General features: G+C 71.8%; 60 protein-coding genes (1 of these 60 only partly in view). 41 read left to right on the top strand and 19 right to left on the bottom strand.

What is annotated here, in order from left to right:
• A protein-coding gene (locus AB0F52_RS29685) for a methyltransferase domain-containing protein (RefSeq protein WP_360178071.1) crosses the window boundary here: on the bottom strand, positions 1–632 show its 5' portion. Its footprint begins 562 nt before the window's first position; only the first 632 of its 1,194 coding nucleotides appear in the window; the start codon lies at positions 630–632; the stop codon falls past the left edge of the window.
• Positions 633–779: 147 nt separating this feature from the next.
• Here AB0F52_RS29685 and AB0F52_RS29680 point away from each other — a divergent pair, with 147 nt between their 5' ends.
• The 6 genes from AB0F52_RS29680 (at position 780) to AB0F52_RS29655 (ending at position 5,405) form a co-directional block, all read left to right on the top strand.
• Positions 780–1,199, top strand: a complete 420-nt coding sequence (locus tag AB0F52_RS29680; protein WP_360178263.1) for a helix-turn-helix transcriptional regulator — start codon at positions 780–782, stop codon at positions 1,197–1,199.
• Positions 1,196–1,885, top strand: coding sequence for a hypothetical protein (locus AB0F52_RS29675; RefSeq protein ID WP_360178068.1), 690 nt, complete (start codon positions 1,196–1,198; stop codon positions 1,883–1,885). The genes AB0F52_RS29680 and AB0F52_RS29675 overlap by 4 nt, the downstream gene beginning before the upstream one ends.
• A gap of 84 nt (positions 1,886–1,969) precedes the next feature.
• A complete protein-coding gene (locus AB0F52_RS29670) occupies positions 1,970–2,263 on the top strand; it encodes a DUF2516 family protein (RefSeq protein WP_013222364.1) in 294 nt (97 codons plus the stop codon).
• A 147-nt stretch (positions 2,264–2,410) separates the two neighbouring features.
• On the top strand, positions 2,411–2,956 hold the full coding sequence (locus AB0F52_RS29665) for a YbaK/EbsC family protein (RefSeq protein WP_360178260.1): 546 nt from the start codon (positions 2,411–2,413) through the stop codon (positions 2,954–2,956).
• Positions 2,953–3,960, top strand: coding sequence for an ornithine cyclodeaminase family protein (locus tag AB0F52_RS29660; RefSeq protein ID WP_103341413.1), 1,008 nt, complete (start codon positions 2,953–2,955; stop codon positions 3,958–3,960). Before AB0F52_RS29665 ends, AB0F52_RS29660 begins: the two co-directional genes overlap by 4 nt.
• Positions 3,957–5,405, top strand: a complete 1,449-nt coding sequence (locus AB0F52_RS29655; RefSeq protein WP_360178065.1) for an aromatic amino acid lyase — start codon at positions 3,957–3,959, stop codon at positions 5,403–5,405. The genes AB0F52_RS29660 and AB0F52_RS29655 overlap by 4 nt, the downstream gene beginning before the upstream one ends.
• A gap of 159 nt (positions 5,406–5,564) precedes the next feature.
• Here AB0F52_RS29655 and AB0F52_RS29650 read toward each other — a convergent pair whose 3' ends face one another.
• Complete coding sequence (locus AB0F52_RS29650) at positions 5,565–6,500, bottom strand: GNAT family N-acetyltransferase (RefSeq protein WP_360178062.1); 936 nt, start codon at positions 6,498–6,500, stop codon at positions 5,565–5,567.
• A gap of 61 nt (positions 6,501–6,561) precedes the next feature.
• Between AB0F52_RS29650 and AB0F52_RS29645 the strand changes: the two genes are divergently transcribed.
• The gene (locus tag AB0F52_RS29645; RefSeq protein WP_360178059.1) at positions 6,562–7,125 is read left to right on the top strand and encodes a cadmium resistance transporter; all 564 of its coding nucleotides are present in this window, start codon (positions 6,562–6,564) and stop codon (positions 7,123–7,125) included.
• Positions 7,126–7,400: 275 nt separating this feature from the next.
• Positions 7,401–8,093, top strand: coding sequence for a M15 family metallopeptidase (locus AB0F52_RS29640; RefSeq protein WP_360178056.1), 693 nt, complete (start codon positions 7,401–7,403; stop codon positions 8,091–8,093).
• Between the two features lie 205 nt (positions 8,094–8,298).
• Here AB0F52_RS29640 and AB0F52_RS29635 read toward each other — a convergent pair whose 3' ends face one another.
• Positions 8,299–9,009: an ABC transporter permease subunit gene (locus AB0F52_RS29635; RefSeq protein ID WP_103337255.1), complete on the bottom strand. Its 711-nt coding sequence runs from the start codon at positions 9,007–9,009 to the stop codon at positions 8,299–8,301.
• The gene (locus AB0F52_RS29630) at positions 9,006–9,704 is read right to left on the bottom strand and encodes an ABC transporter permease (RefSeq protein ID WP_360178053.1); all 699 of its coding nucleotides are present in this window, start codon (positions 9,702–9,704) and stop codon (positions 9,006–9,008) included. Before AB0F52_RS29630 ends, AB0F52_RS29635 begins: the two co-directional genes overlap by 4 nt.
• A 138-nt stretch (positions 9,705–9,842) precedes the next feature.
• On the opposite strand from AB0F52_RS29630, the gene AB0F52_RS29625 reads away from it, so the two are divergent.
• Positions 9,843–10,763 carry an ABC transporter substrate-binding protein gene (locus tag AB0F52_RS29625; protein WP_360178050.1) on the top strand — a complete coding sequence of 307 codons (921 nt, stop codon included), beginning with the start codon at positions 9,843–9,845 and terminating at the stop codon, positions 10,761–10,763.
• A 1-nt stretch (position 10,764) separates the two neighbouring features.
• On the opposite strand, the gene AB0F52_RS29620 is transcribed toward AB0F52_RS29625, so the two are convergent.
• Complete coding sequence (locus tag AB0F52_RS29620) at positions 10,765–11,544, bottom strand: class I SAM-dependent methyltransferase (protein ID WP_360178047.1); 780 nt, start codon at positions 11,542–11,544, stop codon at positions 10,765–10,767.
• Between the two features lie 29 nt (positions 11,545–11,573).
• Positions 11,574–12,044, bottom strand: coding sequence for a MarR family transcriptional regulator (locus AB0F52_RS29615; protein ID WP_360178044.1), 471 nt, complete (start codon positions 12,042–12,044; stop codon positions 11,574–11,576).
• A gap of 116 nt (positions 12,045–12,160) precedes the next feature.
• Between AB0F52_RS29615 and AB0F52_RS29610 the strand changes: the two genes are divergently transcribed.
• Entirely contained in the window at positions 12,161–12,595 is a 435-nt protein-coding gene (locus tag AB0F52_RS29610; protein ID WP_360178041.1) for an SRPBCC family protein, read from the top strand.
• A 96-nt stretch (positions 12,596–12,691) separates the two neighbouring features.
• Entirely contained in the window at positions 12,692–13,699 is a 1,008-nt protein-coding gene (locus AB0F52_RS29605) for an NADP-dependent oxidoreductase (protein ID WP_360178038.1), read from the top strand.
• Here AB0F52_RS29605 and AB0F52_RS29600 read toward each other — a convergent pair.
• The 3 genes from AB0F52_RS29600 to AB0F52_RS29590 all read right to left on the bottom strand — a co-directional run bounded on the left by AB0F52_RS29600 (position 13,696) and on the right by AB0F52_RS29590 (position 15,708).
• Positions 13,696–14,319 (bottom strand): HAD family hydrolase, encoded by a 624-nt coding sequence (locus AB0F52_RS29600; protein ID WP_360178035.1) that lies wholly within the window; start codon positions 14,317–14,319, stop codon positions 13,696–13,698. The two genes, AB0F52_RS29605 and AB0F52_RS29600, sit on opposite strands and share 4 nt — an antisense overlap.
• Positions 14,320–14,457: 138 nt before the next feature.
• Positions 14,458–15,087, bottom strand: a complete 630-nt coding sequence (locus tag AB0F52_RS29595; RefSeq protein ID WP_360178032.1) for a pyridoxamine 5'-phosphate oxidase family protein — start codon at positions 15,085–15,087, stop codon at positions 14,458–14,460.
• 9 nt (positions 15,088–15,096) lie between these two features.
• Positions 15,097–15,708: a TetR/AcrR family transcriptional regulator gene (locus AB0F52_RS29590; RefSeq protein ID WP_360178029.1), complete on the bottom strand. Its 612-nt coding sequence runs from the start codon at positions 15,706–15,708 to the stop codon at positions 15,097–15,099.
• Positions 15,709–15,797: 89 nt separating this feature from the next.
• Between AB0F52_RS29590 and AB0F52_RS29585 the strand changes: the two genes are divergently transcribed.
• On the top strand, positions 15,798–16,847 hold the full coding sequence (locus AB0F52_RS29585) for an NAD(P)-dependent alcohol dehydrogenase (RefSeq protein ID WP_360178026.1): 1,050 nt from the start codon (positions 15,798–15,800) through the stop codon (positions 16,845–16,847).
• 22 nt (positions 16,848–16,869) lie between these two features.
• On the opposite strand, the gene purU is transcribed toward AB0F52_RS29585, so the two are convergent.
• The 5 genes from purU to AB0F52_RS29560 form a co-directional block, all read right to left on the bottom strand.
• Positions 16,870–17,745, bottom strand: coding sequence for a formyltetrahydrofolate deformylase (gene purU / locus AB0F52_RS29580; protein ID WP_360178023.1), 876 nt, complete (start codon positions 17,743–17,745; stop codon positions 16,870–16,872).
• A 15-nt stretch (positions 17,746–17,760) separates the two neighbouring features.
• Positions 17,761–18,378, bottom strand: a complete 618-nt coding sequence (locus AB0F52_RS29575) for a maleylpyruvate isomerase family mycothiol-dependent enzyme (protein WP_360178020.1) — start codon at positions 18,376–18,378, stop codon at positions 17,761–17,763.
• Positions 18,275–18,976, bottom strand: a complete 702-nt coding sequence (locus AB0F52_RS29570; RefSeq protein WP_360178017.1) for a VTT domain-containing protein — start codon at positions 18,974–18,976, stop codon at positions 18,275–18,277. Before AB0F52_RS29570 ends, AB0F52_RS29575 begins: the two co-directional genes overlap by 104 nt.
• Positions 18,977–19,039: 63 nt before the next feature.
• On the bottom strand, positions 19,040–19,840 hold the full coding sequence (locus AB0F52_RS29565) for a class I SAM-dependent methyltransferase (RefSeq protein ID WP_360178014.1): 801 nt from the start codon (positions 19,838–19,840) through the stop codon (positions 19,040–19,042).
• Positions 19,819–20,325, bottom strand: a complete 507-nt coding sequence (locus AB0F52_RS29560; RefSeq protein WP_360178011.1) for a DUF2505 domain-containing protein — start codon at positions 20,323–20,325, stop codon at positions 19,819–19,821. Before AB0F52_RS29560 ends, AB0F52_RS29565 begins: the two co-directional genes overlap by 22 nt.
• 24 nt (positions 20,326–20,349) lie before the next feature.
• Here AB0F52_RS29560 and AB0F52_RS29555 point away from each other — a divergent pair, with 24 nt between their 5' ends.
• The 12 genes from AB0F52_RS29555 (at position 20,350) to AB0F52_RS29500 (ending at position 32,706) form a co-directional block, all read left to right on the top strand.
• Complete coding sequence (locus tag AB0F52_RS29555) at positions 20,350–21,405, top strand: UDP-N-acetylmuramate dehydrogenase (RefSeq protein WP_360178009.1); 1,056 nt, start codon at positions 20,350–20,352, stop codon at positions 21,403–21,405.
• A gap of 160 nt (positions 21,406–21,565) precedes the next feature.
• Entirely contained in the window at positions 21,566–22,744 is a 1,179-nt protein-coding gene (locus AB0F52_RS29550; RefSeq protein WP_360178006.1) for an Ig-like domain-containing protein, read from the top strand.
• Positions 22,745–22,747: 3 nt separating this feature from the next.
• Positions 22,748–23,563, top strand: a complete 816-nt coding sequence (locus AB0F52_RS29545) for an alpha/beta hydrolase (RefSeq protein WP_360178003.1) — start codon at positions 22,748–22,750, stop codon at positions 23,561–23,563.
• 14 nt (positions 23,564–23,577) lie between these two features.
• A complete protein-coding gene (gene mshA / locus AB0F52_RS29540) occupies positions 23,578–24,891 on the top strand; it encodes a D-inositol-3-phosphate glycosyltransferase (protein ID WP_360178000.1) in 1,314 nt (437 codons plus the stop codon).
• Positions 24,888–25,400 (top strand): YbjN domain-containing protein, encoded by a 513-nt coding sequence (locus AB0F52_RS29535; protein WP_360177997.1) that lies wholly within the window; start codon positions 24,888–24,890, stop codon positions 25,398–25,400. Before mshA ends, AB0F52_RS29535 begins: the two co-directional genes overlap by 4 nt.
• 69 nt (positions 25,401–25,469) lie before the next feature.
• A complete protein-coding gene (locus tag AB0F52_RS29530; protein ID WP_360177994.1) occupies positions 25,470–26,333 on the top strand; it encodes a DUF4349 domain-containing protein in 864 nt (287 codons plus the stop codon).
• Between the two features lie 432 nt (positions 26,334–26,765).
• Positions 26,766–27,515 carry a phosphoglyceromutase gene (locus tag AB0F52_RS29525; RefSeq protein WP_360177991.1) on the top strand — a complete coding sequence of 250 codons (750 nt, stop codon included), beginning with the start codon at positions 26,766–26,768 and terminating at the stop codon, positions 27,513–27,515.
• Positions 27,516–28,119: 604 nt separating this feature from the next.
• Positions 28,120–28,419 carry a hypothetical protein gene (locus tag AB0F52_RS29520; protein WP_360177988.1) on the top strand — a complete coding sequence of 100 codons (300 nt, stop codon included), beginning with the start codon at positions 28,120–28,122 and terminating at the stop codon, positions 28,417–28,419.
• A 130-nt stretch (positions 28,420–28,549) separates the two neighbouring features.
• Positions 28,550–29,467 (top strand): hypothetical protein, encoded by a 918-nt coding sequence (locus AB0F52_RS29515; protein WP_360177985.1) that lies wholly within the window; start codon positions 28,550–28,552, stop codon positions 29,465–29,467.
• Complete coding sequence (locus tag AB0F52_RS29510; protein ID WP_360177982.1) at positions 29,460–30,815, top strand: peptidoglycan-binding protein; 1,356 nt, start codon at positions 29,460–29,462, stop codon at positions 30,813–30,815. The genes AB0F52_RS29515 and AB0F52_RS29510 overlap by 8 nt, the downstream gene beginning before the upstream one ends.
• Entirely contained in the window at positions 30,812–31,492 is a 681-nt protein-coding gene (locus tag AB0F52_RS29505) for an ABC transporter ATP-binding protein (protein WP_360177979.1), read from the top strand. Before AB0F52_RS29510 ends, AB0F52_RS29505 begins: the two co-directional genes overlap by 4 nt.
• A complete protein-coding gene (locus AB0F52_RS29500) occupies positions 31,489–32,706 on the top strand; it encodes an ABC transporter permease (RefSeq protein WP_360177976.1) in 1,218 nt (405 codons plus the stop codon). Before AB0F52_RS29505 ends, AB0F52_RS29500 begins: the two co-directional genes overlap by 4 nt.
• Position 32,707: 1 nt before the next feature.
• On the opposite strand, the gene AB0F52_RS29495 is transcribed toward AB0F52_RS29500, so the two are convergent.
• The gene (locus AB0F52_RS29495) at positions 32,708–33,346 is read right to left on the bottom strand and encodes a DUF6879 family protein (protein ID WP_360177973.1); all 639 of its coding nucleotides are present in this window, start codon (positions 33,344–33,346) and stop codon (positions 32,708–32,710) included.
• Positions 33,347–33,413: 67 nt separating this feature from the next.
• Between AB0F52_RS29495 and AB0F52_RS29490 the strand changes: the two genes are divergently transcribed.
• From AB0F52_RS29490 to AB0F52_RS29425, 14 genes are all read left to right on the top strand, one after another.
• On the top strand, positions 33,414–34,283 hold the full coding sequence (locus AB0F52_RS29490; RefSeq protein ID WP_360177970.1) for an oxidoreductase: 870 nt from the start codon (positions 33,414–33,416) through the stop codon (positions 34,281–34,283).
• Between the two features lie 145 nt (positions 34,284–34,428).
• On the top strand, positions 34,429–35,670 hold the full coding sequence (locus AB0F52_RS29485; RefSeq protein WP_360177967.1) for an ATP-binding protein: 1,242 nt from the start codon (positions 34,429–34,431) through the stop codon (positions 35,668–35,670).
• Entirely contained in the window at positions 35,667–36,356 is a 690-nt protein-coding gene (locus AB0F52_RS29480) for a response regulator transcription factor (RefSeq protein WP_013222396.1), read from the top strand. The genes AB0F52_RS29485 and AB0F52_RS29480 overlap by 4 nt, the downstream gene beginning before the upstream one ends.
• A 123-nt stretch (positions 36,357–36,479) precedes the next feature.
• Positions 36,480–37,463, top strand: a complete 984-nt coding sequence (locus AB0F52_RS29475; protein WP_360177964.1) for a Ppx/GppA phosphatase family protein — start codon at positions 36,480–36,482, stop codon at positions 37,461–37,463.
• A 163-nt stretch (positions 37,464–37,626) separates the two neighbouring features.
• On the top strand, positions 37,627–39,315 hold the full coding sequence (locus AB0F52_RS29470) for a hypothetical protein (RefSeq protein WP_360177961.1): 1,689 nt from the start codon (positions 37,627–37,629) through the stop codon (positions 39,313–39,315).
• Positions 39,316–39,417: 102 nt separating this feature from the next.
• Complete coding sequence (locus tag AB0F52_RS29465) at positions 39,418–40,230, top strand: sugar phosphate isomerase/epimerase family protein (protein WP_360177958.1); 813 nt, start codon at positions 39,418–39,420, stop codon at positions 40,228–40,230.
• Positions 40,231–40,362: 132 nt separating this feature from the next.
• The gene (locus AB0F52_RS29460) at positions 40,363–41,181 is read left to right on the top strand and encodes a thioesterase family protein (RefSeq protein ID WP_360178257.1); all 819 of its coding nucleotides are present in this window, start codon (positions 40,363–40,365) and stop codon (positions 41,179–41,181) included.
• A 283-nt stretch (positions 41,182–41,464) separates the two neighbouring features.
• Positions 41,465–42,277, top strand: coding sequence for a pyrroline-5-carboxylate reductase (gene proC, locus AB0F52_RS29455; protein ID WP_360177955.1), 813 nt, complete (start codon positions 41,465–41,467; stop codon positions 42,275–42,277).
• Between the two features lie 193 nt (positions 42,278–42,470).
• Positions 42,471–42,686, top strand: a complete 216-nt coding sequence (locus AB0F52_RS29450) for a helix-turn-helix domain-containing protein (protein WP_013222402.1) — start codon at positions 42,471–42,473, stop codon at positions 42,684–42,686.
• A gap of 166 nt (positions 42,687–42,852) precedes the next feature.
• Positions 42,853–42,954, top strand: coding sequence for an AURKAIP1/COX24 domain-containing protein (locus AB0F52_RS29445; RefSeq protein WP_007030867.1), 102 nt, complete (start codon positions 42,853–42,855; stop codon positions 42,952–42,954).
• A 255-nt stretch (positions 42,955–43,209) separates the two neighbouring features.
• The gene (locus AB0F52_RS29440; RefSeq protein ID WP_360177952.1) at positions 43,210–44,256 is read left to right on the top strand and encodes an NAD-dependent epimerase/dehydratase family protein; all 1,047 of its coding nucleotides are present in this window, start codon (positions 43,210–43,212) and stop codon (positions 44,254–44,256) included.
• Positions 44,253–45,299, top strand: coding sequence for a lysophospholipid acyltransferase family protein (locus AB0F52_RS29435; RefSeq protein WP_360177949.1), 1,047 nt, complete (start codon positions 44,253–44,255; stop codon positions 45,297–45,299). The genes AB0F52_RS29440 and AB0F52_RS29435 overlap by 4 nt, the downstream gene beginning before the upstream one ends.
• A 27-nt stretch (positions 45,300–45,326) precedes the next feature.
• Positions 45,327–46,559 (top strand): sensor histidine kinase, encoded by a 1,233-nt coding sequence (locus tag AB0F52_RS29430; RefSeq protein ID WP_360177946.1) that lies wholly within the window; start codon positions 45,327–45,329, stop codon positions 46,557–46,559.
• On the top strand, positions 46,547–47,209 hold the full coding sequence (locus AB0F52_RS29425; RefSeq protein ID WP_360177943.1) for a response regulator transcription factor: 663 nt from the start codon (positions 46,547–46,549) through the stop codon (positions 47,207–47,209). The genes AB0F52_RS29430 and AB0F52_RS29425 overlap by 13 nt, the downstream gene beginning before the upstream one ends.
• A 7-nt stretch (positions 47,210–47,216) precedes the next feature.
• On the opposite strand, the gene AB0F52_RS29420 is transcribed toward AB0F52_RS29425, so the two are convergent.
• The 4 genes from AB0F52_RS29420 to AB0F52_RS29405 all read right to left on the bottom strand — a co-directional run bounded on the left by AB0F52_RS29420 (position 47,217) and on the right by AB0F52_RS29405 (position 51,129).
• Positions 47,217–48,122 (bottom strand): type II CAAX endopeptidase family protein, encoded by a 906-nt coding sequence (locus tag AB0F52_RS29420; RefSeq protein ID WP_360177940.1) that lies wholly within the window; start codon positions 48,120–48,122, stop codon positions 47,217–47,219.
• 116 nt (positions 48,123–48,238) lie between these two features.
• Positions 48,239–49,156: an HAD-IB family hydrolase gene (locus AB0F52_RS29415; protein ID WP_199191199.1), complete on the bottom strand. Its 918-nt coding sequence runs from the start codon at positions 49,154–49,156 to the stop codon at positions 48,239–48,241.
• 95 nt (positions 49,157–49,251) lie between these two features.
• A complete protein-coding gene (locus AB0F52_RS29410; protein ID WP_360177937.1) occupies positions 49,252–50,322 on the bottom strand; it encodes a DUF5667 domain-containing protein in 1,071 nt (356 codons plus the stop codon).
• A 114-nt stretch (positions 50,323–50,436) separates the two neighbouring features.
• Positions 50,437–51,129 (bottom strand): sigma-70 family RNA polymerase sigma factor, encoded by a 693-nt coding sequence (locus AB0F52_RS29405; protein ID WP_360177934.1) that lies wholly within the window; start codon positions 51,127–51,129, stop codon positions 50,437–50,439.
• Positions 51,130–51,443: 314 nt separating this feature from the next.
• Between AB0F52_RS29405 and AB0F52_RS29400 the strand changes: the two genes are divergently transcribed.
• The 3 genes from AB0F52_RS29400 to AB0F52_RS29390 all read left to right on the top strand — a co-directional run bounded on the left by AB0F52_RS29400 (position 51,444) and on the right by AB0F52_RS29390 (position 54,914).
• Positions 51,444–52,955 (top strand): AMP-binding protein, encoded by a 1,512-nt coding sequence (locus AB0F52_RS29400; protein ID WP_360177932.1) that lies wholly within the window; start codon positions 51,444–51,446, stop codon positions 52,953–52,955.
• A gap of 19 nt (positions 52,956–52,974) precedes the next feature.
• Complete coding sequence (locus AB0F52_RS29395; RefSeq protein WP_360177929.1) at positions 52,975–53,211, top strand: glutaredoxin family protein; 237 nt, start codon at positions 52,975–52,977, stop codon at positions 53,209–53,211.
• Positions 53,212–53,357: 146 nt separating this feature from the next.
• The gene (locus tag AB0F52_RS29390) at positions 53,358–54,914 is read left to right on the top strand and encodes a molybdopterin-dependent oxidoreductase (protein WP_360177926.1); all 1,557 of its coding nucleotides are present in this window, start codon (positions 53,358–53,360) and stop codon (positions 54,912–54,914) included.
• The last annotated feature ends 125 nt before the right edge of the window (positions 54,915–55,039 follow it).

Raw genomic sequence — 55,039 nt, 5'->3', positions numbered from 1 at the left:
GTGACGATCAGCCCGCCCGGCGCGGTCTGCGCCGGCCAGGCCGGCGGGATCGACGACACCGAAGCGGTGCACAGCACCCGGTCGAAGATCTTCCCGGCCGGGAAGCCGAGCGCGCCGTCGCCCACCGCGCAGGCCGGGTGGTGACCCGCGGCGGCCAGCCGCTCGCGCGCCGCCGCGACGAGCACCGGATCGATGTCCACTGTGGACACCCGGCCGGCGCCGCAGCGGTGGCTCAGCAGCGCGGCGTTGTACCCGGTGCCGGTGCCGATCTCGAGGACGCAGTGCCCGTCGCGCACCCGCAGCTCCTCGAGCATGATCGCCATGATGGAGGGCATGCTCGACGAGCTCGTCGGCGTGCCCGCCACCGGGCCGGTGCGCCGGGCGAGCTCCCAGCGGTCCGGATCGTCGTCGAGCTGCGTCACCAGCACGTCGCGGGAGTAGACGGTCTCCAGCCAGCCGGGGTCGCCGCGGTCGACCGCCGCCCACAGCCCGCCCGCCGGCACGAAGAACCGCGGCAGGAAGACGTGGCGGGGGACCGCGCGGAAGGCGGCGATCCACTCCGGCGCGTGCAGGACGTCCTCGTCGAGGAGGTGCTCGACGAGGCGTCGCCGCAGCCGGGCCGAGCGCGTCATGGGACCACGGTAGCGGTGAGCACCACCACACCCGAAAGTTGCAAGCAGTGTGCTTGCAATAGCTAGCACTCCCGCGTACCGTCGAAGGTGTCGCGAGGAGGTGACCGGATGCCAGAGACCGGTGGGACGTCAGGATCCGGCAGTCCCATGGAGAAGGTCGCGGACATCGCTTCCGACATCGGCGAGTACATCCGCCAGCAGCGCAACACCGCGAAGATCTCGTTGCGCCAGCTGTCGAAGCTCGCCGGCGTGTCCAATCCGTACCTGAGCCAGATCGAGCGCGGGGTGCGCAAGCCCAGCGCGGAGATCCTGCAGCAGATCGCCAAGGGCCTGCGCATTTCGGCGGAAGCGCTGTACGTGCAGGCCGGGATCCTCGATTTGCCGACGGGCGGCCCGGTGGGCGACGCGATCCGCGCCGACGCCGAGCTGACCGAACGGCAGAAGCAGGTCTTGCTCGACGTGTACGAGTCCTTCCGGCGGGAGAACGCCGCGGCACGGCCGGCCGCCGCTCCTGCCCCGGAAACCACAGACACCACACCAGCCGCGAACACCGAGGAGTCACCATGACCACCCCCAAGACCGAAGACGTCAAGAAGGCCGTCACCACCGCCCTCGACCAGGTCCGCACCCCGCTGCTCGCCGCGCTCGGCGCCGGCAACCTGGCCACCCACGCCGTCACCGACGCCGTGGCGAAGGCCAAGGAGAACGTGACCAAGAGCGGCGAGGTCGCCCGCAAGAACCTGCAGGAGCTGCCGACCGACGTCGAAAGCCTCCGCGAGAAGCTGGACCCGGCCGAGCTGCGCAAGGCCATCGACGAGTACACCGAGGCCGCGCTCAAGCTGTACAACAAGCTGGCCGAGTCGGGCGAGCAGGCGTGGGACAAGATCGCCACGCAGCCGCAGGTCAAGAAGGCCATCGAGCAGCTCGAAGAGGCCCTGACCACCGCGCAGGGCCAGGTCGAGGGCGTGACCACCGAGGTCCGCGAGCGCGTCGACGGCGTGCTGGCCAAGGTGACCAAGCGCACCCGTTCGGCCGGCGAGAAGACCGCCCGCAAGGTGACGAAGGTCGCCGGCGAAGCCGCCGACACCGTCGAGGAGCTGGGTGACGACCTCGCCCACGAGACCCGCTCGGTCGCCCGCAAGGCCGCGAACAAGACGGCCCCGAAGACGGCCGCCCCGGCCCGCCGCACGACCACGACGACCACCACCAGCGCCGCCGCGAAGAAGCCGGCCGCGCCGAAGACCGACAAGTGACATCGCTGTGAACTCCCGGCCCCGCCACCGCACCCCCGGTGGCGGGGCCGGGGTCGTTCGGGTGGTTTGCCGTAAGCTGTCGCTGTGCTAGTCGCCATCTGGATCCTCAATGTCATCCACTGGGGCAGCGCGCTGGTCGGGCTCTTCGCCTTCGTGCACGCGCTGCTCCAGCGCGCCGACGCCTACTCCGCGGCCGACCGCAAGACCAAGCCCATCTGGATGCTGATCACCGGCGGCGCGACCCTCGCCATGGTGCTGTTTCCGGTGATGGGCCCCGGGATGATCTTCTACGTGCCCGCCATGGCGGCGGCCCTGGTCTACATCGTGGACGTCCGCCCGAAGCTGATCGAAGTCCAGCGCGGCGGCTCCAGCTGGTGAACCACGCCGTGGTGCTGTTGCGCCCGGTGTGATCTTTCCCGCTTCCGGCTCCTGCTTTCGTCGCGCCAGGTGAATCTCCCTCCGCTCCTGCCGGGTGAGCCTCCTTCCCACCCCCGTCCGCCGTGGCGGGGGCGCTGTTTAATGGGGATCGTGACCTGGACCATCGCCGGGAGCCTCACCGTCGTTCCCGCCCCCACGCGTACTGACCTGCTCGCCGAGCCCGTGGCCAAGGCCCTGGCCGCGCTCGCCGACCCGGACGCCGTCGGCGTCGCGGAGATCGACCCTTCGCTCGCCGACACCGCCGCCTTCTGCGAGGCCTACGGCTCGCCGCTCGAGGCGTCCGCGAACTGCGTCGTCGTCGCCGGCAAGCGCGCGGGCGAAGTCCGCTTCGCGGCCGCGCTCGTGCTCGCGACCACCCGCGCCGACGTCAACGGCGTGATCAAGCGCCGCCTCGACGTCCGCAAGGCGTCGTTCGCGCCGATGGACGAAGCCGTCTCGCTGACCGGGATGGAGTACGGCGGCATCACGCCGGTGGGCCTGCCCGCCGAATGGCCGATCCTGCTCGACCGCCGCGTCGCCGAGGCACCCGAGCTCGTCATCGGCAGCGGGATCCGCCGCAGCAAGCTGCTGATCTCCGGCGCCGCGCTCGCCGCCCTGCCCGGCGCGGAGGTCGTCGAGGACCTCGCCCGGTGACGTCCGTCTGGCTCCGGTACCTGACCGGTGCCGACATCGACGCGCTCGGCGTCACCGACGCCGAGATCGTCGCCGCGGTCGAGGACGTGCTCGCCGACCACGGCCGCGGCCAAGTCGTCTTCGAGCCGCGTACGCACCTCGTGCCGGACAACGGCGGCAAGGGCCACTTCAACATCCTCCGTGGCCACCTCTCCGCGAAGCAGGTCAGCGGGGTGAAGGTCGTCGGTGACTTCGTGGGGAACTTCGAACGGGGCCTCCCTTCGGAAATGGCGTTGATCCTGTTGCTCGACCCGGACACCGGCATGCCGCGGGCGATCGTCGACGGCACGATGATCACCGAGGCCCGCACCGGCGCGATGACCGCCGTCGGTGCGAAGTACCTGGCCCGCCCGGATTCACGGGTGCTCGGGCACATCGGCGCCCGCGGTACCGCCTGGTGGAACGTCGTGCTGCTGGACTCCTTGTTCGACTTCGCCGAGATCCGCGTGACCAGCAAGCGCCCGGAGTCGCGCGAGGACTTCGGCCGCCGGCTGTCCGAGCGGCTCGGCAAGGACGTCCGCGTCTGCGCCACGGCCGAGGAGACCCTGGACGGCGCGGACATCCAGGTCGAGGCCTCCCGGCTCGTCGAGCCCGAGGCGCTGGTGCGCCGCGAGTTCCTCCGGCCGGGCACCTTCCTGGTGCCCTACGGCACGATCAGCGCGCTCGAGCTCACGCTGCTCGACGACATCGACAAGGTCGTCGTCGACGACTGGCGCGAATCGCGGTCCGGCAACCCGCGGTTCGGCGCCCTGCGCCCGCAGCTCAACGCCGGCCTCCTCACCGCGGACAACGTCCACGCCGAGATCGGCGACATCGTGGCGGGCAGCAAACCCGGCCGCGAGCACGACGCCGAACGGATCCTGTTCTGGCACCGCGGACTGTCCACAACGGACGTTGCGGTGGCGAACATGATCCTCGCCCGTGCCGAGGCTTCCGGCGTCGGCACCATGCTGCCCTACCGATGATCGTCTCCGACAGCGAGTTCGCTGACAGTGAACGGTTGATTCTGGACAAACCGCTGGTAGAAGCCCTGAAGCGACGCCGGGAAGAGGTCTTGACGGCCCTTGCCGAGCCGGTAAATCCGGTCTACGGGGTCACCACCGGGATGGGCCGCCTCGCGGGGGTCGTGCTGGATCCGCGGCAGCAGGCCGAACACCAGCGCAACCTGCTGATCGGCCGGGCCGTCGGCGGGCCGCCGTGGCTGCCGCCCGAAGACGTCCGCGCACTGCTCGTCGTTCGCCTGCGCGACTTCCTGCGGCCGTGGTCGGGGGTGAGCGCCGAGTTGGTGCAGTTCCTGGTGGACCGGTTGAACGACGGCTTCACGCCCGCGGTGCCGCGCTTCGGGCTCGGCAGTTCGGGCGAGATCATCGCGCTCTCCCACGCGTTTCAGACGTTCCTCGGCATCGGCACGGTTTTGGAGGACGGCGTCGAAGTGCCGGCCGCTTCGGCGCTCGCTGCGCGTGGTGCCACGCCTTATGTCCTTGGGCCGAAGGAAGGTGCTTCGCTGCTTCAGGGTTCTCCGCTGGCGATGATGCACGCTGCGCGTGGCTGGACCGAAACCCAGCAGCTCATCGACCTGCAGACGCTCACCGCGGCGATGGCGATCGACGTGCTCGGCGCGCCGCGTGCGGTGTTTTCCCCGGTCATGGCGGGCGGCGACGACCACCTACGGGCGTTGCTGCACGAGCTGACCGAGCTGGTCGGCATCGGCCCGGTGCGGCCGGGTGTGGTGCAGGCCCCGCTTTCGGTGCGGGTCGCGCCGCGGGCGTTGGCGCACGCGTCTCGCGTCAACCGCGACTTGCACGAAACCCGGCGACGCTGGGAAACGATGCCGGGTGATTCGCCCTCCTTCGTCGACGGTGTTTTCGTGCCGGGCACCGGGTATCACGCGGTGGACCTGGGGTTGCGGATGGACGCGGTGACGGCCGCGCTGGTGCACCTCGGCGAAATTTCGGTGCAGCGGACGCACCGGTTGCTGGACGAGCGGTTCAGCGGGTTGCCGCCGCAGCTCACGGCCGATCCGGGGCCACGGGCGGGCTTGGTCCCGCTGCACAAGCGGGCGGCCGGCGAACTGCACGCACTGCGCCGGCTCGCGACACCGGCGACCCTCGGTTCGATCGACACATCGGCCGGTCAGGAGGACGTGCAAGCGTTCGCGTCGGCGGCCGGCGAGCAACTGCGCGCGGCGGCTTCCCACCTTTTCGCGATCACGGCGTGCGAGCTGATCACGGTGTCCCAAGCCCGGTACCTGGCCGGTGGGGACGGCGTGCCGGGGCTTCGCGCGGCCTACGGGTGGGTGCGGTCGGTGGTGCCGCCGCTGGACGAAGACCGCTCTCTGGGACCCGAAGTCGAGCGTCTGATTGCTGTTTGCCGAGCGGCTTTCTTCGACGATCTGGCGACGCTCACCTGACCCACCCGCGGGGGCGCCCCCCGTCTCGACACTATCGCGCGGCGCCGACGATTTCTGTGCTCCCACAGGGAAATCCACGGGGTTGTCCACAGGTTTGCCCCGATGTGGACAACCGGCCGCCGGAGGCTGCCGAATCGGACATCCGACGAGGGCATGGCGCTACCTTCGTCGTTGTGCGCCCTCCGGGGACGCGGACCCCGGGAAAGGAGGGATACGACGGCGGGTCCGCGTGAAGGTGAGGGTGCGGGCATACGGGCGGAAGCCCAGATCGCGATACAGAGGGAGGGCACCTGCGGATTTCGGATGGTTGATCACCGGATACACGACGGCTTCGCGAGCGCCGGCGTGGTGGGCCGCGTGCAGCGCGGCGAGGCACACCGCGCGGGCGAGCCCCGCGCGACGGAACTCCGGCAAGGTTCCGACGGGCTCCAGCTCGCCGACGGCATTGCGTTCGTCGAGCCAGATCAGGCACTGGGCGGCGAACCGGCCGTCGGGTGCTTCGACGACCCAATCCAGTTCGGCCCGGTACGGCCACGCGGCCATGACGCTGCGGTAGCTCGGTTCGGTCACCCTCGACGGGTGCCAGACCGCGCGGTGCACGGCGACGCGGCGGGCCAGATCGTCCGGTACGACCGGCCGGAGCGTGAAACCGGCGGGCACGACCGGCTCGGGCAAGTCAACGAGGAGGCGAGACATATACGACTGGTGAACGGAACTCTCCTGAAGCGCGTAACCGCAACGCTCCAGCGCGGCGACGACATGCTTCTCGGCGTCGAGCACGGTGACAGTGAGCTCGGCCGCCGAGGCGGTGTCCTCGAACCAGCCGAGCACCTCGAGCGCGAGTTCCGGGCGCGCCGGATCCACGAGCAGCGCGAGTTCACCGGGTAGCGAAATCCAGCCCCACGCGACGACTTCGCCACCCGCTTCCCACAGCACGGTCGGCCACTCGGCTTCCCGGCCGGCGTGCTGGAACCGCTGCCACGCGAGATCCCCGATGTGCAGCGAACTCGCCTTCGACCAGATCCGCTGGGCCACGCTCTGCATGGCCCGCAGGTCGGCCGGACCGGTGTAGCCGCGGCGCGTGAGGGCGGGCATGGGCAGAATCGTGCTGTGCCGCACCGGCCTTCGCCAAGCGGTTTTACCGCGGAGGTGGGTGTTGGACGTCGGGTTGCTGGGGCGCGCGGCCGCGATGTTCGCGGTGACGAACGTCGACGACCTGGTGCTGCTGGCGGTGTTCTTCGGCCAGGCGGCCGGACGCCGTGGCGAGTTCAAGGTCGTGGCGGGGCAGTTCTTGGGCTTCGCGGTGATCTTGGCGGTGTCGGTCGCGGGAGCGCTCGGCGCCGGCCTGCTGCCGGACGGCGCCGTCCGCTGGCTGGGCGTGCTGCCGGTGCTGCTGGGAATACGTGCGGCGTGGCAAGCGTGGCGTCGCGACGAGGACGAGCCACCACCGGCGGCCGGGGTGGTCGGCATCGCGACGGTGTGCTTCGCCAACGGCGGAGACAACGTCGGCGTGTACGTCCCGGCGTTCGCGGTGACCGGGCCGACGGGCCTGGTGGGCTACGTGACGGTGTTCCTGGCGGGCGTGGCGGTGTGGTGCGCAGCGGGCCGGTTCCTGGCGACCCGCCCGGGCATCGCCCGGCTACTCGCCCGCTGGGGCCACGTGGCGCTGCCGGCCGTGCTGATCGCGCTCGGCGTGCTGATCCTGGTCGGCGCGTTCTAGCGAGGGGCGGGGGGCAAGCGGCGAGGGGAGGGGGCGGGGGACGGGGCGGGGGACGTGGGGGTGGTGTCCGCGGAGCCGGAGGCAGAACCGTGACGGTCGGCGCGCTCAAAGACCGGCGCTCGGTGCTCAAAACGGCCGTGTTCACGAGAGCGCCGAAGACAATCGTGATCGCCAACCCATCAGAGGGCTGATTCCGCTGTAGCGCTCAAGGTTGCCCCGCTGTGGCGAATCTGACTTCGGCGCAGCCGATCAACACGGCAAGGCGTGTGGCGATCATGAATCTGAGAACCAAAATTCTAGCCACCATCACGTTCACGTTCGCCGCGGTCCTGGCCGTGGCCGTGCCGGCGCCGGCGGCCACCCCGCCGCAGACCGTGGAAGTCGCCGCTCCCGCCGGGAGCGGGCTCGCGCCCTACATCGCCGTCATCCGGCCGGTCAGCGCCGAACGGCTCGGGAACAGCTGGCACGAGGGATGCCCGGTCGGGCCCGACCAGCTGCGGCTGATCAACCTGAGCCACCTCGGCTTCGACGGTGCCGTGCACCGGGGCGAACTGGTCGTCAACGCCGATCGCGCCTTCGAGGTCGCCCGCACCTTCGCCGACCTGTACTTCGGCCGGTTCCCCATCGAACGGATGGAAACCGTCGAGAAGTACAACTCCGACGACGACGCCTCGATGGCGGCCAACAACACCTCGGCGTTCAACTGCCGGGCCATCACCGGCGGTACCGCGTGGTCCAACCACTCCTACGGCCGCGCGATCGACATCAACACCGTGCAGAACCCCTACATTTCCGGCAGCGGCGCGGTCTACCCGCCCAACGGCGCGCCCTACGTCGACCGCACGCAGAACGTGCGCGGCATGATCCACGCCGGCGACGTCACCGAGCGGGCCTTCGTCTCCCGCGGCTGGACCTGGGGCGGCTCCTGGGACACCCCGATCGACTACCAGCACTTCGAGAAGCCCTGACCCCCGACCGGAAGAGCGACTGGGGTTACACGAGATCGTGACGCGGGCTGCGTCTGGGATCGGCCACGACGGAATCCGCAGCCTCGCGCACTGGGGATGATCGACAGGCGCCCGGGATCGCCGCCGGATGGGGTGGGTGGCGGTTCTGGGCGTCGGCCGGTGGTGCCGCCGATCCCGGCACAGCGGGCTACGCGAAGCGGGCGTTCTAGTCGCGGCGGGCGTTCTGCAGCGCGAGGCCGCGCGGTGTTGCCACGCGGGTGATCAACGCGAACGCGCCGTCGCACAGGAGCGCCAGCAGCACCGCGGCCAGGCCGCCCGCGAAGATCGCTCCGTAACCCTGGGCTCCGACCGCGAAGCCGTCGACTATGTAACGGCCCAAGCCGCCGCCGTCGTTGACGATCGCTCCGATGGCCACCGTGGCGATCAGCTGGAGGAACGCCACCCGGGCGCCCGCCAGGATCACCGGGGACGCCAGCGGCAGCTCCAGGCGCAGCATGATCTGCCCTTCGCGGTAGCCCGTTCCGCGGGCCGCGTCGATCGTCTCCTGCTCCAACGTCACGACACCCGCGTACGTGTTCGTGAACAACGGGGGCATCGCCAAGGCGACCAGCGCCAGCAGCAACGGCCAGAACGTCGTGTCCAGCTCCCAGCGGCTCGCCAGGAACCAGAACAGGATGATCAGCCCGAAACTCGGGATCGCCCGGCCGATGTTCACCGCGCTGCTCGCGAGGAACGCACCGCGGCGGTAGTGGGCGAGCCACAGCGCCGCCGGGATGGTCAGCGCCGCCGCGATCGCCAGGGCGAGGAGGGAAAACCTGAGGTGCTCCAGGACGCGGTACGGGACGCCGGCCTTGTCGGTCCAGCTCCAGCGGTTCGGGTCCGCGAGCCACGCGTTCAGCTGGTCGAGGAAGCTCATCGCGCCCGTACCTTCCGCGACCAGGGCGCCAGCACGCGCTCGCTGAGCCAGAGGACCAGATCGACCACCACCGCCAGGACGACCGACAGACCCACGCCGACGATGATCATCGTCGGGTTGGGGGTCGCCGTCTGGATGCCCGCGCGGATGAAGTAGCCCAGACCGCCGAGGCCGAGCATCGAAGTGACCGTCACCAGGCCGATCGTCGTCACCGCCGCGACACGCAGGCCGGCGATCACCACCGGCAGGGCGAGGGGCAGCTCGATCTGCCAGAGCAGCCTGCCGCGCGTGTACCCCATTCCGACGGCGGCCTCGCGGACCTCGTTCGGCACCTGGTCGACGCCGGTGACGATGTTGCGGATCAGGATGAGCAGCGTGTACGTCGCGAGCGGGATCATCGCGGAGACGAACGTCAGCCCGAAGAACGGCACCAGCACCGCGAACGCGCCCAGGCTCGGGATCACGTACAACGCGCCCGCCGTGCCGAGGATCACCGGGTACGTCCAGCGGTAACGCAGGGAGACCACGGCGAGCCCGATCGAAACCACCAGCCCGATGCCGAGCGCGGCGCCGGTCAGCGAGATGTGCTCGATGAGGCGCTGGACGATGGCGTCGGCGTTGCGGTCCACCCACTTCCACTGGAAGATCGGGGGCCCGCTGTCGGCAGCCAGCGGCGTCACCGTGTTCACGTGCACCGGGCGACCCTACCCCGATCGGGCCGAAATATTCCGGGGAGTGGGAATTTCGGGTGCTATCTCCCACGATGTGGATTCTTGTCGGAGGTCGGGGCTAGGGTCCTTTCGTCTGTTCGAGTGACGAGGGAGTGGGGATTCGTGCGCTGGTTCCGGAACGCGTCCGTGGTGGCGGTGGCCGTCGCGGCGACGCTCGGTTTGGCCGCCTGTGGCGGCAGCGACAGCGGTGACAAGCCCGCCGCGCAGGGCAAGGGTGGGGCGCCGATCGTCGTCGCGTCCTTCAACTTCACCGACAGCCAGATCCTCGCCGAGATCTACGCGCAGGCGCTGGAGGCCAAGGGCTACCCGGTGACGCGCAAGCTGAACCTCGGGTCACGGGAGCTGATCTACCCGTCGCTGAAGTCCGGTGAGCTGCAGTTCATCCCGGAGTACCAGGGTGCGGCGATCACCACCGGCTTCGGCAAGGAGGCCGGCAAAACCGCGCAGGAGGAGCACGACCAGCTGGCGAAGCTGTTCGAGCCCAGCGGTATCGGCCTGCTCAACTTCGCGGCCGCCGAGGACAAGAACACCTACATCATCAAGTCCGACCTGGCCAAGGACAAGGGCATCGCGTCCATCAGCGACCTGAAGAAGCTCGACAAGGTCGTCATGGCCGGACCGCCGGAGTGCGAGAAGCGCCTTCCGTGCTTCAAGGGCTTCACCGACGTCTACAAGCTGACCAACATCACGTTCCAGACGATCCAGGAAGCCGGGCCGCGCGTCGAGCAGCTGAAGTCCGGTGCCGTCACGGTCATCCCGGTCGACTCGGTCAGCCCGCTGACCGGTGACTCGAAGTACACCGTGCTCAAGGACGACCTCAACATCGTGCCGACCGAGAACGTCGTGCCGGCGGTGACCAAGAAGGTGCTCGACGAGCGCGGCGCCGACTTCGCCACCGCCGTGAACGCGGTCAGCGCGAAGCTGACGACCGACGTCATGCGGGACCTCAACAAGCGCGTCGACTCCGACGGCGAACGCGCCGAAGACGTCGCGAAGGACTGGCTGAAGCAGGCTGGGCTCTGAGCTACGCGATCCCGCTGACGACCCACGCCCGGGCCGTCAGCGGGATCGAGCCGTCCGGATCCGCCGGCAGGCGGCTGCGCAGCAGCTCGCGGATCCGGTCGCGGTGGGCTTGCGGCAGCGTGGCCAGGTACGTCGGCGCCGGGCCCTGCTCGCCGAGGAACGGCTGCCAGTAGTCGTCGAAGTCCGCGAACACCGTCGGGATCCTGATCTCGCCGACGGACACCGCCGTGAAGCCCGCGTCCGTCCACAACCGGCCCAGCGGCTCCGGGCGGCACAGCGTGAACCGGCGGCCCTCGTCCAGCTCGGCGACCGTCTCCGGGTCGAGCTCGCCGGCCGCGTCCCAGAACCGGCGGATCAGCTCCATGCCCTCGGCGAGGTCCCACAGGTAGGTGGCGGCCAGCCCGCCCGGGGCGGTGACGCGCGCGATCTCCGCCGCCGCGCGGTCGGGGTCGGGCACGAAGTTCAGGACCAGGCCCGAGACGACCACATCGAACCGGGCGTCCGGGAACGGCAGCGAACGGGCGTCGGCGAGGGTGAACGTCGCCCGCGGATCGGTCACGCTCGCGCGGGCCGTCTTCAGGAAACCCTCGGACGGGTCGGCGCCGACGACTTCCGCGGGGTCGGCCGCCGCCAGCACCGCCGACGTCAGCGCGCCGGTGCCGCAGCCGACGTCGAGCCAGCGCCGGCCCGCCGGGACGCCGAGCTGCCGGACGAACGTCTCCGCGATCCGGCGGCTCCACCGTCCGATGTAGGCCTCGTAAGCGTCGCCTGACTGCCACATGGCCCCGAGTACAGCACAGAAACCGCTGCTCAGCCGCCGGTCAGCGTCCCGGTCGCGTCGTGGCCCGCCGACGTCGCGCGGCGCAGGAACCCGGCGATCAGCGCCAGCTCGTCCTCGGTGTAGCGCGCGCAGAGCTCGTCCATCGCGGTGTTCATCCCCGCGTAGAGCCGGAACAGCTCCGCGTTGCGGCCGCGGACCGCGCGGACGGCGATCGAACGCCGGTCGGCCGCCTCGGGGTCGCGTTCGCGGACGATCCAGTCACCCTTCTGCAGCCGGTCGAGGATGCCGGTCATCGTCGCCGGGTGCAGCCCGGCCCGGCGGGCCAGCGCGCTCGGGCTGAGCGGGCCGTGCCGGGCGATCAGCTCGAGGCAGTCGAGGTCGACGTCCTTGAGCGCCAGCTGGGCGCTGACCTGGTGGTTCAGCAGCGAAAGCTGGTTGCGCAGCTCCCGCAGCGCGTCTTTCACCGCCACGGTCGACCGGCGGTGCGCTCCCGCACTCATATGACCCTCGTATCAGTTGGCTGACGAGCAGCCTAACGCTCGGCGAGGGCGGCCGCCGTGGGTGCGGTGCTCGGTGAAATCGTGGACCCTGATCTGTACGCCGGAGAAGGAGTCAAATGGGAAAGGTCACGGCCACCACGGAGCGCACCATCGACGCCCCGGCCGACAAGGTTCGCGTGCTCGTCGCCGACTACGCCGAGACGCGGCCGAAGCTGCTCACCGAGCACTACCGCGACTACCAGGTCACCGAAGGCGGCGTCGGCGCCGGGACCAAGGCCGGCTGGAAGCTGCAGGCGACGTCCAAGCGCGTGCGCGACGTCAAGGCGACGGTCACCGAGCCGCGGCCCGGGACGCTGGTCGAGACCGACGCGAACTCCAGCATGGTCACCACGTGGACCGTCACTGAAGCGGGTGAACGCAGTGTGGTGAAGATCGAAACGACGTGGGACGGTGCGGGCGGCATCGGCGGCTTCTTCGAGAAGACCTTCGCGCCGGGCGGGCTCAAGAAGATCTACGACGGCGTGTTGGAGAAGCTGGCGGAGATCGTGTAGCTCGTCACAATCGGAATCTGCGCCCCGGTTAGCTGGTTACATCGGGTGGAATCCGGGGCGGCTGCCCCGCTTCGAGACTTTGGAGGAGATTCGACGATGAGCACGGCGACCGAAATCCGGCTGGCTTCGCGTCCGGAAGGTGTTCCGACGGACGACAACTTCGAGATCGTCGACACCGAGGTGCCCACGCCGGGTGAGGGGCAGATCCTGGTCCGCAACCTGATCATGAGCGTCGACCCGGCGATGCGCGGCCGCATGAAGGACGTCAAGTCCTACGCACCGCCGTTCCAGGTCGGCGAGGTCATGTCCGGCGGGGCGGTCGGCGAGGTCGTCGAGTCCCACGTGGACGACGTCAAGCCGGGTGACCACGTGCTGCACCAGGCCGGCTGGCGCACCCACGCCGTGCTCGACGCGGGCCGGTACGTCAAGGTCGACGGGGCCGCGGCGCCGCTGTCGACGTACCTCGGCGTCCTCGGCATGCCGGGCCTGACCGCGTACGCGGGCTTGCTGGAGTCGGCCGAGTTCAAGCCGGGCGACACGGTGTTCGTCTCGGGCGCGGCCGGCGCGGTCGGCTCGCTGGTCGGGCAGCTCGCGAAGCTGAAGGGCGCCAAGCGCGTCATCGGCTCGGCGGGTTCGGCGGAGAAGGTCCGGCACCTGATCGACGACCTCGGCTTCGATGCCGCGTTCAACTACAAGGACGGCCCGGTCGCCGAGCAGCTGCACCAGGCGGCGCCGGAGGGCATCGACGTCTATTTCGACAACGTCGGCGGCGAGCACCTCGAAGCCGCGATCGACGCGATCACCGTGCACGGCCGGATCGCCGTCTGCGGGATGATCTCCACGTACAACGCCACCGAGCCGACGCCGGCGCCGCGCAACCTCGCGCAGGTCATCGCCAAGCGGCTCACCATCCGCGGCCTGCTGGTGATCGACCACTGGCACCTGCAGCAGCAGTTCGTCACCGAGGTCGCGCCGCTGGTGAACTCCGGCGAGATCAAGTACTCGGAGACCTTCGTCGACGGCATCCGCAACGCGCCCGAGGCGTTCCTCGGCCTGCTGTCGGGCGCCAACACCGGCAAGATGCTGGTCCGGATCGCGGACTAGAGGAGTCCGGCCAGCTCCGGCAGGGTCGACGCGGTGTAGGTGGGCGCGGGCGAGCCGGGCAGCGGGTGGACGCCGGGACGGGTGAGCAACGCCGTCTCGAGCCCCGCGGCCTGGGCGCCCGCGATGTCCCAGTCGTGCGCGGCGATCATGACCGCCCGCTCCCCGGGATAGGCGGCCGTGACCTGGAGGTACGGCTCCGGCGCGGGCTTGAGCCTGCCGACCTGCTCGGCCGTGAAGATCCGGTCGAGCAGCGGAGCCAGCCCGGCGTTCAGCAGCTGCGCCTCGGCGGTGGCGAGCGGCGAATTCGTCAGGGCGACGATGGTGTGGCCCTGTTCGCGGAGTTTCACCAGGCCGGGTTCGACGTCCGGGTGGGCGGGGAGGCTGCGCAGTCCTTCGCCGATCTTCGTGAGGTCGGCCTCCCGCCCGTGCCGGTCGGCGACCTCGATCGCGGCGTCGCCGGCGATGCCCGCGAAGTCCCGGTAGCCGCCGGTCGCCGTCACGGTCAGGACGGTGTGGATCGCCAGGCCGAACCACTCGCGCCGCAGCTCGGGCCCGCCGATGGTGGTGTCCAGTGCGGCGAGGTCCAGCAAGGTCTCGTTGACGTCGAGGACGCACAGCATGCGGCACTCCGGAGGTTCGAAGGTTCTCGTACCTGACCGAAGGTACGACAGCTGAGCGGCGGTGTTCGAACTGCTCCGCGGTGACGGCGGCGAGCGGGCAGTGTGACGCGGGCAACGGCACGTTCGTCGTCGGCGGGATCAGTACTGCTCGGTCAACGCCCGCTCGTCGAGGCTTGCGTCCAGTTCCGCCGCCGACATCGGCAACGCCATCTGGTCACGCATGATCGTGCCCATCGACGGCAGAGCCGAGCGGTCCGGCCAGGTCTCCGGGTCCCACAGCGACGACCGCAGGAACGCCTTCGCGCAGTGCATGTACAGCTGCTCGACCTCGACGACCACCGCCAGCTTCGGCCGCTTCCCCTTCACCACCAGCGAGTCGAAGAACGGCGCGTCCGACATCAGCTTCGCGCGGCCGTTCACCCGGAGCGTTTCGTTCATCCCCGGCACCAGGAACAACAGCCCCGCGTGCGGGTTGTCGACGATGTTGCGGAAGCTGTCGATCAGCTTGTTGCCCGGGCGGTCCGCCAGCACGAGCGTCTTCTCGTCGAGGACCAGCACCGAACCGGCCGGGTCGCCGCGCGGGGAGACGTCGCAGCTTCCGTCCGGTGCCGAGGTGGCCAGCAGCACGAACGGCGAGTGCGCGATCAGGTTCCGGGCGTGCTCGTCGATCCGGTCGATGACCTTCTGCCGGGTCCGGTCGGCCACCTCGCCGATCACCTCGCGCAGCGCCTCGTGCGAACCGACGACTGTCCCCTCGATGATCCCCATGCGCTCAACCTAGCGCGGACCACCGACAGTCCGGCCCGCGATCACGATCCGCGCGGCCTCCGTGGACTTCTGCACCACCAGGTCCACCGAATAGCCGTGCTTCACGAAGACGCCGTCGAGCTGGAACGTGCCGTAGCCGTGGGCCTGGGTGAACAACTGCTCCATCAGCTCCAGGGCCGTTGCCGGGTCCGGGGCGACGACCAGGCAGCGCATCAGGAACTCGTCGGTCAGCCGGCGGGTCTGCTCGTGCAGGCCGACGTGGTCCGGCCCGTGCAGGCCGTCCGCGTAGAGGACGTTCATCCCCGCGCGCCGCTCGATCAGGTACCGCGTGTAAGCCCCCGCGGCCGCGGCGAGGGCGTCCGCCGGGGCAGCGTGCTCGGCGGCCGCCGCCGCGACGCGGTCGGCCAGCTGGCCGGCGATGTGGCCCGCGACCTCGGCCAGCAGGGTCTCGCGGTCGGCGAAGTGCCGGTACGGCGCGCCGGGGCTGACCTTCGCGCGCCGGGCGACCTCGGCGACCGAGAAGCCGGCCAAGCCCTGCTCCGCGATCAGGTCGAGCGAGACGCGCACGAGCTCGCCGCGGAGGTCGCCGTGGTGGTACTTGCCGCCCATGACCCGGATCACGTCTCTCGGTCGAAATATGTAAGACCTCTCTTACGTAGAGATGTAAGAGGCCTCTTACGAAACAACGGTACTTGAACCTGGAGGGTTCCATGAGCACCACCACGCACGCCATCGCCGCTCCGGCGCCGGGCGCGCCGCTGGCGCCGACCACGATCGAGCGCCGTGACCTGCGTCCCGACGACGTGCTGATCGACATCGCCTTCGCCGGTATCTGCCACAGCGACATCCACCAGGCCAAGGAGGACTGGGGCCAGGCGATCTTCCCCATGGTCCCGGGTCACGAGATCGCCGGCGTGGTCGCCGCGGTCGGCTCGGCCGTCACGAAGTACCAGGTCGGCGACCGCGTCGGCGTCGGCTGCATGGTCGACTCCTGCGGCGAGTGCGAATACTGCCTGGCCGGCACCGAACAGTTCTGCGTCAAGGGCAACGTCCAGACCTACAACGGCGTCGGCTTCGACGGCGAGAACACCTACGGCGGCTACAGCAACCAGATCGTCGTGAAGGACGCCTTCGTCTGCGGCATCCCCGAGGGGATCGACCTGGACGTCGCCGCGCCGCTGCTGTGCGCGGGCATCACCACCTACTCGCCGCTGCACCACTGGGGCGCCGGCCCCGGCAAGAAGGTCGCCGTGATCGGCCTCGGCGGGCTCGGTCACATGGCCGTCAAGATCGCCGCCGCCATGGGCGCCGAGGTGACCGTGCTGAGCCAGAGCCTCAAGAAGCAGGAAGACGGCCTGAAGCTCGGCGCGAAGGACTACTACGCCACCAGCGACGAGTCGACGTTCGACGTCCTGCGCGGCAAGTTCGACATCATCCTCAACACCGTGTCGGCCAAGCTGCCGGTGGACGCCTACCTCGGCCTGCTGCGGGTCGGCGGCGCGATGGTGAACGTCGGCGCGCCCGGCGAGCCGCTCGCCTACAACGCCTTCTCGCTGCTCGGCGGCAACAAGGTGCTGGCCGGTTCGATGATCGGCGGCATCGCCGAGACCCAGGAGATGCTGGAGTTCTGCGCGAAGCACGGCATCGGCGCGGAGATCGAGACGATCTCGGCCGACAAGGTCAACGAGGCCTACGAGCGCGTCGAAAACTCCGACGTGCGCTACCGCTTCGTCATCGACGCCAAGACCATCGGCGCGTGACTCCCGGAGCACGGCAACCGCGTCAGAACACCACGGTGCGGTTGCCGTGCACCAGCACGCGGTTCTCCAGGTGCCACCGGAGGCCGCGGGCGAGGGTGACCTTTTCGATGTCCCGGCCCTTGCGGACCATGTCCTCGACCGAATCGCCGTGGTCGACGCGGATGACGTCCTGCTCGATGATCGGGCCCGCGTCGAGGTCCGCCGTCACGTAGTGACAGGTCGCGCCGACCAGCTTCACGCCGCGCGTGTGGGCCTGGTGGTACGGCTTCGCGCCGATGAACGACGGCAGGAAGCTGTGGTGGATGTTGATCGCCCGCCCCGCCCACTCGCGGCACAGGTCGGCGGGCAGGATCTGCATGAACCGGGCCAGCACCACCGCGTGCGGGTCGTGCCCGGCGACCAGCTCGCGCACCTGCTCGAACGCCGCCGCCTTGTCGCCGGCCGCGAACGGCACGTGGTGGAACGGGATGCCGTGCGCGCGGGTGATGTCGGCCAGTGAGTCGTGGTTGCCGATCACCGCGGCGACGTCGACGTCGAGTTCCCCGGAGGCGACGCGGCCGAGCAGGTCGTACAGGCAGTGCCCGGCCTTGGAGACGAGGATCACCGCGCGGCGCCGCTCGCCGGTGTCGCTGACCCGCCAGCTCGACTCGGCGGACAGCTCCGCGGCGACCTCGCCGAAGCGGGCGCGCAACTCGTCGGCGTCGAAGGGCAGCGAGTCGGCCCGGACGACCTGGCGGGTGAAGAACCAGCCCGTGTCCGGATCGGTGTGGTAGGCCGCCTCGACGATCCAGCCGCCGTGCTCGGCGAGGAACCCGGAGATCCGGGCGATGATGCCGGTGCGGTCGGGGCAGCCGAAGGTGATGACGTAGCGGCGTTCGGGAGCGGTCACGCCGTGCATTCTCCCTGGCGCTGGTCAGGGCGCTGCGAGCGGTGCGAGGTCACCCGTGACCGACGCCTGGTGCGGACGGCCCCACAGCGCCCGGTAGACGTCGTCGGCGGCGCCGGTGACCGCCGCGCCGGGCTCGCCGAGCGCCCACGTGCGCTCCGGTGTCGTGACGCGGACGTTGGCCTCCTTGCCCAGCCGTGGGATGAGGTAGGTCAGGAACTCGTCGATCCCGTCGTTCGCGAAGCCGGGGGAGAAGCGGGTGCCCGGACCGTCTTCGAGGGCCGACTCGGCGTCGAGGCGGTGGATCGCCGTCTCGTGGGCCATCCGCCGCGTCCAATCGCCGACCGTCGTGGCGAAGCCCGGGTACGGCGAGAACGCCGGGGTTTCCGGGGCGCGGCCGAGCGCTTCCCGCAGCGCGAGGCGCTGGCCGTCCCACCACCCGAGGACGTCGTCCCAGCCCGATGGCGGCTCGGGTCGCACCGGCCGGTTCACCGCCAGGCCGACCGCGAAGCCGTGCACGAACGCGATGTGTGTCACCAGGTCATGAACAGTCCACTTCGGACAGTTCGGCACCCGGGCCGACGGCCCGGCCGCCAGCGCCGCCCGTTTCAGCCCGTCCGCGTGGACGTCGATCGCTTCGAGCATGCGCCGACCGTAGCCGCCGCCCGGCCTCGATGGCGACCACCAAACCCAGGCCCAGGCTGAAGGACAGCAGCAAGCCCTTGGCCGGCTCGTCGGCGAAAGCGGCTCCGCCCGCGAAGCCGATCAGGACGCTGTACACCGCCCAGATCGCCGCTCCGGCGGCGTCGAGTGCGACGAACTTCGGCAGCGGGTAGCCGAGGCTGCCGTTGGCCAGCGCGCTGGCGACGCGGCCGCCCGGCAGGTAGCGGGCCGCGATGACGAGCAGCCCGCCGTGGCGGCGCACCTGGTCGAGGGCCCATTCGTGGCGACGGCGTCCCTCCGCCCCGCGCTGCAGCCGCGCGATCGCTTGCGGCCCGGCGGCCCGGCCGACGGCGTACCCGAGACAGTCGCCCGCCCACGCACCCCCGGCCGCCACCGCGGCGAGCAGGGTCAGCTGCGCCGGATCGCGGCCGAGCAGGACGGCGACGGTGACGACCGTGGTCTCGCTGGGCATGAAGGGCAGCAGCGCGTCCAATCCGGACACCGCGAAGACGAGCACCCACAGCCACGGCGAGCCGAGCGCCTCGCGCAGCAGCTCGGTGACCTGGCCCAGGAGTTCCACGGCTCAATGGTGATCACCGCAGGTCACTTCGGGGTGACGCAGCGGGGGTGGCCCGGTGAACGTTCAGGCGGGGGCGACGGCGGCCCAGGGAACCGTCAGTTCACCCAGCCGGATCCGGGACGGCGGGCCCAGCACCGGCCAGCCCCGCGCGGCCAGCAGCCGGACCGTCTCCAGCCAGCGAGAACGGGCGCCGAAGGACTGGTGGGGAGCCGCCGTCGCCCAGCAGGTGTCCAGGGTGGACAACAGCGCATGGACGCGCTCACCGGGCACGTTCCGGTGGATCAGCGCCTTCGGCAGCCGCTCGGCGATCGTCGACGGCTTCTCCAGCCCGGCCAGCCGCATCGAGAGCGTCAGCGAGACCGGACCGGCCGCCGACACCAGCACCCACGTCGACAGCCGCCCGATCTCGTCGCAGGTGCCCTCGACCAGGAGGCCCTCGGCGGGCATCGAGCCGAGCATCCGGCCCCACGCGCCCGCGACCTCGTCCTCCGCGTACTGCCGGAGCACGTTGAACGCCCGCACCAGCACCGGCCGCGTCCCGGCGAGCTCGAAGCCGCCGCGGCGGAAGTCCAGCAGGGGCGGTGCCGCGGCGGGCAACGCGGCGGCCACCCGCACCGGATCCAGCTCCAGACCCAGCACCCGGACGTCGGGACGGACCCGTCGCAGCCACCGGGCCAGCTCGACCGTCGTCACCGGGGAGGCGCCGTACCCGAGGTCGACGACCAGGGGTGAGTCGGCCGCGCGCAGCAGCCGGGAAGTGGCCGGCGCGGCCGCGATCCACCGGTCGACCCGGCGCAGGCGGTTCGGGTTGGTCGTGCCGCGCGTCGGCGCGCCGACCGGGGTCAGTTTGCTTTGGTGAGCCACTTCGCGGTGAATTCGGCTTCGCGCTCCAGCAGCTTCGTGACCTGCTCGGCGATCACGCTCTCCAGCTTCCCGCCGAACAGCGGGATCCGGACCGTGACCTCGCCGCTGGTCCGGTGCACCGTCCGGTCGCCGTCGGCCAGCAACGCCGTCCGCGCGGTGATTTCGCCCGGGACGCCGCCGACCTCCACCGTGGCGTTGCCCTGGTGGCCGGTGCCGTCGTTGCTCACGCGCCAGGTCTGGGTGCGGGTCACCAGCAGGTCGCCCTTGTGCAGCGTCCGGACCGCCTGCGGCAGCTTGTCGGCGCTGATGCCCTGCCGCAGCTGGTACCGCAGGCCCGTGCCGGACGGCTCGTACGCCAGCAGCGCCGCGCTGTGCCCGCCGAGCTCCTCCAGGCGTGCCCGCAGCGCGTCTTCGCCCGCGACGGCCGCGTACGTGGCCGCGACGTCGGCGGGGAACTCAGCACGGTGCTCGATCCGGGATCCCATGAGCCGGACAGTACCGTCAGACGCGTGAACTCCGCCCGAACTCCCGCTCTCCCGAAGCTCGCCGCGTACACCACGCTGCGTCTCGGCGGCCCGGCCCGCCGGTTCGTCAGCGCCGTGACCAGCGAAGACCTGGTCGCGGCGGTCGGCGAGGCGGACGCGGCGGGCGAGCCGGTGCTGCTGCTCGGCGGCGGCTCCAACCTGGTGGTCGGCGACGCGGGGTTCGACGGCACGCTCGTCGAGGTGGCGAACACCGGCTGGCACCGTGACGGCGACCACATCGAGGTCCAAGGCGGCCAGAACTGGGACGCGTTCGTCGCCGCGCTGGTCGAGGCCGGGCTGGGCGGGCTCGAATGCCTCTCCGGCATCCCCGGCAGCGTCGGCGCGACGCCGATCCAGAACGTCGGCGCGTACGGCTGCGAAGTCGCCGAGTCGATCGTCTCGGTGGAGCTGTACGACCGCGGGACGCGCGAAGTGCGCACGCTCAAGGCCGACGAGCTCGGCTTCGCCTACCGCACCAGCGTCCTCAAGGGCACGGACACCGGCGTCGTCCTCTCGGTCCGCTTCGAGGTCCGCGAAGACGGCCGTTCCGCGCCCATCCGCTACGCCGAACTGGCGCGCACGCTCGGCGTCGAGATCGGCGCCCGCGTCCCGGCCGCCGAAGCCCGCGAAGCCGTCCTCGAGCTGCGTCGCGGCAAGGGCATGGTGCTCGACCCGGACGACCACGACACGTGGAGCGCCGGCTCGTTCTTCACCAACCCGATCGTGCCGGGTGCCGAGGCCGAAGCGGTGCTCGAGCGGATCACCTCGGTCGTCGGCGCGGCGGCGCCGCAGTACCCGGCCGACGGCGGCGTCAAGCTGTCCGCGGCCTGGCTGATCGAGCGCGCCGGCTTCGGCAAGGGGTACCCCGGTCCGGGGAACCGCGTTTCGCTGTCGACTAAGCACACGCTGGCGCTGACCAACCGCGGCGAGGCGACGACGGAGGACCTGCTCGCCCTGGCCCGCGAGGTCCGCGACGGCGTCCACGAGCGCTTCGGCGTCCGGCTGCACCCCGAACCACTGCTGATCAACTGCGTGATTTGAGCCGAATCGGGCAACCCGTACGTGTGTAGGACGTCTTTGTCGACAAAGGCGTCCTACACCTGACTGGTTGGACTTTGCCCATCAGCGGGTAACGTCGGCCGGGCTACCAGCGCTAAAGGGCGTGTGCCCGCTGGTCGGCGGGGGATTTCAGGAGGTTTCGGTGATCGAACGGCGTACGGTCTTCAAGGCTGCTCTGGCGGCTGGGGCCGCCCTGGTCGCCGCCGCGTGCTCGAGCGAGACGGGCGGCACCGCCAAGCCGACCGGTGCCAACAGCGACGGCGAAGGCGGTGGCGCGCAGCCAGTGGCGAAGATCACGGCCGAGCCCGCCGCCGACGCCAAGGACGTCGCGGTGCTCAAGCCCGCCGTGCTCAAGGTCGCCGACGGCAAGCTCACCGAGTGCAAGCTCAGCGCCGACGGCGGCAAGGAGGTCAAGGGCGATCTCTCGCCCGACGGCCTCACCTGGACCAGCTCCGAGCCGCTCGGCTACGGCAAGACCTACACCTACGCCGCCAAGGCCACCGGCTCCGACGGCAAGCCGGTCGAGTTCAAGGGCAGCTTCGCCACGATCTCCCCGGCCAAGCAGGTCCGCGCCACGCTCAACCCGGCCGACAACCAGACCGTCGGCGTCGCCATGCCGATCAGCGTCAAGTTCCAGTCGCCGGTGAAGAACCGCGCCGCGGTCGAGAAGGCCCTGTCCGTGAAGACGGACAAGGACGTCGAGGGCGCGTGGGGCTGGCTGTCCGACAGCCAGGTCGACTACCGGCCGAAGGAGTACTGGCCGCAGAACATCACCGTGAACGTCGAGGCGAAGCTCTACGGCGTCGACCTGGGCGGCGGCGCGTACGGCAAGGCCGACGTCACGACGAAGTTCAAGATCGGCCGCAACCAGGTGGTCAAGGTCAACACCCCGGACCACCAGATGCGCGTCTACCGCGGCGGGTCGCAGGTCAAGAGCTACCCGTGCGCGAACGGGCTGGACGGCGAGGTCGACCGCAACACCCCGAACGGCACCTACATCATCATGACCCGGGAGCCGACCGCGGTGTTCGACAACGCCCGCTACGGCTACACGAACGTCAACAAGAAGTGGGCCTGCCGGTTCTCCAACCACGGCGAGTACATCCACGAGAACCAGGACAACGCGGCCAACATCGGGAAGAACAACAACTCCCACGGCTGCGTCAACCTGCTCGAGGCCGACGCCAAGGACTTCTACGACTCGGCGATGATCGGCGACCCGGTCGAGATCACCGGCTCGAAGCTGAGCCCGCCGATGGCCTCGGACGTCAAGGACTGGAACTACAGCTGGGCGGCCTGGCAAGGGCTGGGTGCGAAGTAGCTCGTGCGCACCGAAGTCGTCGGGCACGGCGGGGTCCGGCTCGGCCTGCGGGTCGAGGGCGCCGAAAACAGCAGGCCGATCGTGTTCGTGCACGGCTGGGCGCAGTCGGCCGGCTGCTGGGCCGCGCAGCTCGCCGACCCGGCCCTGACCGAGCGGTTCCGCCTGGTCGCGATGGACCTGCGTGGGCACGGCGCGTCCGACGTCCCGGCGTCCGGGTACGACGATCCGCAGGCCTGGGCCGACGACCTCGCCGCGGTGCTCGACTTCGCCGGCCCGGGCGCGATCGTCGTCGCCTGGTCCTACGGCGGCCTGGTGCTGACCGACCACATCCGGGTGCACGGCACCGCACGCCTGCGCGGGCTCGTGCTCGTCGGCGCCATCACCGAGATCGGCCGCGACCGGCCGGGTGGGCGCATCGGTGCGCTGATGCGCGAGCACCTGCGGGCGATGCTTTCGGACGATCCGGACATCGCGATCCCGGCGCTCACCGCGTTCAGCCGCGGCATGGTCACCGGGCCGGTGCCGGGCGCGCAGGTCCAGGCCCTGCTCGGCGCCGCTCTCAGCGTGCCGCCTTCGGTTCGCTCGGCGCTCTTCCGCCGGGACGTCGGCAGCGAAGACGTGCTGGCCGGGATCGACAAACCCACCCTGGTCGTGCACGGCTCGCACGACCGTGTGATCGACTCCGCGTCGGCGGAGCACGCCATCGGGAAGATTCCGGGTGCCACCGGGCGTTGGTTCCTTGACGGGGGGCATGCGCCCTTCGCCGAGTCCGCGGCCGAGTTCGACGCGGTGCTCCGGCAGTTCGCCGAGGAATGCTGACGTACGCAGGAGACGTGACCCAGGTGACCAGCAACATCCGGAGGTTCCGCGCTGTGCCGCGCCGGATCGCGGTGCTGTCCGTGCACACCTCGCCGCTCGAACAGCCCGGGACCGGCGACGCCGGCGGGATGAACGTCTACGTCAGCCAGACCGCGACCGAGATGGCCCGCCGCGGCGTCGAGGTCGAGGTGTTCACGCGCGCGACCGCGTCCGGCCAGCCGCCGGTGGCCGAGCTGGCGCCCGGGGTGACCGTGCGGCACGTGCAAGCGGGCCCGTTCGAGCCACTGGGCCGCGATGAACTGCCCGCCCAGCTGTGCGCGTTCACCTCCGGCGTGCTGCGGACCGAGGCCTTCCACGAACCCGGCTACTACGACCTCATCCACTCGCACTACTGGCTCTCGGGCCAGGTCGGCTGGCTCGCCCGCGACCGCTGGTCCGTGCCGCTGGTGCACACCGCGCACACGCTGGCGAAGGTCAAGAACGCCGCGCTCGCCGAGGGCGACAAGCCGGAACCGCGTGTCCGCGTGATCGGCGAGGAGCAGGTGGTCGCCGAGGCCGACCGGCTGGTCGCCAACACTGCGGTCGAGGCGCGTCAGCTCATCGACCTCTACGACGCCGACCCGGGCGCGGTGCACGCCGTGCCGCCGGGCGTCGACCTCGAACGCTTCACGCCGGGCTCCCGGTCCGTGGCGCGCGCGGAACTGGGGCTGGCCGAAGACGACGTCGTGCTCGCCTTCGCCGGCCGGATCCAGCCGCTCAAGGCGCCGGACGTGCTGCTGCACGCCGCGGCCGCGATGCTGCGCCGCCGCCCCGAGCTGGCTTCGCGGCTGGTCGTGCTGATCGTCGGCGGGCCGTCGGGGACCGGGCTCGAGCAGCCGCAGGCCCTGCGCGAGCTGGCCGGTGCGCTCGGCATCGAGGGGCAGGTCCGGTTCCTGCCGCCGCAGCCGGGCGAACGCCTCGCCCGCGTCTTCCGCGCCGCCGACGTCGTCGCGGTGCCCAGCTACAACGAGTCGTTCGGCCTGGTCGCCCTCGAGGCGCAGGCCTGCGGGACGCCGGTGGTCGCCGCCGAGGTCGGCGGGCTGCCGGTGGCGGTGCCGCACGGCGTCTCCGGGCTGCTGGTGCCCGGGCACGGCGCCGACGAGTGGGCGGACGCGCTGGCCGCCGTCGCGCTCCGCCCGGACCGGCGCGCCGAGCTCGCCGCCAACGCCGTCGTGCACGCGCGCCGGTTCTCCTGGCGCCGGACCACGGACGCGCTCCTGGACATCTATGCTCAAGCCACCAGCGCCTTTTCCCGTGCGCTGGACCTGCGCACGGAGGTGGCGGTGTGAGCCTGGACGAGCTGATCCAGTCTACTTTGGACTCGGCGGAGCTGAAGTACGACAAGCGCGGGCCGGGAAAGTACTTCGTCACGCTGCCGGGAACGAAGAAGCTGCAGACCAACGCGTGGCTGGTCGACGGTGACCACGCGTTTTCGGTGGAGGCCTTCGTCTGCCGCCGTCCCGATGAGTCCCATGAGGACGTTTACCGGTTTCTGTTGCAGCGCAACGCCAAGCTCTACGGCGTCCACTACACAGTGGACAACCTCGGGGACATCTACCTGGTCGGCCGGTTCGGCAAGGAGACGATGAGCGCCGACGAGCTCGACAAGGTGCTCGGCCAGGTGCTGGAAGCGGCCGACGGCGACTTCAACACGCTGCTCGAGCTCGGCTTCGCGACGTCGATCAAGCGCGAGTGGGACTGGCGCGTCTCCCGCGGGGAATCCCTGGCCAACCTCCAGGCCTTCAAGCACCTCGTCGCGCCGGAGAAGCCGCACGAACCGGGCTTGACCGAGTCGTGACCCGGGCCGTGCAACGGCCCTGAACCGGACATCCGTCTCCTCGCCAGTCGAACTGGAGGGAGACGCAGGATGCGGACTCGATGGAGAGCCGGGCTCGCGGTCGTGGGCGTGGCGTTCGTGCTGGCGGGCTGCTCGGCGGCTCAAGAGGGCAAATCGTCCACGGCGGACAGTGCCGGTTCCGGGCTGGTGCCGGCCGCGCCGCAGCAGGGCACCGGCAAGTCCGGGCAGGAGAAGGTGACCCCGCCGCAGCCGGGCGCCACCGAACGCAAGCTCTCGCGCAGCGCCCGGCTGGAACTGACCGCCCCCAAGGTGGTCGACGTCGTCGCGCAGGCCCGCGGCATCGCGCTGGGCGCCGGCGGCTACACCGGGCAGGAGAGCACGGGCGACGAGCTGGCGACGCTCAACCTCGCGGTGCCCGCGGACAAGCTCGACGGCGTGCTCGACCAGCTCTCGCACCTGGGCAGCCGCCTGGTCAAACGGGAGCTGAACACCCAGGACGTGACCGAGCAGGTCGTCGACGTCGAAGCACGGCTGGCGACGCAGCGCGCGTCGGTGGAGCGGATCCGCGCGTTGCTGGCGAAGGCGACGTCGGTGTCCGAGATCGCCTCGGTCGAGGGCGAGCTCACGAGCCGCGAGGCGGCGCTCGAATCACTCGAACAGCAGCGGAACTCGCTGGCCGGCAGCGTGGCGATGGCGACCGTGGCGATGACCATCCGCAACGTCGCCGCGGCTCCGCCGCCGGCGGAGGACCACAGCGGGTTCCTCGGCGGGCTGGCCGGCGGCTGGCACGCGTTCCTCATCTTCGGCGGCGGCCTGCTGACCGTGCTGGGTGCGCTCGCGCCGTTCCTGCTGTTCCTCGTGCCGCTGGGCTGGCTCGGCTGGTGGCTCCACCGCCGTCGCCGGACCCCGGCGCCGGAACCGGGCGAGGGCTGAGCGGAACAGGCGGGACGGCTCGAGGGAGGGGGAGTCGCGATCTCGAGCCGCCCCGCTGAAGTTCCCGCCGATCAGGACCCGGTGACGAGGGGGGTGTCAACGGGGCCGGCGGGCCGCGGCTCGGCAGGGGGGAGACGAGCCGCGGTCAATGCCCGAACCCGGCCGGGGAGTGCGTGGAATCCGGCCGCTCGGGACGTAGCCAACCTGTCAGATCCCGCCCGGTAATCACAAGGCTACTGGCTAGCCCGTTCGAGTGAATTTTCGAAATGTCGATAACGGTGTGCAGTCTGGGGTCGGAATTTTGCGCGTTGTTGGCGGGCGGACTTGTCGAAGAGTGAGGTGTTACTCCGCAGTAACACACTCTGGGTAGGACGGCCGCTGCGGCGGAGGTCACCAGTCGGTTGCGGGGCGCGTTCTGGCAGGCTGTGGGGCATGGGCGAGATTGGGACGTTGGTGCTGCTGCGGCACGGGCAGAGCACGTGGAACGCGGAAAACCTGTTCACCGGCTGGGTGGACGTACCGCTTTCGGAGCAGGGCGAGGGCGAAGCCCGCCAGGGCGGCCGGTTGCTGGCCGACGCCGGGCTGCTCCCGGACGTGGTGCACACCTCGCTGCTGCGCCGCGCGATCTCCACCGCGAACATCGCGCTGGACGCCGCCGACCGGCACTGGATCCCGGTGAAGCGCGACTGGCGCCTCAACGAGCGCCACTACGGCGCGCTGCAGGGCAAGGACAAGAAGCAGACCCTCGAAGAGTTCGGCGAGGAGCAGTTCATGCTCTGGCGCCGCTCGTACGACACCCCGCCGCCGCCGATCGACCCGAAGGACAAGTGGAGCCAGGCGGGCGACCCCCGCTACGCCGGCCTCGGCGACCAGGCGCCGCTGACCGAGTGCCTGAAGGACGTCGTCGAGCGGCTGCTGCCGTACTGGGAGTCCGAGATCGTGCCGGACCTGCGCGCGGGCAAGACGGTGCTGGTGGCCGCGCACGGCAACTCGCTGCGCGCGCTGGTCAAGCACCTCGACGGCATCTCCGACGCCGACATCGCGGGGCTGAACATCCCGACGGGCATCCCGCTGCGCTACGACCTCACCGAGGACCTGCGGCCGGCGAAGCCGGGTGGCGAGTACCTCGACCCCGACGCTGCCAAGGAAGCCGCCGCCGCGGTGGCGAACCAGGGCCGCTGAGTTTCCGGTCGCCGAAGGCCACGTCGCGGGACTCCGGGTCCCGTGGCGTGGCCTTCGTGGTTTCCGGGGTGGCGAGGGTGGCCACGGCCGGCCGGCGTGCCGCCGACGCGAGGTGACGAGCAAACCGCCCTACCCCGTTCCGGTGAGCTTCCGGACGCGGTGTCCCGCGCAATTTCTGCCGCACGTTCGTTATTCGGCCGCACTTCCCGCGGGCGGTCCGATCCGTCCGGTAACCCTTGGCGTGCAATGACTTGTGCCCGATCGGGCAGCTCCGCCGTTGGGGTGAACCTCATCCGGTCGCGCGCAGGCTGTGGCCGGATGTCTGATTCTGCGATATGTTTCTCCGCTGGGAGGGCTTTCTGGCAGCGGGGGTTTCCGGGCGAGCGCGAAGAATGATCGCGGCGGCGCCGCGTAATTCGTAGCGCATTCCCGGATCGGTGGAAAATTCCGTGGTACTCCGGTGGGTCCTCCGGTTCAGGCGTCGAGCCGCGAACCAGAGGGGGTGAATGACGCTCGACGGCGCGATGGGAAGTCGAAGGGCGGCGAGTGCGCATGCCGTACTCGTCCGCGTAACGATTGTCATTCGAGATGGGGATATCGAACCATGCGCAAAACCATTGTCACGGCGGCCGCGGCGGCGGCCGCGTTCCTCATGATCGGCACCGGTGTCGCCGCGGCGGGCGCTCACGGCGACTACCTCGGCAACGGCGTTCGCATCCGCAGTGCCCCGGTGACCGGGACCGTCCACGGCCTCGGCTACCCCGGTCAGGGCGAGTGCACCACGGTCGCCCAGCTGGCGAGCGACGGCTACTACTGGGGCTACCACCGCAACGACACCACGCACGTCATCGGCTGGAGTCGCGGTGATCTGCTCAGCGTCGACGGACGCGGCTGCAGTTTCTGAAGTTTACCCGGCTGATTCCCGAGGGAATCGCGCTTGATCCGAAACGGTTTCCGGGGCGGTGCGCGCCCGCCCCGGGATCCGCTGACGTTTCCGTTCCTGTCCCTTTACCAGAGTGGTAACGTGAAGCCGCATGAAGCGATTTTCGGTTCTCTTTCCGGTCCTGGGGGCGCTTCTGGTCCTGGGTGCCGCGTGCTCGGACCCGCCTGCCGGTGATCCGGGAGCCGCCGCGGCGCTGCCCGAACCCGTCATCCCGGCGAACCCCCCGCCGGCCCCGGCCGCCGCCGCCGAGGTGCACCTGCCGCTCGACCCGTACGTCGGGCTGGCCAAAGGGCACCAGGAAACCCTCGAGAAGGCGAACGCCATCCTCATCACGAAGTGCATGCGGGACAAGGGGTTCGCCTACCAGCCCGACAGCGGCGGGGGCACCGCGCAGCCGAGCGCCCCGCTGCCCGACTACGGGCTCAACGACCTGAAAGCCGCCCGTGAGTCGGGGTATTCGCCGCCGGGCGCCGGCAGCGTCCAGGCGGCCGCCGAGCAAGGCCGGATCCCGACGCTCGACAAGCTCGTGCAGGAACACGGCGCCGCGTGGGTCAAGGCGCTCTACGGCTTCCTGCCGCCGGACACCTCGGGCTCGGACGGCTGCCTGAGCACCGCCGTCGTGAGCGCCCCCGAGTACGACCGGCTCGACCGGGAACTGCCCGGGCGGCTCGTCGGCCAGGCGAGCGAACGGACCCAGGGCGACGGCCGGGTGGTCGCCGCGACGAGCGCGTGGAGCGCCTGCATGGCGGAGTCCGGCTACTCGTACAAGTCCCCGGCCGAGCCGCGGAAGCAGAAGTGGCCGACCCCGCCGTCGCCGGCGGAGCTCGCGACCGCGACGGCCGACGTGACCTGCAAGGCCCGGACGAACCTCGCGGGCATCTGGCTGGCCGTGCAGACCGGCTACCAGCAGACGCTGCTCGAGCAGAACGCGCCCGCGTTGAAGCAGCTCCAGGACGCCTGGCAGGCCGTGCTGAAGAACGCCGAGCAGATCGTCGCGACCGGTGGCTGAGGAGCCGCCGGCGGGTGGCAGCGTGCTGCGCCGCCGTCGCCGCGTCCTGCTCCTGGCGGCCGGCGGGCTCGTGCTGCTGACCGTCGGCGGGGTGCTCGGTGCCACCTTCGTCAAGTCACCGGCCCAGGTCGCCGCCGAACAGGCGCCGGTGGCGCCGTCGGTGCTCACCGCGCCGGTGACCCGGCAGGTCGTCGGCGCCACGGTGGTGCTGCGCGGCACGGTGGCGGGCGCGCAGGACGTCGAGGTGACGCCCGCGCCGTCGGCCGGCGGCGAGGCGGGCGCCGGGGCCAAGCCGGTCGTCACCGCCGTGCGGAAGCAGGCGGGCGAGCTCGTCGGCGCCGGGAACGTGCTCGCCGAGGTGGCCGGCCGCCCGCTCGTCGCGCTGCACGGCGCCGAGCCCGCCTACCGCGACCTGCGGCCGGGTGACAGCGGCAAGGACGTCGCCCAGCTGCGGCAGGCCCTGCGGGAGCTGGGGTTCCCGTCCGCGGGGGACGCGGACGGCGTCTTCGGTGCGGCGACGAAGCGGGCCGTAACCGGCTACTACCGTTCGCTCGGCTTCAGCGCCCCCGCGACCGGCGGGTCCACCGGCCAGGACGAGACGGCGCTGCAGGCGGCCGAGGACGCCGTCACCCAGGCCGAACGCCGGGTGCGGGACGCCAGGGCGGGCGGCCCGCCGGCCGCGGTCGCCGACGCGGAGGCGGACCTCACCACGGCCCGGGACCGGCTGGCCGGCCTGCGGGCCCGCACCGGCCCGATGGTCCCGCTGGCCGAAATCGTGTTCCTGCCCTCGTTCCCGGCGCGGGTGACGAAGTTCGGCGGGAAGGTCGGCGCCCCGGTCGAGGCTCCGCTGGTGACGCTGTCGTCCGGGCAGCTCGAGGTGGCGGGCCGGCTCGATCCGGCGGACCGCACCTTGGTCCGGCCCGGCGCGGGGGCCGAGATCGACGCCGAGGTCACCGGGTTCCACGGCACCGGGAAGGTGACCGAGGTCGGGCAGCCCCAGGAGGGGGCGAAGCAGGGGACGCAGGAGAACCAGACGCAGGGGCAGGCCTCCGGCCAGTCCTTCGTGCCGGTGACGATCACCCCGGACCAGCCGCTCGACGCCGGCCTGATCGGCCAGGACGTCCGGTTGACGCTGAAGTTCGCCCAGACCGCCGGGCCGGTGCTCGCCGTGCCGTCGGCGGCCATCACGTCGTCGGCGGACGGCCGCACGCACGTCGTCGTCGCCGCACCCGGCGGCGCCCAGCGCACCGTCGAGGTCCGCGCGGGCAAGTCCGGCGCCGGGCTGGTCGAGGTCGAGCCGGTCGCGGGCGGCCTGGCCGAGGGCGACCGGGTGGTGGTCGGCCGGTGACGGCGCCGGTGATCGCCCTGCGCGGGGTGCGGCGGACCTACCCGGGCACCCCGCCGGTGCACGCGCTGCACCCGGCCGACCTCGTCGTGCACGGCGGGGAGTACGTCGCGGTGGTCGGCCCGTCGGGGTCGGGCAAGTCGACCCTGCTGCACCTGCTCGGGCTGCTCGACGCCCCGACCGAGGGCGTCTACGAGCTGGCCGGCCGGGACGTGGCCGACCTCCCGGACGCGGACCGCACCACGCTGCGCGGCAGCGCCATCGGGTTCGTCTTCCAGGCCTTCCACCTGCTCGCGCACCGGACCGCCACGGAGAACGTCGAGCTCGCCATGCTCTACAACCGCACGCCGCGGGCGCGCCGGGCCGGCCTGGCCCGGGAGGCGCTGGACCGGGTCGGGCTCGCCCACCGGCTCGACGCGCTGCCGACGACCATGTCCGGCGGTGAGCGCCAGCGGGTGGCGGTGGCGCGGGCGCTGGTGAACCGGCCCCGGCTGCTGCTGTGCGACGAGCCGACCGGCAACCTCGACACGGCGACCACGCGGACGGTGCTGGACCTGTTCGGCGCCCTCCACGCCGACGGGCTGACCATCGTGATGATCACGCACGATCCGCTGGTGGCGGCCCGGGCCGGGCGGGTCGTCGAGATCTCCGACGGCAGGCTCCGCGAGCGTGTCCCGTGAAGCGCTCCGCCTTCGCCGTCAAGGACCTCGCCGCGGAGGCGCTGGCCGGCCTGCTCCAGCGGCCGGCCCGGTCGCTGCTGACGATGCTCGGCACGGTCGCCGGCACGGCGTCGCTGGTGGCGATCCTGGGCTTCACGGCGACTTCGGCCGGCCAGATCAGCGCCCGCTTCACGGTGCTTTCGGCCACCGAGGTCACCGTCACCGACGCCGGCGCCAAGACCCGCACGGTGGAGCCGGTGCTGGACTTCCCGGCCGACGCCGACCAGCGGGCACGGGCACTCAACGGCGTCGTCGACGCGGGCCGGTACTGGAAGGTGCCCGTGCCGCCGGGGACCCAGGTGAGCGCCCGGGCCTTGCCGGCCGCGCGGGACGCGCGCGGGCTGGACGTCTACGCGGTCTCACCCGGCGCGCTGCGGGCGGCGCACACGCCGGTGACCACGGGGGCGCTGTTCGACGAATTCCACGAGCGGCGGGCCGAGCGCGTGGCGCTGCTCGGCGCGGCCGCCGCGGCCCAGCTGGGCATCAGCAGGCTCGACTCGCAACCGGCGGTGTTCGTCGGGAACGACGCGTACACCGTGATCGGGATCGTGGGCAGCCCGCAGCGCCTGCCGCAGGCCGGGCTGGGCGTGCTGATCCCGGCGGGCATGGCGGTGGCGCGGTACGGCGTGCCGTCGCCGGACGAGCCGGCGAAGATGCTGGTCGAGACCCGCCTGGGCAGTGCCCAGCTGGTGGCGGCCCAGCTGCCGCTCGCGTTGCGCCCGGACGCCCCGCAGCTCCTTGCGGCGGCGGCCCCGCCCGACCCGCGGACGCTGCGCGACAGCGTCACGGCGGACGTCGACAGCCTCTTCCTGCTGCTGGCCGGGCTGGCCTTGGTGATCGGTGCGGTCGGCATCGCGAACACGACGCTGGTCTCGGTGATGGAACGGGCGGCGGAGATCGGCCTGCGCCGCGCGCTCGGCGCGCGCCGCCGGCACATCGCGGTGCAGTTCGTGGCGGAGTCCGGGGTGCTGGGCCTGCTCGGCGGCCTGGCCGGCGCGAGCATCGGGGTGCTGACGGTGGTGCTGGTGGCGCTGGTCCAGGGGTGGACGGCGGTGCTCGATCCGCTGGTGGTGTTCCCGGCGCCGCTGGTCGGTGCGGTGGTGGGGCTGCTGGCGGGGGCCTACCCGGCGATGCGGGCGGCGTCGATCGAGCCGGTGGACGCGCTGCGCGGGTGAGTCACAGCAGGCCGGCTTCGCGGGCTCGTGCCCCGGCCTGGAACCGCGACGACGCGCCCAGCAGCTCCATCAGCTCCGCCACCCGGCGCCGGTAGGTGCGCAGGCTGACCCCGAGGACCCGGGCCGCCGTCTCGTCCTTGCAGCCCGACGCCAGCTGCTCCAGGATCTCCCGCGCGCCCAGCTCGGTGAACCGCGCCTGGTAGGACTCGAGGTCGGTCGCGGCGTGCCAGGCCGCTTCGAACAGCGACTGGATGCCCTGGACCAGGTCCGGGTTGCTGATCACCGTGTAGCCGCGGACACCGCCGACGTCCTCGCCGGCCACGATCGCGATGCGGCGGTCGAGCAGGATCGTCTCGTTGATCTCGCGTTCGGTGATCCGGATCCGGGCGCCGTGCGCGGCCACCTGCCGCAGGTGGCCGGCCAGCGCGGGGTCGAACAGCACGGCGGGCAGGTAGATCTTGCGCAGGGTCATCGCGCGCGCCTGCTGCTCGCGCTCGGGCGCGCTCGGGTGCGCCACCGACCACGTGTGCAGGTCGCGAGCCGCGCAGGAAATCTCCGTCGCGACCTCGAACAGGTGCGCGGTCCGCTCGAACAGCTCGGCTTCGCCGCGCACCATGACGACGTCAGTCACCTTCTCCACGTATTCCAGTGTGGCAGCAAACTGCCAAACCCGGTGGTCACGCGGGCCGCGCCGGGAGGCTGGAGCCATGACCACGAACACGCTCCCCGCCGCCGCGGCGGGCACCTGGAAGCTCGGCTCCTGCGAAGTCAACCGCCTCGGGTTCGGCGCCATGCGCCTGATGTCCACTTCGGACGGTGGCATCCGGGCCCGCGAGACGTCGCTCGCCGTGCTGCGCCGGGCCGTCGAGCTCGGCGTGAACCACATCGACACGGCCGCGTTCTACTTCGCCGGCCCGCGCTCGGCGAACGAACTGATCAACAGCGCGCTGTCGCCGTACGACGACCTGGTCGTCACCACCAAGGTCGGCCCGGGCCGCGACTTCGAAGGCACCTTCTACACCGCCCGGCCCGAGCAACTGCGCGCCCAGGTCGAAGAGAACCTGCGCGAGCTGGGCCTCGACCACCTCGACGTCGTCAACTACCGGATCGGCCAGGCCCTCGACCGCGGCACCGGCTCGCTCGCCGACGGCTTCGGCGCGCTCGCCGAACTGCGCGAAGTCGGGCTGATCCGCGAGCTGGGCATCTCCAACGTCGGCCCGGAGCACCTCACCGAGGCCCTCGCGATCGCGCCCGTCGTCTGCGTCCAGAACCAGTACGGCCTGACCGCCCGCCGCGAGGACGACGAACTCGTCCGGATGTGCGCCGAGCGGGGGATCGCCTTCGTGCCGTTCTTCGCCGTCGCGAGCGCGACGGGGGAGGACGCGCGGGTGGCCGAGGTCGCGCGCCGCCACGACGCAACCCCGGCGCAGGTGCGGCTCGCGTGGACCCTCCACCAAGGACCGCACGTGCTCGCCATCCCCGGCACCGGCGATGTCGCGCACCTCGAACAGAACGTCGCCGCGGCCGCGCTGGAGCTCAGCGAGGAGGATTTGGCGACCCTCGACGGGAACGGGTGAATTCGCCGGAATGTCTCGCCGGGGAATCGATCGGGTGAACGCCGCCTGAAGCCCCGGCGAACATGTCCTCCGCAGGTGTCGCGGTGCTCACGACAAGGCGGACAACGCTAGGCCGAAGGGCCACTTCTCAGCTTACGATCGGCCCGTGACCACGCCTGTTTCACTCGCATTGGCCATCGGCGCGCTGGTGGCCGGTGCGGTGGCCGGTTACTTCCTGGCGCGGGCCCGCACCCGCCGGGAAGAGGTCCGGCCGCCGGGCCCGACCGTCGCCGAGCTCCTCGAACGGCTGGTCCGCTCCTCCCACAACGGCATCGTCGTGCTCAACCGGTTCGGCGACATGGTGCTGCACAACCCGCGCGCCTACGAGCTGGGCCTGGTCAAGGTCAACCAGGCCGACCCGCGGGCCCGCAAGGCCGCCGAGCAGGTCTCCGAGACCGACGAGGCCCTGGAAATCGACCTCTCGCCGCTCGAAGCGCGCGGCCGCCAGCCGGAGGCGGTGCTCGGCCAGGTCCGGCCGCTGGGCGACGGCTTCACCGTCGTCGAGGCCGTCGACCACTCCGAGGCCATCCGGCTGGAGGCCGTGCGCCGCGACTTCGTCGCCAACGTCAGCCACGAGCTCAAGACCCCGGTCGGCGCGATCGCGCTGCTCACCGAGGCCGTGCTCGACGCCGCCGAGGACGTCGCGGAGGTCCGCCGCTTCGGCGGCAAGATCCTGCGCGAGTCCACGCGGCTCGGCCAGCTCGTCACCGAGCTGATCGCGCTGTCGCGGCTGCAGGGCGCCGAACGGCTGCCCGACCTCAACGTCGTCGAGGTCGACGCGGTCGTCCGCGAGGCGCTCGGCCGGACCACGCTCTCGGCCGAGTCGGCCGACATCCGGATCGCCACCGACACCCCGAGCGGCCTGCTCATCGAGGGCGACCGGACGCTGCTGGTCACCGCGCTGTCGAACCTGCTGGAGAACGCCGTCGCGTACTCGCCGGCCGGCAGCCCGGTGTCGATCTCCCGGCGGCTCGCCGACGGGATGGTCGAGATCGCCGTCACCGACCGCGGCATCGGCATCGCCGAGGACGAGCAGCAGCGCGTGTTCGAGCGCTTCTACCGCGCCGACAAGGCCCGCTCCCGCGCCACCGGCGGCACCGGCCTGGGCCTGGCGATCGTCAAGCACGTCGCGGCCAACCACGGCGGCTCGGTCGGGCTGTGGAGCCGTCCGGGCACCGGCTCGACGTTCACCCTGCGCATCCCCGCGCACGTCAGCCCCGAACCGGCCGCCGAGCCGGCGCGGGCGGCCAAGACCTCGCCGGCACCGCGGCAGGAGAAGACCCCCGAGCGCACCCCCAGGCTCGTGGTTACCGGGCAGGACAGCCCAGATCATGGAGGAAACCTGTGACCAGGGTTCTCATCGTCGAGGACGAGGAGTCGTTCGCCGACCCCCTCGCCTTCCTGCTGCGCAAGGAAGGGTTCACCGCGGCCGTGGCCGGCACCGGCCAGGCCGCGCTGGAGGAGTTCGACCGCAACGGCGCCGACATCGTGCTGCTCGACCTCATGCTGCCCGGGATGAGCGGCACCGACGTCTGCAAGCAGCTGCGCCAGCGCTCCGCCGTGCCGGTCATCATGGTGACCGCGCGCGACAGCGAGATCGACAAGGTCGTGGGCCTGGAGCTGGGCGCGGACGACTACGTCACCAAGCCGTACTCGGCGCGCGAGCTGATCGCCCGCGTCCGCGCGGTGCTGCGCCGCGGCGGCGAGCCCGGCTCGGAGGGCGAGCTGGCGCCGCTGGTGCTGTCGGCCGGCCCGGTCCGGATGGACGTCGAACGGCACGTCGTGACCGTCGACGGCGCCGACGTGTCGCTCCCGCTCAAGGAGTTCGACCTGCTCGAGTACCTGCTCCGCAACGTCGGCCGCGTGCTCACGCGCGGGCAGCTGATCGACCGGGTGTGGGGCGCGGACTACGTCGGTGACACGAAGACGCTCGACGTCCACGTGAAGCGGCTCCGCTCGAAGATCGAACCCGACCCGGGCTCGCCGCGGCACCTCGTCACGGTTCGCGGCCTGGGCTACAAGTTCGAGACGTAAGCCCGATCAGGTGCGGTATCGCCCGGTATCGGCGGCCTCGCAGGCGCGCCGGGGCGGTACCGCACCGAGTGTTGTTGGTTACATGTTCGAGACCTGACGCCAGGGCCGGTACCCTGGACCCCCGTGCGCCTAGGGGTACTCGACGTCGGTTCCAACACCGTCCACCTGCTCGTGGTCGACGCCCACCGTGGCGCCCACCCGACGCCGATGCATTCCGAGAAGTCCGTGCTCCGGCTGGCCGAGCGGATCACCCGGAGCGGCGAGCTCAGCCGGGCCGGCGCCGACGAGCTCTGCACCGCGGTCCAGTCCGCGAAGGAAGCCGCCACCCGGCTCGGCTGCGAAGAAGTCATGGCGTTCGCCACCTCCGCGGTCCGCGAGGCGAAGAACTCGGTGAAGGTGCTCGCCCGGGTGGCCGAGGAAACCGGCGTCGACCTGCAGGTCCTCTCGGGTACCGACGAAGCGAGGCTCACGTTCCTCGCCGTCCGCCGCTGGTACGGCTGGTCGGCCGGGCAGCTGCTGGTGCTCGACATCGGCGGCGGCTCCCTCGAGGTCGCGATGGGCCGTGACGAGGAGCCGGTGCTGGCCGAATCGCTGCCCCTGGGCGCCGGGCGCACCACCCGGACCCGCTTCCGGCACGACCCCCCGACGCGCTCGGAACTCGTCGCGACGTCCGCGTGGCTGGACGACCAGCTCACCGACCTCGCGCGCAAGGTCACCAAATGGGGTGAACCCGATCGGGTCGTGGCGACGTCGAAGACGTTCCGCTCCCTCGCCCGGCTGACCGGCGCGGCCCCCTCGGCGGCGGGCCCGCGCGTCCGACGTACGCTCACGGACACCGCATTGCGCCAGCTCCTGGCCTTCGTTTCGCGGATGCCTTCGGCCGATCTCGCGCAGCTCGAGGGCGTCAGTTCGAGCCGATCGCACCAGCTCGTGGCGGGTGCGCTCGTGGCGCAGGCGACGATGCGGGCGCTCGGTGTGCCGGAACTCGAGATCTGCCCGTGGGCTCTGCGAGAGGGTGTCATCCTGCGGCGGCTGGACCATTCGAACAGCGCGGATGAGACTGGAGCCGCCCTCGTGGGGCGCTTCGGCGCACAGGAGGACCGGTGAAAGCACGCGGCTGGACTTCCCGGACGGATAACGGGCACGGTGGAGAGGTGACGGACATGCAGAGGTCGGTGTACAGCGCGCGCGGCGCCGCCGGTGGGCCGTCAGGTACCACTCCGCGAGGTGCCGAAAGCGGCAACTCGGTGCGCGCGGGGGATCACCAGGTATGACGGACCAGACCGGAGGCGACCAGCCGCAGAAGACCGTGGCTGAGCTGCTCGCCCAGCACGGTGCCCAGGTCGACGGCGGACGCCGTCGCCGTCGGCGCGCCGTGGATGACGACGACGAACCCGCCACCCCGGAAGCCCCGCCCGGCGCCACCGGCTCGCACCGGCGGCCCGGCGTGAGCGACACCGGCCCGCAGGCGATCATCGACCGGGTGGCGTCCGAGGGCACGCCGCCCCCGCCGGCACCCCCCGCGCGGCCCGCCGGACGGCGTCGGGCCGAGCCGCCGTCCCCGCCGCCGCCCGCGCCCCGCGCGGTGCCGCAGGACTCCCAGCCGCTGCCCCGGCCGGTGCCGCCGCCCCCGGCGCGGCCCGCCCCCGGCGGTGCCGAGTCCGGCCAGTACGCCCGCCCGGTCCCGCAGGAGTCCGGCCAGTTCACCCGGCCGCCGCAGGAATCGGGCCAGTTCTCGCGCCCGGTCGCGCCCGAGCCCGGGCCGCCGCGGCCGCCGGAGTCGGACCGGCTGCCGGTGCCGCCGCGCGCCGCGCCGCGCCGCCAGCCCCCGCCACCGTCCCAGCCGATGCCGGTTCCGCCGCCGCAGCCTTCGCAGCAGCTGCCGGTTCCGCCGTCGGCAGAGGACACCCGCGCCGTCCCGCCGGTCCGGCGCCGCCCCGGTCCGCCGCAGCCGTCCCAGCAGCTGCCGACGCCCCCGCCGCAGCCCTCGCAGCAGCTGCCGGCGCCCCCGCCGCCGCCCGGCGGCCCGCTGTCGGCCCGGCTCGACGGCCTCAACGGCACCCCGGACGCCGACATCGACGTCCCGCCGGGCCCGATGGCCAGCGGAACGTTCGCGCCGCCGCCCGCCGCGCCCGGCCGCCCGCGCCGTGCCCCGTCGCGCCGCCCGGAGCCGAAGCGCGAGGACCACACGGAGCAGTTCTCGGCGGTCCCCGACGACGAGCCGCCCGCCCCGCCGGCGCCGAAGAAGGGCAAGAAGCCCGAGCCGCCGGAGCCGTCCTCGCCCGCGGGCCTGGCGAACTGGCGCAAGCGGCGGCAGAAGGAGCAGATGGAGGACACCGAGATCGGCGTGATGCCGGTGGTGCCCACCGACGCCCCCGACGACGGCTACCCCGAGGACGACTTCGAGCCCGACGACTTCGCGCCGGAGGGCAGCGGCTACCAGGCCGCCTACGAGGCGGGGCCGCCGACCGGCGCGTACCCGCCGCCGATGCCGTTCGCGCCCGGCGGCGACCGGGCTTCCCGGGCGCCGATCCCGGACGACCTCGCGCCCTACGAGCGCGAGTTCGCCGACGACTACCCCGCGGACGGCCCGGACTTCGAGCAGGACGACTACGCCTACGAGCAGGGCGAAGACTACGAAGACGACGAGTACGACGACGCGCCCGAGCCGGTCGCGGAGCCGGAACCCGCGGCTTCGCCCGGCAAGCAGTGGCTGGCCCTGGCCGGCCAGCTGGCGATGGGTGTCGTCGGCGGGGCCGCCGTCTGGCTCGGCTTCAACTGGCTGTGGGTGAACATCCCCGCGGCCGCGCTGATCGCCGCGCTGCTGGTGGTCGTCGCGCTGGTCTGGATCGTGCGGAAGATCCGCCGCGCCGAAGACCTGCAGACCACGGTGCTGGCGGTGCTCGTCGGCCTGGTGGTGACGGTCTCGCCGGCGGCGCTGCTGCTCGTCGGCCGCTGACACCGCTGACGCCCCGAGCCGCCACCCCGCCGTGGTGTCGCGAATGACTCATTCGGGACGTGGGAGGTCCCCGATGACTCATTCGCGACGTCCGCAGGCAGGATGGCGCGCGTGACAGACGAGCAGCCGGTCCCCGTCGGACTCAGCACGGCGTCCGTGTGGCCCCTCAAGGCGGGCACGGCCTTCGAGCTGGCCGCCGAGCTCGGCTACGACGGCGTCGAGGTGATGGTCTGGGCCGACCCGGTCAGCCAGGACGTCACGGCGCTGCGGCGCTGGTCGCGGCGCACCGGCGTGCCCGTGCTGTCGGTGCACTCGCCGTCGCTGCTGATCACCCAGCGGATCTGGTCGCCGGATCCGGTCGTGCGGCTGCGGATGTCGGTCGACGCCGCTCTCGAACTCGGCGCGCGCACGGTCGTGGTGCACCCGCCGTTCCGCTGGCAGCGCCGGTACGGGGATGCGTTCGGCGATCTGGTCGCCGAACTGGAGGAGTCGAGCGGCGTCGAAATCGCCGTGGAAAACATGTTCAAGGTGCGGCCGCCGGGTGGTTCGAAGAATTCGCGCGTGTCCGCGTTCCGGCCGTCGATCGATCCGACGGACGTCGGGTTCCGGCACTACACACTCGACCTGTCCCACACCGCGGCAGCCGAGATGGACGCGCTGGCGCTGGCGCAGCGGATGGGTGACGGCCTTTCCCACGTCCACCTGGCCGACGGCACCGGCGTCCCGAAGGACGAACACCTGGTGCCCGGGCGCGGTGGCCAGCCCTGCGCCGAACTGCTCGAGAAGCTGGTCAGCAACGGTTTCGCCGGCCAGGTCGTGCTGGAGATCAACACCCGGCACGCCGTCACCGCGGCCGAGCGCGTCCGCGATCTGGCCGAGGCGTTGTTGTTCGCGCGGTTCCACCTCGGGCAATAACCGCGTCGGCATATCCACGCCCGAGTGCATTTCCGCCGGTCCAACCCGTAAAGTTCGGACCGTGAAACCGTCGCTCTCGTTGCTCGTCACCTATCCCGGTTCCCGAAATGGCGCGGACCCTTCGTGAGCGGAATGGACGGCACCGCCGTGTCCTTCGACACGGCGAGTGCGGCGCGGTCGCTGGGGGACGGCACCTTCACCGCGGTGCTGCGTGCGGAATGGGCCATCGGTTCCCACCCGCACGGCGGTTTCCTGCTCGCCCTGCTGGCCCGGGCGGCGATCGCCGCCCTGCACGAGCGCGGTGAGCCGCACGCGGAGCCGCTGGTCGTCAGCGCGGAGTTCCTGCACGCGCCCGCGCTCGGCCCGGTGCTGCTGCGCACGGACGTCCGCAAGGTCGGCCGCCGGGCCACGGTGGTCGAGGTCCGGCTGGAGCAGCGCGGCCGCAGCTGCGTCGAGGCCAGGGTGACGACGGGACGGCTTCCGACGCGCCGCCCGGAGTGGACCGACGTGCCGTCGATGCCGGCCGAGCCGCCGCCCGGGGCGCTGGCGATGGCGGAGAGCACCGAGGGGCCGTTCAACCTGGCCAAGGGGTGCGAGGTCCGGCTGGACCCGGCGACCGCGGGCTACCTGACCGGCCGCACGGGCGAGCCACCCCGGATGCGGCTGTGGGTCCGGCCGCGGCACAGCTTGGTCGACCCGTACTTTTCGCTGCTGGCGTCCGACGTGAACCCGCCGGTGGTGATGAACCTCGGCCGCATCGGCTGGGCGCCGACGGTCCAGCTGACGGCCCTGCTGCGCACCCGCCCGGCACCGGGCTGGCTGCGGGTGGTGGTGGAGTCGAGGTCGGTGCACGAGTCCTGGTTCGACTCCGACGCAACGGTGGTGGACGCCCAGGGGCGGCTGGTGTGCCAGGCCCGGCAGCTGGGCCTGGCCCCGGCACCGGGCGGCTGAGCGCCGGTTGCGGCGGTTCTGAGGGGCGCGGAGCGGCTCTGCCACGGTTCGGGCGGGTGCAGTGGGCCCCGGTTGGGCGGGCGAGCGGCTCCGCCACGGTCCGGGCGAGTTCATGCCTGGCCCGGTGCTGAGTGCTGCGGCCCGGCCAGTCGTGGCCGCTTGCCGCCGAGCGGCTCCAGCCGTGGGCCGCTGAGCGGGGCTGCGGGCGCCCGTTCAGCAAGCGAGCCCGCCCCGCCCCGCCCCGGCACTCAGCGCCCCCGGCGGGTTTGGCACGCTGGGCTCCATGACGGTCATCGCGGTGCTGGGTGCGGGCAAGATCGGTGAGGCGTTGCTCTCGGGGCTGCTGCACGGCGGCCACGAAGCCGGCGACCTCCTCTTCACCGAGCGGTACCCGGCGCGCGCCGACGAACTGACCAGCCGCTACGGCGTCCGGGGCGTCGAGGTCGAGGAAGCCGCCAAGCGGGCCGATGTGCTCGTTGTCGCCGTCAAGCCGCAGGACATCGAGCCCGTTCTCGATGAGCTCGCGCCGCTGCTCGGGCCGTCGTCGCTCGTCGTGTCGCTCTGCGCCGGGCTGCCCACCTCGCTCTACGAACGGCGGCTCGCCGACGGCGTTCCCGTCGTGCGGGTCATGCCGAACACGCCGATGCTCGTCAACGAGGCCATGAGCGCCATCTCCGCCGGGCGGTACGCCACCGCGGAACACCTCGCCGTGGTGCGGGACCTGCTCTCGCACGTCGGGCAGGTCGTCGAGGTGCCGGAAGGCCAGCAGGACGCCGTCACCGCGCTGTCCGGGTCCGGCCCCGCCTACTTCTTCTACCTGGTCGAGGCCATGATCGACGCCGGGATCCTGCTGGGCCTGCCGCGGGCGCTCGCCGGGCAGCTGATCATCCAGTCGGCCGTCGGCGCGGCGAAGATGCTCGCCGAATCCGACGAGCACCCCGTGCTGCTGCGCGAGGCCGTGACCTCGCCGGCCGGGACGACCATCAACGCCATCCGCGAGCTCGAGAAGCACGGCGTCCGCGCCGCGCTGCTGGCCGCCATCGAGGCCGCCAAGGACCGCTCGGTGGAACTCGGGAAGGCGCACGACGAAGCCTGATTTCCCCGGAAAGGGCGATCGCCCGGGTCTTGCACGCGCGGGTGCTTGTGCGTTAGCGCTGGTAGGGGCCCATCTCGGTGACAGGCGTCGCATTAGTCCCACCAGTCCCGCTACTCTCGATAGAGCACGTGCGTGTCGATACCACAGGTGGGGAAGCCTCGTGGCGCGACACGTGTCGAAGGACGCGGTAAACATGTCTCCGAACAAAAAGGAGGATTTGCCCGCCGTCGGGCAGGTCCAGTTTCTGACGGTTGCCGAGGTGGCCACGCTGATGCGGGTCTCCAAGATGACCGTCTACCGTCTCGTGCACTCGGGTGAGCTGCCCGCCGTCAGGGTCGGGAAGTCCTTCCGGGTGCCGGAAAAAGCAGTGCACGAGTACCTCCAAGGTGCCTACTACGACGTGGGTTGAACCGGCTGCCGGGCACGCCGTGGCCAGCGGCGCGCAGCGCTACGACGTGCCCGCCGACCGGCCCGCCACGGGTGACGGGTAACCTGGAAAACCGCTCGTGCCTGTGCGCTCCACCCGTTGGACGCTGCGCCGGGCAGCGTGACCGACGTCGACCTAAGGAGCGCCCATGGGCTCTGTGATCAAGAAGCGCCGCAAGCGCATGTCGAAGAAGAAGCACCGCAAGCTGCTTCGCCGTACGCGCGTCCAGCGTCGTAAGGCCGGCAAGTAAGCCTGCTGAGTGTGACCGTGGCCCGTCCAGTCTCTGGACGGGCCACGTCCATGTGGTGGGCAGGGCCGCCCGTTCGAGTGAGGCGTTCGTCGCTTTCCGGCGAAACCGGTGTTAATAGCACGTGAGATGGGCCGGAGCTACCACTGAAGAGCGGTAACATCTCAATGGCGTCCGCGCGATGCTTCCAGTGAGTGCAGGTTCGCGCGCCTCGGGTGACCGTCCACCCTCCACATGCCCTACGCCGCAGGGAGTTGCATGCCGTCGAACATCGTGCTCGTCACCGGGGTCGCCGGGGAACTGGGCGGGAAACTGCTCGCCCGGCTGGGCAACAACCCCGACTTCGAACGGGTCATCGGTGTCGACACGGTCCCGCCGGACAAGACGGTCCTGCAGCGCATGGGCCACGCGGAGTTCGTCCGCGCGGACATCAGGAACCCGCTGATCGCCAAGGTGATCAGCACGGCCCAGGTCGACACGGTGGTGCACGCGTCCTGCACCGCGCACCCGGCCGGGCCGGGCCGCCGCACGGCGATCAAGGAAGTCAACGTCATCGGCACCATGCGGCTGCTCGCCGCGTGCCAGCGGTCCCCGCTGGTCCGGAAGCTGGTGGTCAAGTCGACGGCGGCGGTCTACGGCGCCGGCGCCCGCTCGCAGGCGGTGTTCACCGAGGACTCCGAGCTCATCCCCACCTCGACCAGCGGGTACGCGAAGGACGCCGTCGAGATGGAGGGGTACGTGCGCGGCCTGGTGCGCCGCCGCCCGGACATCACCACGACGCTGTTCCGCTTCGCCAACATCATCGGCCCCGAGACCGACACCGTCCTGGCACGCTACTTCGCGCTGCCGGTGGTGCCGACGGTCTTCGGCTACGACGCGCGCATCCAGCTGCTGCACTCCTCCGATGCGTTGTCCGTTCTGGAACGAGCGACGTTGACCGACAAGGCCGGCGTGTTCAACGTCGGCGCGGAGGGGGTACTCACCCTTTCGCAGGCGATCCGGCGAGCCGGCCGGGTCGAGCTGCCGATGCCGCGGAGCGTGGTGCCGTCGGTCGGCAAGGTGCTGCGCGGCGCCCGCGTGGTGGACTTCTCCGCCGATCAGGTCCGGTTGCTGAACTTCGGCCGGGTCGTCGACATCGCCAAGCTGAAGCAGGAGTTCGGGTACACCCCGCGGTGGACCACGCGTGAGGCGTTCGACGACTACATCGTCGGACGCGGGCTCCGCCCGGTGCTCGACGGCGGCAAGCTGGCCGGACTGGCCGGCAAGGTGCTCGCCGCCGCCGCGACGGGGCAGGCGAGCCGGTGACCAGGCTGCACGACTGGGACGACTTCGGAAGCGAGGCGGAGACGGTGGGCGGTGCCGAGGCGCAGGTCATCCCCCTGCACGGACCGGGCCGGGAGAAGCCCGAGGCGGTGACGGCGGAGCAGGACCTGCGCGAGGAGGAATCCGCCCGGGCCGACGCGCCGGTCGTCGCCTTCCCCGGTGGCGTCGAGCAGGCGGCGCCGGCAGAGCCCCTTTCGGACGCCGCGCGGTCGGCGCTCGGCTTCATCCGCGACCGGCTGACCGGTGACTACACGGTCGACGAGTTCGGCTTCGACGCCGAGCTCACCGAGGCGGTGTTCCTGCCGCCGCTGCGCGCGCTGTACCAGAAGTGGTTCCGCGTCGACACGCACGGCGTCGAGAACCTCCCGGCGGCCGGCGGCGCCCTGCTGGTGTCCAACCACTCGGGCACGATCCCGCTCGACTCGCTGATGACGGCGGTGGCGGTCCACGACGAGACCGGCGGCCGGCACCTGCGTGGCCTCGGCGCGGACCTGGTGTTCCAGGTGCCGCTCGTGGGGTCGTTCGCCCGCAAGTCCGGCCAGACGCTGGCCTGCCACGCGGACGCCGAGCGCCTGCTGCGCAAGGGCGAGCTGGTCGGGGTGTGGCCGGAGGGCTTCAAGGGCGTCGGCAAGCCGTTCGCTTCGCGCTACAAGCTGCAGCGCTTCGGCCGCGGCGGTTTCGTGTCGGCCGCGCTGCGCGCCGGCGTGCCGATCATCCCGGTGTCGGTGATCGGCGCCGAGGAGATCTACCCGAAGCTCGGTGACATCAAGGTGCTGGCCCGCATGCTGGGGCTGCCGTACTTCCCGGTGACGCCGTTCTTCCCGATGCTGGGCCTGCTGGGCGCGGTCCCGCTGCCGACCAAGTGGAGCATCGAGTTCGGCGAGCCGATCGCGACGGACTCCTACGGCCCGGACGCCGTCGACGACCCGATGCTGGTGTTCCAGCTGACCGACCAGGTGCGGGAGTCGATCCAGCAGACGCTGTACCGGCGGCTTTCGCAGCGGAAGTCCGTCTTCCGCGGCTGAGCGGCGCGGTGCTCTATCCTCTCCGGGATGGCCACCGAGGACGCCCGGCCGTGGCACCCGGTCGTCCGCGCCCGTGCCGCGCTGGACGCGCTGGAGCGGCTCGTCGTGGGCATGGGCACCTCCGTGCTGGCGGTGGCCGCCTCGCTGTGGATGCTCGGGACGGCGGTGCTGTGCGTGGCCGGAGTCGGCATCCTGGTGGTGCCGGCCGGTCTGCGCCTGGTGCGCACGGTCGCCGACCGGGAACGGACGCGGCTGGAGGTCCTCCGCCCGGAACCCGTGCCGCGGAACCCGCGTGCCGCCCTCGCCCAGGCCTCCGTCCGGCGCGAACTGGGCTGGCTCGTCTGCCACAGCACCCTCGGGCTGCTCCTCAGCCTGACCGCCCTCACGCTGGCCGTCGACGTCATGCACGACGCGTCGTTCCCGGTGTGGTGGTGGTTCGTCTCGCCCGGCGACGCCACACCGGCCCAGGGGTTCTTCACGGCGACGGACTGGGGTGACGCCTTCGCGGTCTGCCTGTTCGGCGTCGCGACCCTGGTCGTCTCGGTGCTGGTCATGCCGCTGCTGGCCCGGGTGCAGGAGTGGCCGGGACTGCGGCTGCTGGCGCCCGCCCGCGGGACCGACCTCGCGCTGCGCGTCGCCGAGCTGACCGCCACGCGCGCGGCCGCGCTGGACGCCCACGCCGTCGAACTGCGGCGCATCGAACGGTCGCTGCACGACGGGACGCAGAACCGGCTCGTCGCGGTGAACGTGCTGCTCGGTGCGGCGAAGCGGGCGTTGACGCGGGACCCCGCGGCGGCCGAGGAGATCCTCGAGCGCGCCCAGGACGCCGGCGAGCAGGCGCTCGCCGAACTGCGCGCGGTGGTGCGCAGTATCCTCCCGCCGGTGCTGACCGAACGCAGCCTTCCCGACGCGCTCACCGCGCTGGCCGCCGACTGCCCGGTGACCTGCCGGATCGACGCCGACCTGCCGGGCCGGCCGGCCGTCTCGGTCCAGGTGACGGCCTACTTCGTGGTCGCCGAGGCCCTCACGAACGTCGCCAAGCACAGCGGGGCGAGCACGGCGACGATCCGGCTCCGCGGCGAGCGGGACCGGGTGCACGTGGAGGTCACCGACGACGGCCGCGGCGGGGCGCACGAGGACACCGGGTCCGGGCTGACCGGCATCCGGCGCCGCGTCGAGGCCCACGACGGGTCGTTCGCGCTGGCCAGCCCGGCCGGCGGCCCGACGACGTTGAGGGTGAGCCTGCCGTGCGGATCGTGATCGCCGAGGACGATCTGCTGCTGCGCGAGGGGGTCGCGATGCTGCTGCGCGCCGAGGGTGTCGACGTGCGGGCGGCGGTGGCCAACGCCGTCGACTTCCTGGCGGCGGTGGACGAACACGCGCCGGATCTGGCCATTGTGGACGTCCGGATGCCGCCGACGCACACGGACGAGGGCATCGTCGCGGCCGTCGAGGCCCGCCGGCGGCAACCCGGCCTGGCGGTGCTGGTGCTTTCCGCGCACGTCGAGCAGGCGTTCGCCACAGAGCTGTTCACCGACGGCGGCGCCCGGCTCGGCTACCTGCTGAAGGAACGGGTCGGCCGGGTCGAAGAGTTCTTGGAGGCCCTGCACCGGATCGTCGACGGCGGCACGGCCATCGACCCGGAGGTGGTCGCCCAGCTGCTGACGCGCAGCCGCCCGGACAACCGGCTCGGGCGGCTCAGCGCCCGGGAACGCGAAGTCCTGGCGCTGATGGCGGAGGGCTTGGGCAACGGCGCGATCGCCGAACGGCTCGTCGTGACCGACGGCGCGGTGCACAAGCACATCCGCAGCATCTTCGCGAAGCTGGACCTCGCACCGGCCGACCGGGCGGACCGGCGGGTGACGGCGGTGCTGCACTACCTCCGCGACACCGCCCGCCCCGGGCGGTGAGGGCGGGTCAGGCGGTGACTTCCGCCCGCGGGTACCCGAGCCGGCCTCGGGTGGCGATGAGCAGGACGAGCGCCACCGCCGTGGACGCCAGCAGGAAGGCGTCCGACGTGTCGTGGATCGAGCGGCCCGGGAACATCTCCGACCACGCCAGCGAGAAGAAGTTGTTCACGCTCGTGTGCAGCAGCATCGCCAGCGGCAGGCTCTGGCCGGTGCGGTTGAACACCCACGTCATGATGATGCTGAACGTGACGCAGGTGGCGATGAACTCCAGCGGCGTCAGCCAGGTGATGTCCGGCCAGCCGCCCCACTCGGTGAAGAACAGCGGCAGGTGCCACACGCCCCACAGCGGGCCCAGGATCATCGTGCCGCCCAGCGGTCCGTAGCGGTGCTGGAGCCGGGGGAGGGCGAAGTCCCGCCAGCCCGGCTCCTCGGCCAGGCCCGTCGTGAGCATTTGCAGGATCAGGCCCGGCAGGTAGGCGACCAGCGTCGCCACCGCCGGTACCACGGGGTTCTGCTCCCACAACGCCATCGTGGCGATCGTCAGCAACGCGGGCACGCTGAGCACCACCCCGACGTACCAGAGCCAGTTGACGCGCCACTTGAACAGCCGCGCGGTCCAGCGGCGGAGCCCGGTGCGCCCGTCGGCGACCGCCGTCACGAGGAACGCCGCGCCGATCGGGCCGAGGTACGCGCCCGGCAGGACGCCGGCGAACTGCGCCGTGCCGAGCACCTCCGGGAAGCGGAAGTGCAGCACGCCCAGCCCGTTGCCGGACAGGATGTACGGCGTCCACGCGAGCCAGCTCAGCAAGTTGGCCAGGACGAAGAACGACGTCAGCGGGCGGCGGCGGATGCGGTCCCGCCACCCGGTTCCGCCGTCGGTCCGTTCTTCTCCGATGTCCACACGGGTCGTCACCACACTGTCCCTTCGGGAAAGCCGCTTTTCCGAAGGACCAAGCACACCAGTCACCGGGGGGTGCGGTCACTCCCGCGGGCACCCGAAGGGCCGGTACAGCAGGCTGTACCCGGAAGTCAGCGGCGGCGGTAGGCCATGCCCGCCGCCACGGCGCCGGCCAGCGCCCCGGCTCCGAGCACCGAAGGCACGCCGATCTTCGCCGCCTTGCGGCCGGTCCGGAAGTCGCGGATCTCCCAGCCGCGGGCCCGGGCCACGTCCCGCAGGCCGCCGTCGGGGTTGACCGCCACCGCGGTGCCCACCGCCGACAGCATCGGGATGTCGTTCGCCGAGTCCGAGTACGCCGTGCAGCGCTTGAGGTTCAGGCCCTCGCGGGAGGCCAGGGCCCGCACCGCGTGGGCCTTCGCGCGGCCGTGCAGCAAGTCCCCGACCAGGCGGCCGGTGTACACGCCGTCGCGGGTCTCCGCGACCGTGCCCAGCGCCCCGGTGAGGCCCAGGCGGCGGGAGATGATCGCCGCCAGCTCGATCGGGGTGGCCGTCACCAGCCAGACGCGCTGACCCGCGTCCAGGTGCATCTGGGCGAGCGCGCGCGTGCCGGACCAGATCTTGTCCGCCATCAGCTCGTCGTAGATCTCTTCGCTGATCGACGTCAGCTCCGCCACCGTGCGGCCGGCCACAAAGGACAGTGCGCGCTCGCGGTGGGTCTTGATGTCCTCTTTGTTCTCGCGGCCGCCGAGCCGGAACTTGATCTGGCCCCAGACGAAGCCGGCCAGGTCCGACGACGTGAAGAACTTTCGGGCCGCGAGCCCGCGGGCGAAGTAGAAGATCGACGCGCCCATCATCATCGTGTTGTCGACGTCGAAGAACGCGGCGGCGGTCAGGTCCGGCGGGGCCGGCGGGGCGGGGGGCTCGGCGGCTTCGGAGACCACACGGGCGTGGGCGGCCTCGGCCGACGCCTCGCCCGCGAGCGCGGCGAGCCGTTCCAGCTCCTGACTCTTATCCCTGCCACGCCAAGCTGACACGCACACCGCCTCCACGTCTGCCCACGTCTGGCCACGTTCCTGGGAACGTCCGGGTCCTTCGCACAGCGTAGCGAGCCGCCCACCGCGCCGTCGCAGGTGTGGGCGGGACCTCAGCCGATCACGATCGGCGGCAGGCCCGGCAGCAGCGGCGGGATCGACAGCAGCGGCGGCGGGGGTGTGGTGGAGGTCGTCACCGGCGGCCGGGACGTCGTCGACGGCTGGCCGAACACCGGCGGCGGCGTCACCCCGCCGGTCGGCGCGGGGATGCCCGGGGTCGCCGCGGCGTCCGACGGGGGCAGCTGCGTGCCCGTCGCGGCCGGTGCCGTGCCTTCCTGCGACGAGGGCGAGACCGGCGCCGACGTCGGCTGGCTGCCGGCGGACGGGACGGGCCGCTGGGTGCACTCGCCGGTCGCCGGGAGCGGGCCCAGCTCGTCGGACGTCCCGGTGGTGATCCGGTAGCAGTTCATCCGGGCCACCAGGCCGCTGGTGCGCTCCTGGACCTTGCCCAGCAGGTCGCGGACGTCGCCGAACACCGGCGCCGCGTCGGCCGGGAGCGGCTGCGCGCCCAGCCTCGCCGCCTGGTTGCGCGCCCACAGCCGGACGTCGGACAGCGCCTGCGTGCCGCCGCCGTCGCTGGTCGCCGCGGCGGACATCTGGGCGACGCCGGCCCGCAGGTCGGCGGCGAAATCGTCGTACGCGGTCCGGTAGTCGGCTTCGCTCGCGCCCTGGGTGGCCAGCTCGCCGAGCTCGGTGATCCGGTTGGTGGCGAATTCGAGGTGCTTGCGCGCCTTCTCCTGGTCACCGAACGTCAGGCCCAGCGCGGTCGACTCGCCCGCGCGCTTCACGGTGTAGAGCGGGTCGCCGGGCAGCGCGGTGCGCGAGAGCACCAGCGTCAGCCCCGAGAGGACCAGGACGAGGAAGAGCGCGGCGGCCACCAGGTCGGCGGTCCGCGGCCGCCACCTCCGACGTGGGGTGGTGGCCGCCGCCGTCTCCAGGCGGCCGGCGATCTCCGCGCGGATCCGCTGCCGGGTTTCCAGGTCCGGGGCCCCGGCCGCGCCGAGGTCGCGCAGCGCGCCGACGAGCGCGAGCTCGTCGGCGAACTCGCCGTCGCGGCGCACCGGCGACGGTTCCAGGGCGCGCGCGAACCGCTCGCTCTCGGCTCGCTCACGCGCAAACCTCACGGCGCTGCTCTCCATCCCGGGCTTCGGCCGGCCTGACACCGGTCTGCGTGGGGTAACGATCCAGAAGCCGCCAGGGTTACCGGTTTCGGCCGACGAACGGAAAAGTTCGCGGGTTCAGCGCAATCCGGTGGGCAGAAGTTGTGCCAATCGGCGCACGGCGCGGTGCTGGAGCGCCTTGATCGCCCCTTCGTTGCGGTTCATGATCTCGGCCGTCTCGGCCACGGACAGGCCCTGCAGGAACCGCAGGACGATGCATTCCCGCTGGTCTTCGCCCAGTTCGGCGACGCAGCGCAGCAGCTCGGCCCGGGTGGCGCGGCTGATCGCCTCCTGCTCGGGGCCCACCTGGGCGGTCGCGCCGACGGTGAAGGGCGCCGAACCGGGCTCGGTCACCTCGTCGGTGACCACTTCGAGCTTGAACCGGCTCGACTTCACGTGGTCGAGCACGAGGTTGCGGGCGATGGTGACGAACCAGGCGCCGACGTCACGGCCCTGGTAGCTCACCGACGTGATGCGGCGCAGCGCGCGCAGGAACGTCTCGCTGGTGACGTCCTCGGCGAGGTCGCGGTCACCGAGCCGGAACAGCACGTACCGGTAGACGACGTCGACGTACCGGTCGTAGAGCCGGCCGAAGGCGGACGTGTCGCCGTCCTGCGCGGCGCGCACCAGGTCCCAGGCTTCGGCCTTCGCCGCCTCGGCGCGCTCGTCGTCGGCCGCCTGCCTGCTCAGCGGCACGGCCGACGTCCGTCCGAAGACGCGCTCGGCGAACATGAAGACGGGCCCGCGGCTGACGGCGGTCGGGACGGTCATCGGGCGGCACCTCCGGCGGTGGCTTCGGCCCAGCGGGCCTCGGTACCCCCGGAACCCGGACGAGCAGGGGCCGGCCGGCTCGCGTGCCCCACGACCTCGTGGGCAGGCAAGTTCCTCACGGCGACTCCCTCTCTCCGGTCGCGGCGGTGATCAACAACACCGGCGCGACGCAGTGCAGCATACGTGTAGTTACCGCTAAGTAGGTAGTGGTTCCGGGGTTGCGCAGACGCGACGCTCGCGGTCAGCACCCATGACGTCGCTTCAGATGACAGACTTGCAACGGTTGGCGCCGGGCGAGGAGAGGTGGGTCGCGGGTGAGTGCTCCAGAGGGGACGCAGCCGGGGGTCGGCGGGCTGCTCACACGGGCCGCGGCCACGTGGCCGGAGCACCCGGCCGTGCTCGAGACCGGCACCGGACGCGGCCTGACCTACCGCCAGGTCGACGCGGCCGCCCAGGCCCAGGCCCGCAGGCTGGCGGACGCCGGCGTCGAGCCGGGCGACCGGGTCGGGGTGCGGCTGCCGACGTCGGTGGACTTCGTGGTCGCCTTCTTCGGCGCGCTGCGGGCGGGGGCGGTCGTCGTGCCGCTGTCGCCGCAGGTGCCCGGGCCCGAGCTCGCGAAGCTGCTCGAGCACAGCGGCGCGAAGGTCGTCGTCCAGCGCGACGCGGACGAGGACCTCCCGGACAGCGTGAGCGGTCTCACGCCCGTGGGTGACCCGGACGGAGGAGGCGAGTTCGCCGACGCCGGCCGGTCCGGGGAGGACATCGCGGTCGTTTCGTACACGTCCGGCACCACCGGGCCGCCGCGCGGGGTGATGCTGTCGCACCGCGCGCTGCTGGCCAACCTCGAGCAGATCAGCGCGGTCGAGGGCGTCCTCGAACACGACGACCGCGTGCTGATCACCATCCCGCTCTTCCACGTCTACGGCCTCGGGCCCGGCCTCCTCCAGGCGACCGCCGTGGGCGCGACCGCGGTGCTCTCGGAGCGCTTCGAAGCCCAGCGGACGCTGGACGACTGCGGCGAACACCGCGTCACGTCGATCACCGGCGTCCCGACGATGTACGGGGAGTTCGCCGCGTTGGGCGCCGACGAGCTCCGCCGCGGCCTGGCCACCGTGCGGAGGATGACGTCGGGTGCCGCGCCGCTGCACCCGAAGGTGCTGGGCGCGATCCGCGAGGCGACCGGCCTCGACGTCTACGAGGGCTACGGGCTCACCGAGTGCGCGCCGGTGGTGACGTCGACGCTGGTCACCGGCTACCCGAAGCCGGGCTCGGTCGGGCGGCCGCTGCCCGGGATCGAGCTGCGGCTGGTGGACAGCGACGGCACCGACCAGGCCGTGCCGCTCGACCCGGACGACGTCGACGACGTCTTCGAGGCCGAAGGCGAGACCGGGCTGGTGTCGATCCGCGGCGCCAACCTGTTCTCCGGCTACTGGCCCGACGGCGGCCACGGCCCGGACGCCGAGGGCTGGTTCCGCACCGGCGACGTCGGCTACCTCGACACCGACGGTGACCTGCACCTGGTCGACCGGGCCAACGACCTGATCATCGTCAACGGCTTCAACGTCTTCCCGCGCGAGGTGGAGGAGGTCATCGGGCAGCTGCCCGAGGTGGCCGAGGCCGCGGTCGTCGGCGTCGTCGACGAGCGCAGCGGCGAAGCGGTCAAGGCGGTCGTCGTGCCGGCGGCCGGGGCGGCGCTGTCCGAGCAACAGGTCGCCGACCACTGCGCGGCCCACCTGGCCGGGTACAAGGTGCCGCACCTGGTCGAGTTCGCCGAGTCGCTGCCGCACTCGGCCACCGGGAAGCTGCGCCGCCTGCGGTTGCGGTAGGTGCGGTAGGAAGGACGGCATGGCGCACGAAGTGACGGTGATGGGCCGGGACGGTTGCCACCTCTGCGAGGTCGCGGAGGCCGACGTCGCCCGGATCTGCGGCGAGCTCGGCGTCGCCTGGACGGCCGAGGACGTCGACACCGACCCGGAGTGGCGCGCGGAGTACGGCGACCGCGTCCCGGTGATCCTGGTCGACGGCGCCGAGCACGGGTACTGGCGCGTCGAAGAGGACCGGCTCCGGCGCGCGCTCGGATGACTTGAATGACTCATTCCTGGCGTCAGACGCCAGGAATGAGTCATTCACGGCGTTTGCCCGGGAACGGCGGACGCTCGCTTGAGCCGTAACACGTCCGTAAGCCACATCGGGCCGCCGCGGCGCCCGCGTGCTCCGAAGATGGAGACGTGAGCACTCTGCAGGACGCGCCGCCCGAGGCGCCGCGTCGGCTTTCGCTACCGGTCGCGACGCTGATCGGCCTCCTCGCGCTGGCCGCCGCCCTCGGTGTCGGCCACCTGGTCGCGGGCTTCGTCGGGTACACGGCGTCGCCGTTCATCGCGGTGGCCAACTACGTCATCGACCACAGCCCGACCGCCATCGTGAAGTGGGCCGAGCGGACGCTGGGCACCTGGGACAAGCCGGTGCTCAAGCTGGGGCTCGCGGTCGTGCTGGTGCTGTTCGCGCTGGTCGCCGGCCAGCTTTCGCGCCGGACGCCGCGGGCCGGGCAGGTGCTCGTCGTTCTCCTCGGCGCCGCCGGCGTCGCGGCCGTCTACGTGCGCAGCGACCTCGGGCAGGTTTCGCTGCTCGCGCCGGTCGCCGCCCTGGTTGCCGGGCTCGCGGTGTTCACCTTCCTGCACCGGATCGCGCTGCCGGTGGACGTCGTCGACGAGCGGGGTTTCGACCGCCGCAAGTTCCTGCGCGCCGGGGTCGGCGTCGCCGCGGGATCGGGGATCGCGGCCGTCGCCGGCCAGGTCACCGGGACGAGTTCGAACGCCGAGGACTCGCGGGCCGCCGTCGGGCCGCTCGTCCCGGCGCGCACGGCGCCGCCGCTGCCCGCGGACGCCGACTTCGCGAAGCTCGGCTCACCGCCGTTCATCACGCCGAACGCGGACTTCTACCGCATCGACACCGCGCTGGTGGTGCCGCAGCTGCGCACCGAGGACTGGAGCCTGCGCATCCACGGGATGGTCGACCGCGAGGTGAAGTTCTCCTACGCCGACATCCGCAGCCGGCCGCTGGTCGAGCGCCGGGTGACGCTGACGTGCGTGTCCAACGAGGTCGGCGGGCCGCTGATCTCGAACGCGACCTGGATCGGCGTGGACCTCGTCGACCTGCTCGACCAGGCCGGCGTGCAGCCGGGCGCGGAGCAGATGTTCGCCACCAGCGTCGACGGCTGGACGTGCGGCACGCCGGCGAACATCGCCCTCGACCCGGCCCGCGGCGCGATGCTGGCGATCGGGATGAACGGCCAGCCCCTGCCGGTCGAGCACGGCTTCCCGGCGCGGATCGTCATCCCCGGCCTGTACGGCTACGTGTCGGCGACGAAGTGGGTCGAATCGCTCGAATTCACCCGGTGGGACGCCCGGCAGGCGTACTGGCTGAGCCGGGGGTGGGCCGAGCAGGCGCCGATCAAGACCGAATCGCGGATCGACTCGCCGCGCGGGTTCGCGGGCGTCACGGCGGGCAAGGTCCGGCTGACCGGCACGGCGTGGGCGCAGCACACCGGCATCGCGAAGGTCGAGGTCCGGCTGGACCAGGGCCCGTGGCAGCCGGCGACGCTGGCGGCGGAGGTGAGCAAGGACACCTGGCGGATGTGGTGGATCGAGCTCGACGTGCCGAAGGGGACGCACCAGGCGTCGGTCCGGGCCACCGATCAGGACGGCTACACGCAGACGGAGAACCGGGCGGACCCCGTCCCGGACGGCGCCACCGGCTGGCACTCGGTCACCCTCGACGCCCGCTGAACACCCGTTGCCCCGCTCCGGAAGTGGGGGGTTTTAGAAAATGGGGGGGGGGGGGGCCGCCAGGGTGATGTTGGGCCGGGAGGGGGGGGGCGGGGCGGGGGCCCAACGCCCCCCCGGCCGCGGAC

It is taken from the genome of Amycolatopsis sp. NPDC024027 (genome assembly GCF_040638975.1).
Classification (GTDB): Bacteria; Actinomycetota; Actinomycetes; order Mycobacteriales; family Pseudonocardiaceae; genus Amycolatopsis.
The sequence above is the reverse complement of the archived record's forward strand: the minus strand, read 5'-3'. Positions and strand labels throughout refer to the sequence as shown.

Bases quoted from the DNA above. Each gene is read 5' to 3' on its own strand.
- AB0F52_RS29680 (WP_360178263.1), top strand. From the start codon at position 780: ATGGAGAAGGTCGCGGACATCGCTTCCGACATCGGCGAGTACATCCGC.
- AB0F52_RS29675 (WP_360178068.1), top strand. From the start codon at position 1,196: ATGACCACCCCCAAGACCGAAGACGTCAAGAAGGCCGTCACCACCGCC.
- AB0F52_RS29655 (WP_360178065.1), top strand. From the start codon at position 3,957: ATGATCGTCTCCGACAGCGAGTTCGCTGACAGTGAACGGTTGATTCTG.
- AB0F52_RS29650 (WP_360178062.1), bottom strand. From the start codon at position 6,500: ATGCCCGCCCTCACGCGCCGCGGCTACACCGGTCCGGCCGACCTGCGG.
- AB0F52_RS29640 (WP_360178056.1), top strand. From the start codon at position 7,401: ATGAATCTGAGAACCAAAATTCTAGCCACCATCACGTTCACGTTCGCC.
- AB0F52_RS29635 (WP_103337255.1), bottom strand. From the start codon at position 9,009: ATGAGCTTCCTCGACCAGCTGAACGCGTGGCTCGCGGACCCGAACCGC.
- AB0F52_RS29620 (WP_360178047.1), bottom strand. From the start codon at position 11,544: ATGTGGCAGTCAGGCGACGCTTACGAGGCCTACATCGGACGGTGGAGC.
- AB0F52_RS29615 (WP_360178044.1), bottom strand. From the start codon at position 12,044: ATGAGTGCGGGAGCGCACCGCCGGTCGACCGTGGCGGTGAAAGACGCG.
- AB0F52_RS29610 (WP_360178041.1), top strand. From the start codon at position 12,161: ATGGGAAAGGTCACGGCCACCACGGAGCGCACCATCGACGCCCCGGCC.
- AB0F52_RS29605 (WP_360178038.1), top strand. From the start codon at position 12,692: ATGAGCACGGCGACCGAAATCCGGCTGGCTTCGCGTCCGGAAGGTGTT.
- AB0F52_RS29600 (WP_360178035.1), bottom strand. From the start codon at position 14,319: ATGCTGTGCGTCCTCGACGTCAACGAGACCTTGCTGGACCTCGCCGCA.
- AB0F52_RS29595 (WP_360178032.1), bottom strand. From the start codon at position 15,087: ATGGGGATCATCGAGGGGACAGTCGTCGGTTCGCACGAGGCGCTGCGC.
- AB0F52_RS29585 (WP_360178026.1), top strand. From the start codon at position 15,798: ATGAGCACCACCACGCACGCCATCGCCGCTCCGGCGCCGGGCGCGCCG.
- purU (WP_360178023.1), bottom strand. From the start codon at position 17,745: ATGCACGGCGTGACCGCTCCCGAACGCCGCTACGTCATCACCTTCGGC.
- AB0F52_RS29575 (WP_360178020.1), bottom strand. From the start codon at position 18,378: ATGCTCGAAGCGATCGACGTCCACGCGGACGGGCTGAAACGGGCGGCG.
- AB0F52_RS29560 (WP_360178011.1), bottom strand. From the start codon at position 20,325: ATGGGATCCCGGATCGAGCACCGTGCTGAGTTCCCCGCCGACGTCGCG.
- AB0F52_RS29530 (WP_360177994.1), top strand. From the start codon at position 25,470: ATGCGGACTCGATGGAGAGCCGGGCTCGCGGTCGTGGGCGTGGCGTTC.
- AB0F52_RS29525 (WP_360177991.1), top strand. From the start codon at position 26,766: ATGGGCGAGATTGGGACGTTGGTGCTGCTGCGGCACGGGCAGAGCACG.
- AB0F52_RS29520 (WP_360177988.1), top strand. From the start codon at position 28,120: ATGCGCAAAACCATTGTCACGGCGGCCGCGGCGGCGGCCGCGTTCCTC.
- AB0F52_RS29515 (WP_360177985.1), top strand. From the start codon at position 28,550: ATGAAGCGATTTTCGGTTCTCTTTCCGGTCCTGGGGGCGCTTCTGGTC.
- AB0F52_RS29490 (WP_360177970.1), top strand. From the start codon at position 33,414: ATGACCACGAACACGCTCCCCGCCGCCGCGGCGGGCACCTGGAAGCTC.
- AB0F52_RS29470 (WP_360177961.1), top strand. From the start codon at position 37,627: ATGACGGACCAGACCGGAGGCGACCAGCCGCAGAAGACCGTGGCTGAG.
- AB0F52_RS29465 (WP_360177958.1), top strand. From the start codon at position 39,418: ATGGCGCGCGTGACAGACGAGCAGCCGGTCCCCGTCGGACTCAGCACG.
- AB0F52_RS29460 (WP_360178257.1), top strand. From the start codon at position 40,363: ATGGACGGCACCGCCGTGTCCTTCGACACGGCGAGTGCGGCGCGGTCG.
- proC (WP_360177955.1), top strand. From the start codon at position 41,465: ATGACGGTCATCGCGGTGCTGGGTGCGGGCAAGATCGGTGAGGCGTTG.
- AB0F52_RS29450 (WP_013222402.1), top strand. From the start codon at position 42,471: ATGTCTCCGAACAAAAAGGAGGATTTGCCCGCCGTCGGGCAGGTCCAG.
- AB0F52_RS29445 (WP_007030867.1), top strand. From the start codon at position 42,853: ATGGGCTCTGTGATCAAGAAGCGCCGCAAGCGCATGTCGAAGAAGAAG.
- AB0F52_RS29440 (WP_360177952.1), top strand. From the start codon at position 43,210: ATGCCGTCGAACATCGTGCTCGTCACCGGGGTCGCCGGGGAACTGGGC.
- AB0F52_RS29430 (WP_360177946.1), top strand. From the start codon at position 45,327: ATGGCCACCGAGGACGCCCGGCCGTGGCACCCGGTCGTCCGCGCCCGT.
- AB0F52_RS29405 (WP_360177934.1), bottom strand. From the start codon at position 51,129: ATGACCGTCCCGACCGCCGTCAGCCGCGGGCCCGTCTTCATGTTCGCC.
- AB0F52_RS29395 (WP_360177929.1), top strand. From the start codon at position 52,975: ATGGCGCACGAAGTGACGGTGATGGGCCGGGACGGTTGCCACCTCTGC.